Annotated in this window: 51 protein-coding genes and 2 pseudogenes (1 of these 53 running past the window's edge); 33 read left to right on the forward strand and 20 right to left on the reverse strand. The window is 68.5% G+C overall.

The genetic code is table 11. From position 1 onward, the window contains the following. Positions 1-358 precede the first annotated feature (358 nt). Complete coding sequence (locus HMPREF2581_RS17645; protein ID WP_003088822.1) at positions 359-757, reverse strand: four-helix bundle copper-binding protein; 399 nt, start codon at positions 755-757, stop codon at positions 359-361. A gap of 170 nt (positions 758-927) precedes the next feature. On the opposite strand from HMPREF2581_RS17645, the gene HMPREF2581_RS17650 reads away from it, so the two are divergent. Beyond that, positions 928-2,700 (forward strand): thiamine pyrophosphate-requiring protein, encoded by a 1,773-nt coding sequence (locus tag HMPREF2581_RS17650; RefSeq protein ID WP_003088823.1) that lies wholly within the window; start codon positions 928-930, stop codon positions 2,698-2,700. A gap of 18 nt (positions 2,701-2,718) precedes the next feature. Here HMPREF2581_RS17650 and HMPREF2581_RS17655 read toward each other — a convergent pair whose 3' ends face one another. From HMPREF2581_RS17655 to HMPREF2581_RS17680, 6 genes are all read right to left on the reverse strand, one after another. Next, positions 2,719-3,195 carry a DUF4142 domain-containing protein gene (locus HMPREF2581_RS17655; protein ID WP_003121670.1) on the reverse strand — a complete coding sequence of 159 codons (477 nt, stop codon included), beginning with the start codon at positions 3,193-3,195 and terminating at the stop codon, positions 2,719-2,721. A gap of 67 nt (positions 3,196-3,262) precedes the next feature. Then, positions 3,263-4,204, reverse strand: coding sequence for a 5-oxoprolinase subunit C family protein (locus HMPREF2581_RS17660; RefSeq protein ID WP_011666680.1), 942 nt, complete (start codon positions 4,202-4,204; stop codon positions 3,263-3,265). Next, positions 4,201-4,914, reverse strand: coding sequence for a 5-oxoprolinase subunit B family protein (locus tag HMPREF2581_RS17665; protein ID WP_003139592.1), 714 nt, complete (start codon positions 4,912-4,914; stop codon positions 4,201-4,203). The genes HMPREF2581_RS17660 and HMPREF2581_RS17665 overlap by 4 nt, the downstream gene beginning before the upstream one ends. Further along, positions 4,911-5,654, reverse strand: a complete 744-nt coding sequence (locus HMPREF2581_RS17670; RefSeq protein WP_003139591.1) for a 5-oxoprolinase subunit PxpA — start codon at positions 5,652-5,654, stop codon at positions 4,911-4,913. Before HMPREF2581_RS17670 ends, HMPREF2581_RS17665 begins: the two co-directional genes overlap by 4 nt. A gap of 32 nt (positions 5,655-5,686) precedes the next feature. Further along, the gene (locus tag HMPREF2581_RS17675; protein WP_003139590.1) at positions 5,687-6,916 is read right to left on the reverse strand and encodes an OprD family porin; all 1,230 of its coding nucleotides are present in this window, start codon (positions 6,914-6,916) and stop codon (positions 5,687-5,689) included. 24 nt (positions 6,917-6,940) lie between these two features. Further along, positions 6,941-8,212, reverse strand: coding sequence for an MFS transporter (locus tag HMPREF2581_RS17680; protein ID WP_003088828.1), 1,272 nt, complete (start codon positions 8,210-8,212; stop codon positions 6,941-6,943). A 254-nt stretch (positions 8,213-8,466) separates the two neighbouring features. Here HMPREF2581_RS17680 and HMPREF2581_RS17685 point away from each other — a divergent pair, with 254 nt between their 5' ends. Beyond that, the gene (locus tag HMPREF2581_RS17685) at positions 8,467-9,420 is read left to right on the forward strand and encodes a LysR family transcriptional regulator (RefSeq protein ID WP_003088829.1); all 954 of its coding nucleotides are present in this window, start codon (positions 8,467-8,469) and stop codon (positions 9,418-9,420) included. Between the two features lie 106 nt (positions 9,421-9,526). After that, positions 9,527-10,324, forward strand: coding sequence for a putative hydro-lyase (locus tag HMPREF2581_RS17690; protein ID WP_003132222.1), 798 nt, complete (start codon positions 9,527-9,529; stop codon positions 10,322-10,324). Here HMPREF2581_RS17690 and HMPREF2581_RS17695 read toward each other — a convergent pair. Next, positions 10,309-11,292, reverse strand: coding sequence for a hypothetical protein (locus HMPREF2581_RS17695; protein ID WP_003139589.1), 984 nt, complete (start codon positions 11,290-11,292; stop codon positions 10,309-10,311). The two genes, HMPREF2581_RS17690 and HMPREF2581_RS17695, sit on opposite strands and share 16 nt — an antisense overlap. A 191-nt stretch (positions 11,293-11,483) precedes the next feature. Here HMPREF2581_RS17695 and ada point away from each other — a divergent pair, with 191 nt between their 5' ends. Continuing rightward, entirely contained in the window at positions 11,484-12,560 is a 1,077-nt protein-coding gene (gene ada, locus HMPREF2581_RS17700) for a bifunctional DNA-binding transcriptional regulator/O6-methylguanine-DNA methyltransferase Ada (RefSeq protein ID WP_003139588.1), read from the forward strand. A 166-nt stretch (positions 12,561-12,726) separates the two neighbouring features. Here ada and HMPREF2581_RS17705 read toward each other — a convergent pair whose 3' ends face one another. From HMPREF2581_RS17705 to HMPREF2581_RS17720, 4 genes are all read right to left on the reverse strand, one after another. Continuing rightward, complete coding sequence (locus HMPREF2581_RS17705; RefSeq protein ID WP_003088835.1) at positions 12,727-12,969, reverse strand: DUF2790 domain-containing protein; 243 nt, start codon at positions 12,967-12,969, stop codon at positions 12,727-12,729. A gap of 125 nt (positions 12,970-13,094) precedes the next feature. Beyond that, the gene (locus HMPREF2581_RS17710) at positions 13,095-14,207 is read right to left on the reverse strand and encodes a DUF2855 family protein (protein WP_003109878.1); all 1,113 of its coding nucleotides are present in this window, start codon (positions 14,205-14,207) and stop codon (positions 13,095-13,097) included. 16 nt (positions 14,208-14,223) lie between these two features. After that, positions 14,224-14,652, reverse strand: a complete 429-nt coding sequence (locus tag HMPREF2581_RS17715; protein ID WP_003109877.1) for a nuclear transport factor 2 family protein — start codon at positions 14,650-14,652, stop codon at positions 14,224-14,226. Between the two features lie 147 nt (positions 14,653-14,799). Next, positions 14,800-15,705, reverse strand: a complete 906-nt coding sequence (locus HMPREF2581_RS17720) for a LysR family transcriptional regulator BsrA (RefSeq protein ID WP_003122789.1) — start codon at positions 15,703-15,705, stop codon at positions 14,800-14,802. Between the two features lie 125 nt (positions 15,706-15,830). Here HMPREF2581_RS17720 and HMPREF2581_RS17725 point away from each other — a divergent pair, with 125 nt between their 5' ends. The 4 genes from HMPREF2581_RS17725 (at position 15,831) to HMPREF2581_RS17740 (ending at position 21,148) form a co-directional block, all read left to right on the forward strand. Then, on the forward strand, positions 15,831-16,967 hold the full coding sequence (locus HMPREF2581_RS17725; RefSeq protein ID WP_003139587.1) for an SRPBCC family protein: 1,137 nt from the start codon (positions 15,831-15,833) through the stop codon (positions 16,965-16,967). Positions 16,968-17,003: 36 nt separating this feature from the next. Next, complete coding sequence (locus HMPREF2581_RS17730; RefSeq protein ID WP_003088848.1) at positions 17,004-17,936, forward strand: LysR family transcriptional regulator; 933 nt, start codon at positions 17,004-17,006, stop codon at positions 17,934-17,936. 104 nt (positions 17,937-18,040) lie between these two features. Then, a complete protein-coding gene (locus tag HMPREF2581_RS17735; RefSeq protein WP_003139585.1) occupies positions 18,041-19,678 on the forward strand; it encodes a GMC family oxidoreductase in 1,638 nt (545 codons plus the stop codon). A 21-nt stretch (positions 19,679-19,699) separates the two neighbouring features. Then, positions 19,700-21,148, forward strand: a complete 1,449-nt coding sequence (locus HMPREF2581_RS17740) for an aldehyde dehydrogenase family protein (protein WP_003139583.1) — start codon at positions 19,700-19,702, stop codon at positions 21,146-21,148. A 35-nt stretch (positions 21,149-21,183) separates the two neighbouring features. Here HMPREF2581_RS17740 and HMPREF2581_RS17745 read toward each other — a convergent pair whose 3' ends face one another. The 3 genes from HMPREF2581_RS17745 to HMPREF2581_RS17755 are packed head-to-tail and all read right to left on the reverse strand — an operon-like array spanning position 21,184 to position 23,472. Continuing rightward, a complete protein-coding gene (locus tag HMPREF2581_RS17745; protein WP_003088853.1) occupies positions 21,184-21,819 on the reverse strand; it encodes an IbrB-like domain-containing protein in 636 nt (211 codons plus the stop codon). Then, entirely contained in the window at positions 21,737-22,249 is a 513-nt protein-coding gene (locus tag HMPREF2581_RS17750) for a GNAT family N-acetyltransferase (protein WP_031632507.1), read from the reverse strand. Before HMPREF2581_RS17750 ends, HMPREF2581_RS17745 begins: the two co-directional genes overlap by 83 nt. Further along, complete coding sequence (locus HMPREF2581_RS17755) at positions 22,246-23,472, reverse strand: phosphoadenosine phosphosulfate reductase (protein WP_003139581.1); 1,227 nt, start codon at positions 23,470-23,472, stop codon at positions 22,246-22,248. Before HMPREF2581_RS17755 ends, HMPREF2581_RS17750 begins: the two co-directional genes overlap by 4 nt. 853 nt (positions 23,473-24,325) lie before the next feature. Here HMPREF2581_RS17755 and HMPREF2581_RS17760 point away from each other — a divergent pair. The 8 genes from HMPREF2581_RS17760 to HMPREF2581_RS17795 all read left to right on the forward strand — a co-directional run bounded on the left by HMPREF2581_RS17760 (position 24,326) and on the right by HMPREF2581_RS17795 (position 33,286). After that, positions 24,326-24,877, forward strand: a complete 552-nt coding sequence (locus HMPREF2581_RS17760) for a fimbrial protein (RefSeq protein WP_003120281.1) — start codon at positions 24,326-24,328, stop codon at positions 24,875-24,877. An 87-nt stretch (positions 24,878-24,964) separates the two neighbouring features. Then, positions 24,965-25,711 carry a fimbrial biogenesis chaperone gene (locus HMPREF2581_RS17765; protein ID WP_003088863.1) on the forward strand — a complete coding sequence of 249 codons (747 nt, stop codon included), beginning with the start codon at positions 24,965-24,967 and terminating at the stop codon, positions 25,709-25,711. Next, positions 25,695-28,313 (forward strand): fimbria/pilus outer membrane usher protein, encoded by a 2,619-nt coding sequence (locus HMPREF2581_RS17770; RefSeq protein WP_003139580.1) that lies wholly within the window; start codon positions 25,695-25,697, stop codon positions 28,311-28,313. Before HMPREF2581_RS17765 ends, HMPREF2581_RS17770 begins: the two co-directional genes overlap by 17 nt. After that, complete coding sequence (locus HMPREF2581_RS17775) at positions 28,310-29,671, forward strand: fimbrial protein (RefSeq protein WP_003139578.1); 1,362 nt, start codon at positions 28,310-28,312, stop codon at positions 29,669-29,671. The genes HMPREF2581_RS17770 and HMPREF2581_RS17775 overlap by 4 nt, the downstream gene beginning before the upstream one ends. Then, complete coding sequence (locus tag HMPREF2581_RS17780; protein WP_003113635.1) at positions 29,661-30,374, forward strand: fimbrial biogenesis chaperone; 714 nt, start codon at positions 29,661-29,663, stop codon at positions 30,372-30,374. The genes HMPREF2581_RS17775 and HMPREF2581_RS17780 overlap by 11 nt, the downstream gene beginning before the upstream one ends. Next, entirely contained in the window at positions 30,371-31,228 is an 858-nt protein-coding gene (locus HMPREF2581_RS17785) for an EAL domain-containing protein (RefSeq protein WP_003109869.1), read from the forward strand. The genes HMPREF2581_RS17780 and HMPREF2581_RS17785 overlap by 4 nt, the downstream gene beginning before the upstream one ends. Positions 31,229-31,368: 140 nt before the next feature. Further along, positions 31,369-31,893, forward strand: a complete 525-nt coding sequence (locus HMPREF2581_RS17790) for a DUF4142 domain-containing protein (RefSeq protein WP_003088871.1) — start codon at positions 31,369-31,371, stop codon at positions 31,891-31,893. Between the two features lie 28 nt (positions 31,894-31,921). Then, positions 31,922-33,286, forward strand: coding sequence for a cation:proton antiporter (locus HMPREF2581_RS17795; RefSeq protein WP_003109868.1), 1,365 nt, complete (start codon positions 31,922-31,924; stop codon positions 33,284-33,286). Here the strand turns inward: HMPREF2581_RS17795 and HMPREF2581_RS17800 are convergent. Together HMPREF2581_RS17800 and HMPREF2581_RS17805 are read right to left on the reverse strand one after the other, a co-directional pair. Beyond that, entirely contained in the window at positions 33,264-33,713 is a 450-nt protein-coding gene (locus HMPREF2581_RS17800) for a DUF421 domain-containing protein (RefSeq protein ID WP_003088873.1), read from the reverse strand. The two genes, HMPREF2581_RS17795 and HMPREF2581_RS17800, sit on opposite strands and share 23 nt — an antisense overlap. Positions 33,714-33,738: 25 nt before the next feature. Further along, positions 33,739-34,263: a hypothetical protein gene (locus HMPREF2581_RS17805; RefSeq protein ID WP_003088874.1), complete on the reverse strand. Its 525-nt coding sequence runs from the start codon at positions 34,261-34,263 to the stop codon at positions 33,739-33,741. A 248-nt stretch (positions 34,264-34,511) separates the two neighbouring features. Here HMPREF2581_RS17805 and HMPREF2581_RS17810 point away from each other — a divergent pair, with 248 nt between their 5' ends. The 6 genes and pseudogenes from HMPREF2581_RS17810 (at position 34,512) to HMPREF2581_RS17835 (ending at position 39,406) form a co-directional block, all read left to right on the forward strand. After that, positions 34,512-34,901: a response regulator gene (locus HMPREF2581_RS17810; RefSeq protein ID WP_003088884.1), complete on the forward strand. Its 390-nt coding sequence runs from the start codon at positions 34,512-34,514 to the stop codon at positions 34,899-34,901. A gap of 17 nt (positions 34,902-34,918) precedes the next feature. Beyond that, on the forward strand, positions 34,919-37,441 hold the full coding sequence (gene ligD / locus HMPREF2581_RS17815; protein ID WP_011666679.1) for a DNA ligase D: 2,523 nt from the start codon (positions 34,919-34,921) through the stop codon (positions 37,439-37,441). Positions 37,442-37,516: 75 nt separating this feature from the next. Beyond that, complete coding sequence (locus tag HMPREF2581_RS17820; protein WP_003088893.1) at positions 37,517-37,732, forward strand: PLDc N-terminal domain-containing protein; 216 nt, start codon at positions 37,517-37,519, stop codon at positions 37,730-37,732. A 19-nt stretch (positions 37,733-37,751) separates the two neighbouring features. Next, on the forward strand, positions 37,752-37,991 hold the full coding sequence (locus HMPREF2581_RS17825) for a metallothionein (RefSeq protein ID WP_003100805.1): 240 nt from the start codon (positions 37,752-37,754) through the stop codon (positions 37,989-37,991). 10 nt (positions 37,992-38,001) lie between these two features. Then, positions 38,002-38,549: pseudogene (locus HMPREF2581_RS17830) on the forward strand (CinA family protein). Further along, the gene (locus tag HMPREF2581_RS17835) at positions 38,546-39,406 is read left to right on the forward strand and encodes an SDR family oxidoreductase (protein ID WP_003109865.1); all 861 of its coding nucleotides are present in this window, start codon (positions 38,546-38,548) and stop codon (positions 39,404-39,406) included. The pseudogene HMPREF2581_RS17830 and the gene HMPREF2581_RS17835 overlap by 4 nt, the downstream one beginning before the upstream one ends. Before the next feature lie 19 nt (positions 39,407-39,425). Here the strand turns inward: HMPREF2581_RS17835 and HMPREF2581_RS17840 are convergent, their stop codons facing one another. Continuing rightward, the gene (locus HMPREF2581_RS17840; protein ID WP_003088902.1) at positions 39,426-39,614 is read right to left on the reverse strand and encodes a hypothetical protein; all 189 of its coding nucleotides are present in this window, start codon (positions 39,612-39,614) and stop codon (positions 39,426-39,428) included. 243 nt (positions 39,615-39,857) lie between these two features. On the opposite strand from HMPREF2581_RS17840, the gene HMPREF2581_RS17845 reads away from it, so the two are divergent. After that, a complete protein-coding gene (locus tag HMPREF2581_RS17845; protein WP_003088904.1) occupies positions 39,858-40,145 on the forward strand; it encodes a DUF2513 domain-containing protein in 288 nt (95 codons plus the stop codon). A gap of 52 nt (positions 40,146-40,197) precedes the next feature. Beyond that, positions 40,198-42,636, forward strand: coding sequence for a glycogen/starch/alpha-glucan phosphorylase (locus HMPREF2581_RS17850; RefSeq protein WP_003088906.1), 2,439 nt, complete (start codon positions 40,198-40,200; stop codon positions 42,634-42,636). 6 nt (positions 42,637-42,642) lie between these two features. On the opposite strand, the gene HMPREF2581_RS17855 is transcribed toward HMPREF2581_RS17850, so the two are convergent. Next, positions 42,643-43,041 (reverse strand): hypothetical protein, encoded by a 399-nt coding sequence (locus HMPREF2581_RS17855; RefSeq protein ID WP_003100818.1) that lies wholly within the window; start codon positions 43,039-43,041, stop codon positions 42,643-42,645. A gap of 85 nt (positions 43,042-43,126) precedes the next feature. Next, positions 43,127-43,291 carry a hypothetical protein gene (locus tag HMPREF2581_RS33210; protein ID WP_003160214.1) on the reverse strand — a complete coding sequence of 55 codons (165 nt, stop codon included), beginning with the start codon at positions 43,289-43,291 and terminating at the stop codon, positions 43,127-43,129. Between the two features lie 248 nt (positions 43,292-43,539). Between HMPREF2581_RS33210 and HMPREF2581_RS17860 the strand changes: the two genes are divergently transcribed. From HMPREF2581_RS17860 to glgB, 9 genes and pseudogenes are all read left to right on the forward strand, one after another. After that, on the forward strand, positions 43,540-43,707 hold the full coding sequence (locus HMPREF2581_RS17860) for a con-10 family general stress protein (RefSeq protein WP_003088912.1): 168 nt from the start codon (positions 43,540-43,542) through the stop codon (positions 43,705-43,707). Between the two features lie 68 nt (positions 43,708-43,775). Beyond that, a pseudogene (gene katE / locus HMPREF2581_RS17865) lies at positions 43,776-45,917 on the forward strand (catalase HPII); the annotation flags it as partial. A gap of 96 nt (positions 45,918-46,013) precedes the next feature. After that, on the forward strand, positions 46,014-46,148 hold the full coding sequence (locus tag HMPREF2581_RS33575; protein WP_003088917.1) for a PSPA7_2676 family Cys-rich small protein: 135 nt from the start codon (positions 46,014-46,016) through the stop codon (positions 46,146-46,148). Next, entirely contained in the window at positions 46,145-46,636 is a 492-nt protein-coding gene (locus tag HMPREF2581_RS17875) for an MgtC/SapB family protein (protein ID WP_003088919.1), read from the forward strand. The genes HMPREF2581_RS33575 and HMPREF2581_RS17875 overlap by 4 nt, the downstream gene beginning before the upstream one ends. A gap of 13 nt (positions 46,637-46,649) precedes the next feature. Continuing rightward, complete coding sequence (locus tag HMPREF2581_RS17880; protein ID WP_003088922.1) at positions 46,650-46,892, forward strand: hypothetical protein; 243 nt, start codon at positions 46,650-46,652, stop codon at positions 46,890-46,892. A gap of 22 nt (positions 46,893-46,914) precedes the next feature. Beyond that, a complete protein-coding gene (locus tag HMPREF2581_RS17885) occupies positions 46,915-47,796 on the forward strand; it encodes a non-homologous end joining protein Ku (protein WP_003139563.1) in 882 nt (293 codons plus the stop codon). Positions 47,797-47,939: 143 nt separating this feature from the next. After that, a complete protein-coding gene (locus HMPREF2581_RS17890) occupies positions 47,940-49,934 on the forward strand; it encodes an alpha-1,4-glucan--maltose-1-phosphate maltosyltransferase (protein ID WP_003109862.1) in 1,995 nt (664 codons plus the stop codon). Between the two features lie 10 nt (positions 49,935-49,944). Beyond that, positions 49,945-53,247 (forward strand): maltose alpha-D-glucosyltransferase, encoded by a 3,303-nt coding sequence (gene treS / locus HMPREF2581_RS17895; protein WP_003139562.1) that lies wholly within the window; start codon positions 49,945-49,947, stop codon positions 53,245-53,247. After that, positions 53,244-54,515: the 5' portion of a 1,4-alpha-glucan branching protein GlgB gene (gene glgB, locus HMPREF2581_RS17900; RefSeq protein ID WP_003139561.1), read on the forward strand. The gene runs 927 nt beyond the window's last position; 1,272 of the gene's 2,199 nt are visible here — the first part of the coding sequence; it begins with the start codon at positions 53,244-53,246; its stop codon lies beyond the right edge, outside the window. The genes treS and glgB overlap by 4 nt, the downstream gene beginning before the upstream one ends.

The raw sequence follows: 54,515 nt of genomic DNA on the forward strand, positions 1-54,515 counted from the left end.
ATACCGCCTGTGGCGGTATTCGCCCTACAGGCCCCGGAAACGCCGACTGCCGCTCCAGCTCCGTAGGGCGAATAACCGCTCGCGGTTATCCGCCGCTTATCCGCGACATCGGCGGATAACGCCCGTGGCGTTATTCGCCCTACGGATCAGGACTTCGAAATGAACTCATCTCTCAGGCTCATGGCGTCGTGGTCTTTCTCCGGCAACTCCGCACACCTGTCCGCTATGTCTCCGGTCCGTACAGACGCTTGCAAAAGGGGCTCGCCTGGGAAGGCGAAACGAGAAGCCGGGGCAGGCAAGGAAATCAGCTTGCCCAGCACATTCAGACTCAAGACCACGACGGCAGAAATGGCCAGCCTCAGGCCGGCAACAATGGCCGGCAGGCCTCGACGAAGCGCCGGCAGGCACCCGCACATTCGCGCTCCAGCGGCTCGTCGCCATCGCAACGCTCCGCGCATGCCAGGGCATAGCGCGCCGCCAGCTCGCAGGCGGCCGGCGCCCATGGGCTGCGGCGCTCCAGCAGCAGGGCAGCGAGGCGGCAGAGGTCGGCGCAGTCGCCGGCGTGCTGGCGTTGTTCCCTGCTGGACTCGATGCAGAGCGCCAGGTAGCGCTCGCACGCGCGGATGCAGGCCTGGGCTGCGAGCCGGCAGCGCTCTTCCGGCGCCTGGGCGGCGGCACCGCCGAGCAGGGCGTCGGCGTCGGTTTCCAGCAGGGAACCGGGGTCTTCGTTTCCGGGATCGTTGATGGCGCGGGTCATGGCGGCACCTCCTGGCGATTGCGCCCATGCGGGCCCTGTCCCTTGGGCCGGTCGCCCGCGCCGACAGTTCAGTCGATTTCGCCGTCGGCACCGCCGCTCGATTGCCTTGAACCCTCGCCTGCGGCGCCAGTCCTCACTGGTACGACCCCAGACACGACCAGGAGGCGAGAATGTCCAGCACGGTTGCCGATCAATTGCTCGAACGCTTGAGCCAGTGGGGGGTGAAGCGCGTCTTCGGCTACCCCGGCGATGGCATCAACGGGATCATGGGCGCCATGGGCCGGCGCGCCGAGGCATTCGACTATATCCGCGTGCGCCACGAGGAGATGGCGGCCTTCATGGCCGGCGCCCACGCCAAGTTCACCGGAGAGGTCGGGGTGTGCCTCGCCACCTCGGGGCCGGGCGCGATCCACCTGCTGAACGGGCTCTACGACGCGCGCATGGATCATCAGCCGGTGCTGGCCATCGTCGGCCAGCAGGCGGCTACCGCGTTGGGCAGCGACTACCAGCAGGAAGTCGATCTGCAGAGCTTGTTCAAGGACGTTTCCGCCTATGTCGAGACCGTGGTCAGCCCGGCACAACTGCTCCATGTGCTGGACCGAGCCCTGCGCGTGGCGGTCGGCGAGCGGCAGGTGGCGACGGTGATCGTGCCCAACGACGTGCAACAGATGGCGGCCCCGAAGCGCCAGCCCCACGAGCACGGCCACGTGATGTCGGCGGTGGGCTTCGTCCAGCCGCGACCCTACGCGCGCGACGCCGACCTGGAAGCCGCCGCGGCGATCCTCAATCGCGGCCGGCGCGTGGCGATCCTCGCCGGTGCCGGGGCCCTGGGCGCGCACCGGCAACTGGAAGCGGTCGCCGAGCGCCTGGCCGCCGGAGTGGCCAAGGCGCTCCTGGGCAAGGCGGCGGTTTCCGACGACCTGCCGTACGTGACCGGCTCCATCGGTCTGCTCGGCACCCGCGCCAGCAGCATGCTGATGGAGCATTGCGACACCCTGCTGATCGTCGGCAGCACTTTCCCCTACAGCGAGTTCCTACCCAAGGCCGGCCAGGCGCGGGCGGTGCAGATCGACCTGTATCCGCGCAACATCGGTATCCGCTATCCGATCGATCAGGCCTTGCTCGGCGATGCAGGGGAAACCCTGGAGCGCCTGCTGCCGCTGCTCGAGCAGAAAAAGCACGGCGCCTGGCGCCGCCGGGTCGAGCGGGCGGTGACGGCCAGTCGCGAGGAAGCCCGGCGCCAGGCCGAAGAGCCAGCCGACCCGATCAACCCGCAGCGGGTATTCCGTTCCTTGTCGGAGCAACTGCCGGACGATGCGATTCTCTGCGGCGACAGCGGCTCGCATACCAACTGGTACGCCCGCGACATCCGCATGCGCCCGGGCATGCTCGGCTCGCTGTCGGGCAAGCTGGCGACCATGGGCAGCGGCGTGCCCTACGCCATCGCCGCCAAGCTCGCCTATCCGCAGCGGCCGGTGGTGGCGATGGTCGGCGACGGCGCCATGCAGATGAACGGCAACGCCGAACTGGTCACCGTGCAGCAGTACTGGCAGCGCTGGGACTCGCCGACCTTCATCGTGCTGGTGCTGAACAACGGCGATCTCAACCAGGTGACCTGGGAGCAGCGTGCCCTGGCCGGCGACCCGGAGTTCAGCCCGGCGCAGGAAGTGATCGATTTCCCCTACGCGCGTTATGCGGACATGCTCGGCTTCAAGGGCATCCGCGTGGATCGCCCGGAGGATATCGACGCCGCCTGGGCCGAGGCCTTCGCCGCCGACCGCCCGGTGTTGCTGGAGGTGGTCACCGACCCGAACGTGCCGCCGCTGCCGCCGCACATCAGTTTCGAGCAGGCCAAGCACCTGCTTGGCGCCATGCTGCAGGACGATCCCAAGCGCTGGGGGGTGATTCGCCAGAGCGCCCGGCAGGTCCTCGCGCGGCACTGAGCAAGGCGGTCGCGGCGCTCAGTCGGCGCGGCCGCTACGCAACTGGTCGGCCAGTTCGCGGTGGTGGTAGAAGCGCGCCAGCCATTCGTCGGCGAAGCGGCGCAGGTCGGGATCGGCGGAGTTTCGGGCGATTCCCTCGAAGCGTGCGACCAGACGGTCCTGCTGGCGAATCTGCGCGTCGAGGAAACCGCGCTCGTCGAAGCCGCCGGGAGCGGCGGCCTGCCGTTCGGTCTGGCGCGGCGAGGGCAGCGCCAAGGCCTTTTCCCCGGCCAGGGCGCGCAACTGATGGTCGAACTCCTGCTGTTCGGTGAGTACGCGCTTGGCATAGAGCTGCACCGCCTTGTTTTCGGAACGGCGCATGGCTTGCTCGGCTGCCTCCACCTGGGCCTGGCTGTCGGCCAGGCTGTCGGCGAGCAGGGCGCGGGTATCAGCGGGTTCGGCCTGGACGGCCAGGGGCAACAGCAGGGCGGCGATCAGTGACAGGCGACTGGGCATGGCGAACCTCCGGACGGGACGAGTGTGCGGTGGACGCTCGCCATACCGCGCCGTTCAAAAAAACCGCCTATGCGTCCCAGGCCGCCAGCAGGCGTCGATGCTCGCGGTGCGCCGCCTCCTGCACCGTCGGCAGCAGCCGTACCCGCTGGCCTGGCAGGCATTGCGCCAGGCGCGCCAGCGCCAGCGGGGCGAGGGCGCCGAGACGGGGATAGCCGCCGATGGTCTGGCGGTCGTTGAGCAGGACGATCGGCTGGCCGTCCGGCGGCACCTGCACCGCGCCCAGGGCGATGCCTTCGGAGATCATCGATTGCTGCCGGCATTCCAGGCGCGGGCCGAGCAGACGTACGCCCATGCGGTCGGCGCGGGTATCCACCTGCCAGTCGCCGTTGAACGCATCGAACAGGCTCATGGCCGGGAAGTCGCCGATCTGCGCGCCGAGGATCAGCTCCAGGCGCGCTTCGCCGGTGCAGTCCATGATCCGTTCGCTGGGCAGGGGCAGCGCGCGCGGTCGCGCGCCATCGGCCAGCCAGCCGAGGCTGTCGCCTGCGGCCAGGGCCTTGCCGTCGGCGCGGGGGCCGCCCAGGCCTTCGCGGGCCACCGTGGCCAGGCTGCCCAACTGGCGCTCGCCGGCGAAGCCGCCGGGCGCCGCCAGGTAGGCGCGGGCGCCCTGGCGCGGGTGGGCGAAGGCCAGGCGCTGGCCGTCGCGCACGGCGAACGCGCCCCAGGCCGGCAGCGGCTGGCCATCGAGGGTCGCGCCGAGATCGCCGCCGGCCAGGGCCAGCCAGCCGTCGGCGTGGCATTCGGCGACGAAACCGCCGAGGGCGATCTCGATCACCGCGGCGTCCAGGGGATTGCCCAGCAGCCAGTTGGCCCAGCCCATGGACAGCCAGTCGAGGGCGCCGCCCTGGGTCACGCCGAGATGGCGGCAGCCGAAGCGGCCGCGATCCTGCAACTGGACCAGCGGGGTGCTCTGGCACACCCGCAGTCCGCCGTGGATGGAGTCGTTCATGCCTGGACCTCCAGGGGCGTGTCGTCGCCGCCGAGGCGGACGAATTCGGCGTGTCCGATGGGTTCGAAGCGCACCCGGTCGCCGGCGCGCAGCAGGCTGTAGCCGTCCAGGGCGAGGTCGAACAGGCGCACCGGGCAGCGCCCGAGCAGGTTCCAGCCGCCTGGCGAGGCCTGCGGATAGACCGCCGTCTGGCGCTCGGCGATGCCGACGCTGCCGGCGGCGATGCGTTGCCGGGGAGTCGCCAGGCGGGGTGCCGCCAGGGCTTCCTCGACCAGCCCCATGAAGGCGAAGCCGGGGCTGAAACCGAGGGCGAAGACCCGGTACTCGCGCTGGCTGTGGCGGCGGATCAGTTCGGCGACGCCGAGCTGCTTGCGCCGCGCCAGGGGTTCCAGGTCGGGGCCGACCCGCGGGTCGTACCAGGTCGGCAGGACGTGCAGGCGGCCGCCGTCCTGGCGTTTCGGGCGCAAGTCGGACAGCGCCGCGGCGATCCGCGCGCGGGCCTCGCCGGGGTCGAGCTGGAGCAGGTCGTATTGCAGGAGCAGGGTGGTGTAGGACGGCACCAGGTCGAGCAGGGCGGCGCCGAACGCCGCCCGCAGGTTTTCCTCCGCCGCCAGCAGCCAGGGCATGTTGGCTTCGTCGATGCGCTCGAACAGGCGCAGGACGAAGCTGTCGATGGCGGCCACCTCGATGCGCGGTTGCGGTTGGCTCATGCCGCCTCCAGGGCGTCGCGGATGCGCCGCACCGCGGCCAGCGAGGCGGGGTTGTCACCGTGTACGCAGAGGGTCTGCGCCTCCAGCGCCAGGGCGCTGCCGTCGCTGGCTCGCAGCGGCGCGCCACGGGCCAGCAGGAGGGCCTGGGCGAGCACCGTCTCGGCGTCGTGGTGTACCGCGCCGGGCTGGCTGCGCGAGACCAGGTAGCCGGCGCCGTCGTACGCGCGGTCGGCGAACGCCTCGAACCACAGCTCGATGCCGTGGGCCGCGCCCAGCGCGCGCGCCGCGGTGTTGTCGCGGGTGCTCATCAGCATCAGCGGCAGGGCGCGGTCGTAGGCCGCCAGTGCGCGCAGCACGGCGGCGAGGATCGCCGGGTCGCGCATCATGTCCTGGTACAGCGCGCCGTGCGGCTTGACGTAGCGTACCCGCGTGCCCTGGGCGCGGCAGAGTCCGTCGAGGGCGCCGATCTGGTAGAGCAGCAGGTCTTCCACTTCCTGCGCCGAGCAGGCCAGCGAGCGCCGGCCGAAGCCGACCAGGTCGGGGTAGCCGGGGTGCGCGCCGATGCGCACGCCATGCTCCACCGCCAGGGCCACGGTGCGGCGCATGGTGCCGGGATCGCCGGCGTGGAAGCCGCAGGCGATGTTGGCGCAATCGATCAGCGGCATCACCTCGGCGTCCAGGCCCATGCGCCAGGCACCGAAGCTCTCGCCGATATCGCAGTTCAACAACAGGCTGTTCATGCTGGTTCCTTCAGGTCATTGCTCGCCGGACCTCACCACAGCGCCAGGCTGTAGCTGAGGATCAGGCGGTTTTCGTCGAGGTCGTTGGCGAAATTCGAACGCACCGTGGCGTTGCGCCATTTCACTCCGAGGTTCTTCAGCGGCCCGCTCTGCACCACGTAGCCGAGGTCGGTGTTGCGTTCCCATTCCTTGCCGTCGTTGGCCGCGCCGCGGGCGACGTTGTCGCCGGAGACGTAGCGGCTCATGAAGCTCAGGCCGGGCAGGCCGAGCGCGCCGAAATCGTAGTCGTAGCGCAGTTGCCAGGAGCGCTCGTCGACGTTGCCGAAGTCGCCGATCTGGATGAAGTTGACCAGGTACGGGTCGCTGCCGGCGATGTAGGGATAGGGATCGTCGCCGCTGATCCGCTGGTAGCCGGCGGCCACCGCGTGGGCGCCCAGGCGCAGGCTGAAGAGGGCGCCGAAGGCGCGGTTGTCCAGTTCGCGGAAGCCGCCGTCCTCGCTGGCCCGGGCGAAGCGCAGGTCGCTCTTGAGCGAGCGCTGTCCGCCGAGGTCGAGGGTGTGTACCAGGCCGGCGAAGGTCTGTCGGTAGATGTCCTTGAGCCGACCCTGGTGCAGGCTGGCGGTCAGCGCCGGGGTCAGGCGATAGTCGCCGCCGGCGAAGTCGAAGGCATCGCTGCGCCCGCCGATGCGGTTGGCGCTGAACACCTGGTAGTCGCTGGAGCTGTTCAGCTTGTTGCGGTCCAGGTGCGCGCCGCGCAGGGTCAGGCCGTCGATCTCCTGCACGTCGAGCAGCGCGCCGCGGAACAGTTCCGGCAGCAGGCGGGTGTCGTTGGCCGAGACCAGCGGGCTCTTGAAGTGCAGCGCGCCGACCTTGAGCAGGCTGTTGGAGACCCGCGCCTTGGCGGTCAGGCCGAGCTTGGCGTAGTCGTCCTGGGAACCCCCGGCGGAGCCGTCGGCCGGCAGCAGCCCGGTTCCGCCGCTGCCGCCGCCGGAGTCGAGCTTGAGGCCGAGCAGGCCGATGGCGTCGACGCCGAAGCCGACGGTGCCTTCGCTGAAGCCGGACTCCAGGCGCAGGAGGAAGCCCTGCGCCCATTCGTCGGCGTTGTCGCGCGCGCCGCTCTGGCGGAAGTCGCGGTTGAAGTAGAAGTTGCGCAGTTCGAGGCTGGCGTGGCTGTCCTCGACCAGGTCGGCCTGGGCGAGCAGCGGCCAGCCCAGCCCGCTGCCGGCGAGCAGCGCGGCAGCCAGGCGGGGAGTGGGATGCATGCTGGGGTTTCCTCGGTCGACGGCTCAGAGTTCCAGTTGTTTGCCGCGGGTTTCCGGCAGGCTGAGGGCGGCGAGGATCACCACGCCGTAGGAGACCGCGGCGAAGGCGCCGATCCCCAGGCCCAGCGAGAGCTTCTGGCCGAGCATGCCGATCAGCATCGGGAACAGCGCGGCGATGGCGCGCCCGGCGTTGTAGCAGAAGCCCTGGCCGGAGCCGCGGATGCGGGTCGGGAACAGTTCGGTGAGGAACGAGCCCATGCCGCTGAAGATGCCCGAGGCGAAGAAGCCGAGCGGGAAGCCGAGCCAGAGCATGGCGCCGTTGCTTACCGGCAACTGGGTGTAGAGCAGGACCACGGTGAAGGAGCCGACGGCGAACAGGACGAAGTTCTTCTTGCGCCCGATCAGGTCGGTGAGGAAGGCACTGACCACGTAGCCGACGTAGGAGCCGAGGATCACCATCGCCAGGTAGCCGCTGGTGCCGAGCACGGTCAGCCCGCGCTCGGTCTTGAGGAAGGTCGGCAGCCAGGCGGTGATGGCGTAGTAGCCGCCGAGGGCGCCGGTGGTCAGCAGCGAGGCGCGCAGGGTGATGCTGAGCATCCCGGGGGCGAAGATCTCGTAGAAGCTGACCTTGTCGGCGCCCTGGTTGCGCTGCCTGGCCTCGCGGTAGATCGCCGGTTCCTTGACCAGCCGACGCACCACCAGGACGAACAGTGCCGGCAACAGGCCGAGCATGAACAGCGCGCGCCAGGCCTCCTCCGGCGGCAGCAGGCTGAACATCAGCGAGTAGAGGATGGCGGTGAGGCCCCAGCCGATGGCCCAGCCGGACTGCACCAGGCCGACCGCCTTGCCGCGGTCGCGGGCCTTGATCACTTCGCCGATGAGTACCGCGCCGGCGGTCCATTCGCCACCGAAGCCGAAGCCCATCAGGGTCCGCGCGACCAGCAACTGCTCGTAGTTCTGCGCGAGGCCGCAGAGGAAGGTGAAGAAGGCGAACCAGAGCACCGTCAGTTGCAGGGTCAGCACCCGGCCGATGCGGTCGGAGAGGATCCCGGCGATCCAGCCGCCGGCGGCGGAGGCGAGCAGGGTCATGGTGTGGATGAAGCCGGCTTCGCCGGTGCTGATCCCCCACAGGGCGATCAGGGTGGGGATCACGAAGCTCAGCATCTGGGTGTCCATGCCGTCCAGGCCGTAGCCGATCTTGCAGCTCCAGAAGGCCCGGCGTTCCTGCTTGTCGAGGGCGCGATACCAGCCGAAATGACCGTCCCGGGAAGCGTCCGGGCCGGCGTCGAGGGTCATGTGTTTTTCCATGGGGGCACCGATCGTCGTTATTGGTGTTATGAGGATTCGGTGGGCGCCGTCGCACCCGGTGGTCGCATTCTTCGAGGCTGGCCAGCGAGCGTCCAACTAATTTATGCGGCCGCCGGGGATAAGAAATTTCGATGGCGGAGCAGGCCGTCATGCGTCGATCATGTGCCGCCGGAAGGCGGGCGCTGGCATGGAAGCTGCTCGCTCCTGCCACCTTGTGTCCCTTGCCCGTCGGTGCCCGCCACATGAACCTGAAATTCCTCGAGACCTTCGTCTGGGTCGCGCGCCTGAAGAGCTTCCGCCTCACCGCGGAGAAGCTGTTCAGCACCCAGGCTTCCATTTCCAGCCGGATCGCCGTGCTGGAGGACGAACTCGGCGTGAAACTGTTCGTCCGCGACTCTCGCGGCGTGACCCTGACCCCGGAAGGCGACAAGGTACTGGCCTACGCCGAGCGCATGATGGACACCATGCACGCGCTGAAGCAGTCGCTCGACACCGGCGCCAGCACCCAGGGACGGATTCGCATCGGCGCCATGGACACGGTCATCCACACCTGGCTGAGCCCGTTGGTGGCCAGGGTCACGGAAACCTTCCCGGCGGTGGAGATCGAGCTGATGGCGGACACCGCGCGCAACCTCTCCGAGCAGTTGCAGAAGGGCTACCTGGACCTGATCTTCCAGACCGACTCGCTGCGCCACGAGTCGGTGCTCAACCTGGAACTGGGCAGCTACCCGCTGCGCTGGATCGTCTCCACCGGCTCGATCTACCACCGCGACTACGCCTCGCTGGCGGACCTGGCGCGGGAGCGGGTGGTGACCTTCTCCAAGCACTCGCGGCCGCACCAGGACGTGCTCGGCCTGCTGCACGCCAACGGCGTCGCGGCACCGCGCCTGAACTGCGTGAACTCGGTGGCGGCGATGACCCGCCTGCTGCGCGATGGCTTCGGCGTCGGCGCCTTGCCGCCGGCGCTGGTCAGCCAGGAACTGGAACGCGGCGAACTGACCCTGCTGCGCCTCGGCCCGCCGCCGCCGAACCTGCCGGTGGTGGTGTCCTGGCGCGGCGGCACCGGCCTGGAACTGGTGGACGAAGTGGTGGAGCTGAGCAAGACGGTGCTGGCCGACTACGCGGCCAACGTCGGCCCGGAGTGCATGCTCCTGGCGCCGCTGAAGAAAGGAGTGGGGCGGCTGCGTTCGCGCTGATTCGGATTTTCCGATCGCCCCCGGCGGAAAAATTTCGTTGGACGCTGACCGCCGTCCGCTTCTACAAACCCGCCAACAACGACGTCCGCCAGCGCACGGAGCCGCCATGCCCGAACCGACCTTCCACGAACTCGCGCAACTGCCGCCGCCGGTCCTGCGCCAACTGATCCGCCGCGGCGACTACGCCGGCCATACCAGCGGCCTCGGCCAGCGCCACTTGCAGGCCAACCTGGTGATCCTGCAGAAATCCTGGGCCGACGAGTTCCTTCGCTTCTGTGCCCTGAACCCCCGGGCCTGCCCGCTGCTCGACGTCAGCGAACCCGGCTCGCCGCACTTCGCCCGGCTCGGCGCGGATATCGACGTGCGCAGCGACCTGCCGCGCTACAGGGTGCATCGGCGCGGCCAGGAGCCCGTCGAGGTGAACGACATCGGCGCGTTCTGGGAGGCGGATTTCGTCGCCTTCGCCATCGGCTGCTCGTTCTCCTTCGAACAGGCGTTGCTCGACGCCGGCATCGGCCTGCGCCACCTCGAGCTGGGCCGCAACGTGGCGATGTACCGCACTGCCATCGCCACCCGGCCGAGCGGTCGCCTGGCCGGCCCCACGGTGGTATCGATGCGGCCGTTGAAGGCCGCCGAGGCGATCCGGGCGATCCAGATCACCAGCCGTTTCCCGATGACCCATGGCGCACCGCTGCACCTGGGCGATCCGGCGCTGATCGGCATCCGCGACCTGGCGCGGCCCGACTACGGCGACCCGGTGCCGCTCGCGGCGGACGAGATCCCGCTGTTCTGGGCCTGCGGGGTCACGCCCCAGGCGGTACTCGCCGAAGCCCAGCCGGAGCTGTACATCAGCCACGCGCCGGGGCACATGCTGGTCAGCGACCGACTCTACGACGAACTCTGAGAGGCGTCGTCCTTCGCCGGACCGGGGATGATCGCCAGGTGGCGCAGGGCGTCCGGCTCCAGGCTGTAGCTCTTGCCGCTCGGCGCCTCGACGAGCCGGCCGAGGGCGTAGAGGGTGAAGTAGCGCACCGTTTCGGCGCAGCCGAGGATGTCTTCGAGGTAGCGCCGATGCGGATAGGCCTGCAAGGTTTCCGGGGCGACGTAGAGGAATACCGGCTTGCCGTCGATGCGGTCGCGGAACTTGAAGCGGAAGCCTTGCGGCCGGTTCGGCGAGCCGTAGCGCTTGGGCAGCAGGTCGGCGCCGCCGTAGAACACCTTGCCGGCGCTGCCCGGGGTGGCATAGCCGATGTGCTGGAAATAGGCGCGCAGCGCTATCCGGCCGAGGCCGCTGATGTGGATGTCCAACTGCTTGAATTCTTCCGCCGGCAGTTCGGCGCGGGCCTGGCGGAAGGTGTCGACGAGCTGTTCGAAATCGCGGGTGCGCCGCCGCCGTTGCGTTCTCTGCCGAGGCGCGGCGGGAGCGTCGGCGCGCACTGCGGCGGAGGCCGGCGGCTGTTCCTCGGCGTCCGGGTCCGCTGGTGGCGGCGCGGCTTCCTCGGCGATGGCCGGATCGAATTCCTCGACGTAGGCGTCCAGCTTGTCGCGGATGCGCCGCTGGCCGGCCTCCTCGGCGGATTCGCCCGGGCGCAGAGCGTCCTCGTCGTCCTCGACGAACCACTCGCAGTCCGGCAGGTGGGTGGAATGCGGGAACTTGCTGAAGTGCGCGGCCTTGCGGGTGTCCTGCGGCAGCTTGTCGTAGTTGCTCGCCGATACCTTGATCCCCTGTGCCCGGCACCCTTCGCTGGAGCAGAGGAAGTCGAAGCGTTTGCGCGGCTCGGCCTGGGAGAAGTATTCGCGGCGGGCACTGGCGATGGAGATCACTCGCTCCAGTTGCACGCAGTAGGCCAGTGCTATCCGTTTGAACGCCATGTTCCCAGTCCTTCCGCCGGTTCGAGCGGGCCATTATGGCGCCTGGCGATGGGTAGGCAAGCCGGCGGCCTCCCGCGCCTGCCGAAGCCGGGCGCACGGCCTCGCTCGAATTCAAGCGCAAGAACCGGAGTTCTTGCGCTTGAACGGCGAATTAGTCTGCGGGCATCATCCGCTCCCACAGGGGAAACGCCATGAGCCAGCAGCCCGATCCTTGCAACGCCTACCACACCGACGAACAGCGCTGGGCCGCCGTGCTGGCGCGCGACGCGGCGGCGGACGGGGCGTTCGTCTATGCGGTGAAGACCACCGGGGTCTATTGCCGTCCGAGTTCCTCGGCGCGTCGGCCCAGGCGCGAGAACGTCGAGTTCTTCGCCACTGCCGAGGCCGCCGAGGCCGCCGGCTATCGGCCCAGCCGGCGCGCCGCCGGCGACCGCAGCCTGGCGGCGGAGCAGCGCGCCGAGCGGGTGGCGCAGGCCTGCCGGATGATCGAGACGGCGGAGACGCCGCCGGCACTGGAGGCGCTGGCCGCCCGACTGGGCATGAGTCCGTTCCACTTCCATCGCCTGTTCAAGGCCGAAACCGGCCTGACGCCCAAGGCCTACGCCTCGGCCTATCGTGCCCGGCGCCTGCGCGAGCGCCTGGGCCAGGCATCCGCCTCGGTGACCGAGGCGATCTACGAGTCCGGTTTCAACTCCAACAGCCGTTTCTACGAGTCCTCGTCGCAACGCCTCGGCATGCGCCCGCGCGATTATCGCGATGGCGGCGCCGGCGCGGCGATCCGCTTCGCCATCGGCCAGTGCTCGCTGGGCGCGATCCTGGTGGCGCAGAGCCAGCGCGGCATCTGCGCGATCCTCCTCGGCGAGGAGCCGGAGCCATTGCTGCGCGAGTTGCAGGACCAGTTCCCGCGCGCCCAGCTACTCGGCGGCGACGCCGACTTCGAACGGCTGGTGGCGCAGGTGGTGGGCTTCGTCGAGTCGCCTCAACTGGGGCTGGACCTGCCGCTGGACGTGCGCGGTACGGCGTTCCAGGAACGGGTCTGGCAGGCGCTGCGGGAAATACCGCCGGGCAGCACGGCGAGCTATGCGCAGGTCGCCGAACGGATCGGCGCGCCGCGAGCGGTGCGCGCGGTGGCGCAGGCCTGCGCGGCGAACCGGATCGCGGTGGCGATTCCCTGCCACCGGGTGGTACGTCGCGACGGCGACATTTCCGGCTACCGCTGGGGCGTGGAGCGCAAGCGCGAACTGCTGCGCAGGGAAGAGCGGGATTGAGCCCAAGGCCAGGCGATACGCGGCCCGGAATGCAAAAAGCCCACTCGATGGTGGGCTCTATGCAATGGGGCGCTGGTCCTTCAGCTGGTTCCAGTATCCATGTCAGCGGTGAAAATTTCGTGAAATGAAACGACAACCCTGACCGTTCGTCCTTTCCTCCGTCGTTTCATTCGTCGCTGCACGCACGCGCCTGCTTCAGGTAGTGCAACACCTGGCGCTCGCCGTGGGAGTCCAGGTACACCAGGGTGGCGCGCACCACCTGGCAGGTATCGCTGGGCGCCTCGTCGACGCTCAGCACCCTGGCCACGTCCAGCGGCATGCCGTAGACGTAGTCGGCAGTCGCCGCACCGGCGATGGCCGGCACCAGCAGTAGTGCGACGCAGCAGAGGTAGAGCTTGGCTCGGTTCATGGACGGTATCTCTCCATCCCCCCGCGAAGCGACGGCGCAAGGGCGCCGCCGACGCCATGGGTGGAACCCGCTTCGTCGTTCGCGACGGGTTCGCCACCTCCGTCCAGCAGTATAGAACGGCGGCCTCAGCCGCCGTCGAGGGAAAGGATGTAGCCCAGTTGCGGTGCCGAGCGCCCGGCCAGCAGGTCCTGGTAGACCTCCAGCACCTCGCTGCCGCCGACACCGTGGCGGACCTGGATCCAGCCGCCGACGAAGGCCGAGAACTCGCCCCAGACTTCCGCCAGGCGCGCCTGGAACGCCGCGCCGCCCCAGTCCTTGAGGCGTTTTTCCGCCTGCGCCGGGGCGAAGAACAGCTTCGGCGTCGGACCCGGCAGCGCCTTCGGCAGGCCACCGCGCTGGTCCCAGTGGGCGGCGCCGACCAGGCAACTGTAGCGCAGGCGGTCGCCCAGGCGCTGGTGCAACTGGCCGAGCAGGGCGCCGTTGCCGGCGAAATCCACGCTCAGCGCGTCTCCGCTGGCGTCCAGTGCGTCCAGGCGGTCGTAGGCCAGGACCTCGTCATAGCAGCCCAGGCCTTCGACGAAGGCGCGGTTGCCCGCGGAGGTCAGGCCGACGATGCGGTAGTCCTGGCCGCGTTGCGCACGATTGCGCTGGAGGAGGAAGGCCAGGCCGATGGCGGTCTTGCTCGAGGCACTGCTCAGCAGCAGGTCGGTGGCGCCGAAGAAGGCATGCTCGGCGAGGAAGTCGTCGAGCAGGAACGAGGTGGTGAACAGCGGCCGCAGGAGCATCTGCAGGGCCTCGTCGGAGGCCCGGTAGAGCGGGTCGCTGCTGCAGCGCAGGTACTGGTTGTAGACCGACGGGAGGTTCCGGCGGTGCTCGCTGGCGTCGACGAAGCCGCTGCCGCGGACCTGCGCCGGCGCGACCAGCAGGTGGCTGGCCATCGGATAGTAGCCATAGAAGCGCTCGCCCGGTTCGACCCCCGGGCAGCGCGAGGCAAGCACCTCGGCGAAGCCCCAGACCGGGACGATGCCCAGCCCCTCGCCGGCCGGGAAGAACTCCCAGTAGCGCAGGGCATCGCCGAGGGCGGCATAGGTGACGTTGTTGGCGGTCAGGGCGAACTCGCCGACCGCCAGCAGCGCCTGGCCTTCCGCCAGCGCCTCCGGGGCGGGCAGGTTGCGCGTACGCAAGGCGGCGGTGGCGAGCTGGCGACGCTCGACCACGACTTCGGTGATGCGGGTCATGGCAGGTTCCTCCGCCTCAGGCCTTGCTCGCGGCCAGATAGGGCGCCAGGCGCCGGCCCATTTCCTCGCCGAGGGCCTGGAGGCCGCTCATGGGGCGGACCATCACTTCGAAGTCGACGATCCGGCCGTCGTCGTCGAAGCGGATCATGTCGATGCCTTTCAGTTCGCGTTCGCCGACCCGCGCGCTGAACTCCAGCACCACGCTGCGGCCGTCGGCGCTGGCCAACTGGCGGTGATAGGCGAAATCCTCGAAGACCGTGAGCACGGTATTCAGGATCATCGAGACCACCGGTGCGCCGGTATACGGCTTGTGCGCCATCGGCGAGCGGAACACGGCGTCGGGGTGCAGCAGGCGCGGCAACCCGGAGAGGTCGCGGCGGGCGATCAGCCCGTGCCATTCGGCGAGGGTGGCGGCGGCGTTGGCTTCGAGCGGCAGGCTGGTCATACGGTGGCTCCTCTGGCGGGTGCTGGACTGTATCCCCGGGGCGGCCGGGGACCGGCAGCGGGGCGCAGCCTCACCATAGGTCGCGGGAAAGGCCTCGCTCAATGATCGAAAGTGACGGAAGACTGATCCTGGCGCGCAACCTGCGACTCAGCCCTGTTCGATCTGCACGATCTGCTCGCGCAGCCATTGCAGGCCGGGCGTCGCTTCCTGCTGGCGATGCCAGATCAGGTTGACCTGCACCGGGGCCATCTCGAAGGGGACGTCCGCCAGTTGCAGACCATGGCTGCCGGCGAAACGCTCGGCCAGGCGGCGCGGCACGGTGCCGAGCAGCTCGGTGCTGGCGACGATGGCCGGGATGGTCAGGTAGTGCGGCACCAGCAATTGCACCCGGCGCTGCACCCTGGCCGAGCCGAGGACGATCTCCAGCGGACTGCCGCGCCCCACCCGCGGCAGGATCGAGACGTGCTGCGCGGCCTCGTAGGCGGCGCGGTCGAGGCCGCCGCGGAAGGCCGGATGGCCCTGGCGGCCGATCACCACCAGGCGTTCCTCGCCGACCGGCCGGTAGGCCAGCTCAGGCTCGTCGAAGTACAGGTAGTCGATCGCCAGGTCGAGTTCGCCGCTGGCCAGCTGCGCCGGGATCGAGGCGCCTTCGTCGGGCCGCACCTCCAGCGTCACCTGCGGGGCCAGGGTCTTCAAGCGGGTCACCAGGCCCGGCAGCAGGCGCAACTGGGCATAGTCGTTCATCGTCAGGCGAAAGGTCCGCGCAGTGTGCGGATCGAAGGTTTCCTGGGAGCCAAGGCCGGCCTGCAGCAGATGCAGGGCCTGGCGCACCGGCACGTACAGGGCGAGGGCGGCGGCGGTGGGTTCCAGGCCCTTGGCGGTGCGCCGGAACAGCGGCTGGTCGAGCTGTTCGCGCAGGCGGGCGAGGGCGTTGCTCACCGCCGGCTGGCTGCGATGCAGGCGGATCGCCGCGCGCGACAGGTTGCGTTCGCGCATCAGGGCATCGAAGACCAGAAGCAGGTTGAGGTCGAGCTGCTGCAAGTTCAGCTTCATGAATAATCCTCATTCTATTTATCCATTACCCTGATAAGACTGGCATCGCTACACTCGAATGCAAGCCCTTCCGCCCCGGCGGATCGGCCCGGTTCGCGGCCCAGCCAATAACAAACACACGCGAGATGCCGACCATGTCCTTCGATCCCCAACCCTTTCGCCAGCAGTACCGCGCGGCCATCCGGCCCGGCTACAACCCCTGGCTGCACGCCGGCTTCGTCCTCGCCTACGGCGGCGCCTGGATCGTCTTCTTCCTCTCCCGGCTCGAGCAGCCGAGCCTGCTGGAATGGCTGACGGTGCCGGCCGCGCTGGTGTTCTTCAACTGGGGCGAGTACCGCATCCACAAGTCCCTCGGCCACCACAAGCACCCGCTGGGGCGGATGTTCTACAAGCGCCATACCGGCGACCACCACAGCTTCTTCGTCGCCGGCCAGATGCGCTACGAACAGGCACGCGACTGGCGGGTGATCCTGTTCCCGGCCTGGCTGGTGGTGGTCTTCAGCCTCGGCGCGCTGCTCGCCTGGAGCCTGCTCGGCCTGCTGAACGACAACCTCGCCGCGCTGTTCGCCGCGACCCTGCTGCTGGGCTACCTCAGCTACGAGATCTTCCACGCCTGCGAACACCTGCCGCCGGAGCATCCGCTCAGCCGCCTGCCGTGGATCCGCCACATGCGCCGCCTGCACGAACTGCATCACCGTCGCGAGCTGATGCAGACGCACAACTTCAACCTGGTCTTCCCGTTGATGGACTGGTGCTACGGCACCCTCCACTGGGAAGCGGAACCCGCCGAGGAGCGCGCCATGACCCGCATGCAGCACCAGATCGAGATCGCCCGCGGGCCCGAGGCGACCCTCGCCTACGCCGCCAGCCCGGGGCTCTGGCCGGAATGGCATCCCTCGTCGTTACGGGTCGACGGCGCCTCGGGCCCGCTGCCGGCCGGCGCGCGCTTCGAGGAGGACATCCACGCCGGCGGCCGCGCCGGGCACCTGTCCTGGACGGTGGTCGAGTACCAGCCGGGACACCTGTGGCGCGCCAACGCCCGTGGCGACCGGGGGCTGCACCTGCGCCTGAGCTACGAATGCCAGCCGAGCGCGGCCGGCACCCGCTTCGTGCGCACCCTGGAATACCGCTTCGATGGCTGGTCGATGCGCCTGGCCAACCTGTTCCTGCTGCGCCGTCGCATCGAACGCGAGTCGGAGGAGTCCATGCAGCGCCTGCGCCGGGTCGCCGAGGCGCGGATAGCGGTGGCGGAAAGCGTATGATCGAGGGCCGCGGGGGCGGATCGCAGAAGGACACCGATGAACAAGTTTGCCGAAATGACCACCTTCGTCAGCGTGGTCGACGCCCGTAGCTTCTCCGAAGCCGCCCGCCGCCTGGGCACCACCAAGTCGCAAGTCAGCCAGCGTATCCAGCAACTGGAGAGGCGCCTGGGCCGGGTGCTGCTGAACCGCACCCGGCCGCTGAGCCTCACCGACCCCGGTCGCACCTACTACGAACACGCCTGCCGCCTGCTACAGGAGCTGGAGCAGGCGGAAGCCTCGGTGCTCGACGCCGACGACGACCTGCGCGGCCAGTTGCGCCTCTCCGCGCCGCTGGCCTTCACTCCGCGCTACCTGGCGCCGCTGCTGGCGCGCTTCGCCGAGCGCCATCCGCAATTGCGGGTGGACGTGCAGGCCGACGATCGTTTCGTCAACCTCCAGGAACCGCGCTTCGACATGGCCCTGCGCATGGGCCGGCTGGACGACTCCTGCCTGGTGGCGCGGCCGATCACCGCCAACCGCCACCTGCTCTGCGCCAGTCCCGACTACCTGGCGCGGCATGGCGTGCCGCAGCATCCCGAGGAATTACAGGCGCACGACGGGCTGGTCTACTACAACCGCGAGCCCGGCGGCATGCTCTGTCTGCCGGTGGACGGCGAACCGGCCTCGTTCCGCATCCGGGTGAGGATGCGCACCGACTCCGGGCACCAGTTGCTCGAAGGTGCGCGCGCCGGGCTCGGCCTGGCGATCCTGCCGAGCTTCCTGGCCGCCGATGCCTTGCTGGCCGGCGAGCTGCTGCCGGTCCTGCCTGGCTACTCGCCGGACGGCGGGCAGGTTTCCGTGGTCTACCGCAAGACCCAACGGACGCCCCGGAAGATCCTCGTCCTCGGCCAGTTCCTCGAAGAGGAAATCGGCGATCCGGCGCCCTGGGACCGCGCGCTCATCGAGCGTGGCCTGTTGCCGCCGGGCTGAGTTCGGAAAAACCGAACCAGCGGTTCGCCTTCCGCTGTCTGTCGCCGAGGGCGCGCCGGGCATAGCGTTGCTCCCGTCAATCGATCTGGATACGGGAGAACCCCATGCACCAACCCGAAAACCCGGCGCGCCGCACCTTGCTGGCGCAGACCGTCGCCGGCTCCGCCGCGCTCGCCCTGGGCTCGCTGCTCGGCGGCGCGCCCGGCGTGGCCAGCGCCACGGCGGAAACGCCCCGCAAGGCCTTCGATGGCGGCAGGATCGATGTGCTGATCGTCGGCGGCGGCTCCGCCGGCGCGGTCCTCGCCCGGCGCCTGAGCGAGCGCGGCGACCGCCGGGTACTGTTGCTGGAAGCCGGCCAGGCCTATCCGGCCTGGGACTACCCCAGGATCATCGCCAGCAGCGACAGCGTCGGCGGCGACCCCGCCAGCGACTGGGGCTACCAGTCCCAACCGGGGGCGATCGGGCATCCGATCCATGCGATCCGCGGCAAGGTCCTCGGCGGCAGCTCGGCGATCAACGGCGCGGTGGCGATCCGCGCGCGGCGCGAAGACTTCGCCCGCTGGAACCTGCCGGGCTGGTCCTACGACGACCTGCTGCCGGCGTTCCGCCGCCTGGAGACCCGCCAGGGCGGCGACCCGGCCCTGCACGGCGGGGACGGACCGCTGCCGGTGCGGCAACTGAGCCGCGCCGATCTCTCGCCGATGCAGAGGGCCTTCGTCGACGCCACCCTGGCCAACGGTTTCAAGGCCATCGTCGATTTCGACGGCGCCGACGCCAACGGCGTCGGGCCGTACCCGATGAATGTCGTCAACGGTGTGCGCGTCAACACCGGCATGGCCTATCTCGACAACGCCGTGCGCGGCCGCGCCAACCTGTCGATCCGCGGCGACGCGCTGGTCGACCGGGTGCTCTTCGAAGGTAAGCGCGCGGTGGGCGTGCGCCTGGCCTCCGGCGAGGAAATCCACGCCGGCGAAGTGATCCTCAGCGCCGGCGCCTACGGCAGCCCGGCGATCCTGCTGCGCTCCGGTGTCGGCCCGGCCGACGAGCTGAAGGCGCTGTCGATCCCGTTGCTTGCCGACTTGCCGGTGGGCCGCCGGCTCAAGGACCATCCGTTCTACTACAACGCCTATGCCGCCCGGCCGGAGCGCATCGGCGCGCAGTCGCCGGTGATCGGCGCCAAGCTCTGGACCCATAGCTCGCGGGCGCAGAACGGCGAGCTGGACCTGCACATCACCGCCACCCACCTGTTCCCCGCCGAGATGAGCCCGACCGGGGTCGGCTTCGTCCTCGCCGTGGCCCTGACCCGGCCGCAATCGCTGGGCAGTGTGCGCCTGGCCAGCCGCGACCCGGCCGTCGCGCCGCTGATCGACCTGAACTTCCTCGCCGAGGCCGAAGACCGCGCGCGGTTGCTGGAAGGGGTCAAGCTGGCGCGCCGGATCGGCCGCAGCGAACCGCTCGCCGGGCTGATCCACGCCGAACTCGGACCAGGGCCCGAGGCACGCAGCGATGCGCAGATCGAAGCGGCGATCCGCGCCACCCTCGATACCTACCACCACCCGACCTCCAGCGCGCCGATGGGCCGCGCCGGCGAGCGCTGGGCGGTGGTCGACCTGGAGGGCAGGGTGCATGGCCTGCAAGGATTGCGGGTGATCGACGCCTCGATCTTCCCCGATGCCATTTCGGTGGCCACCAACATCACCACCATCGCCGTTGCCGAGCACCTCGCGCAGCACATCGCCTGACCGACCCAGGAGAACTTGCAGATGAACGGACACGCCAGACACTGGATCGACGGCGCATGGCTCGATTCCGCGCAGCGGGGACAATCCTTCGACCCGGCCAGCGGCCAGCCGATCGGCACCTACGCCGACGGCGGGCGGGCCGAGGCCGATGCGGCGATCGCCGCCGCTGTGCGCGCCTTCGAAGATGGTCCCTGGAAGGACGACCACGCGCTGCGCGCGACAGCCCTGGAGGAAATCGCCGCGGCCTTCGAGCGGCATGCCGATGCGCTCATCGACCTGCTTGCCCTGGAGAACGGCAAGATCAAGCCCGAGGCTGCCTTCGAGGTCGGCATGGTGCCGGGCAAGCTGCGCTACTACGCCGGCCTGGCGCGCAGCGAACGGGGCACCAGCGGCACGCCGCGCCCCGACGTGGTGTCGCTGGTGCTGCGCGAGCCGATGGGCGTCGCCGGTATCATCGTGCCGTGGAATTCACCGGTGGTGCTGATGATCCGCTCCCTGGCGCCGGCGCTGGCCGCCGGTACCACCACGGTGGTGAAGATGCCGGGGCAGACCGCGCAGACCAACGCCCTGGTCGCGCGGATCATCGCCGAAGCGCCGTCGCTGCCTGCCGGGGCGGTGAACATCTTCAGCGAATCGGGTTCCGAAGGCGCCCGGCGATTGATCGACGCGGCCGAGGTGCCGGTGATCAGCTTCACCGGCTCGAGCGCCACCGGCCGAGCGATTTCCGCCGCCGGCGCGCGGCACCTGAAGCGCTTCGGCCTGGAACTGGGCGGCAAGACACCGCACCTGGTGTTCGACGACGCCGACCTGGACGCCGCCTTGCCCGTGCTGGAGAAGTCGCTGACGGTGTTCGCCGGGCAGTTCTGCATGACCGGTTCGCGCCTGCTGGTGCAGCGCGGCGTTGCCGAACGGCTACGCGAACGCCTGGCGCAGCGCCTGGAAAACCTGCGCGTGGGGCCGGCGGCGGACCCGCGCAGCGACATGGGGCCGCTGATCGACAAGGCCAACGTCGAGCGCGTCGAGCGAGCCGTACGCCAGGCCATCGCCGCCGGCGCGCGGGTGGTGGTCCGCGGCGGCCCGGTAACCGAGGGCGAGCTGGCGGCCGGCGCCTTCTACCGTCCGACCCTGCTGGAGGTCGATGATCCGGACCTGGACATCGTGCAACAGGAAACCTTCGGACCGGTGCTGACCCTGCAGGTATTCGACCGCGAGGAGGAGGGCGTCGCCCTGGCCAACCGCAGCGAGTACGGGCTGGCGGCCGGGGTCTGGACCCGCGAGGTCGCGCGTGCCTTCCGGGTGGCGCGGAAGATCCGCGCCGGCACCGTGTGGATCAACGACTGGGCCAAGGTCTACGACGAATTCGAGGAGGGCGGCTACCGCCAGTCCGGCCTCGGCCGGCTGAACGGGGTCGCCGCCCTGGACGACTTCGTCGAGTACAAGCACATCAGCCTGACCACCGGCGCGGCCTGAGCCTGGGCGAGCGGTGCGGCCGACGGCGCCGCCCGCTACTCCCAGGAGCGGGAATACACGTGTTCGCGGAACAGCTCGGGCAATCCGGAAACCTGCTTGAAACGCAGCACCTCGTCATTGTCCATGCCCAGTTCGCGGGCCACGTCGGCCTCGCTCCAGCCGGCCTTGAGCAGGGTCACCACGATCGCCGTCATCGGCAACACGCCGTGCACGCCGCGTGCGCGGTTGTGGCGGATGGTGGCGGCGATGCGCTCGCTGTCGCCTTCGCGCCCGGCGCGTATCGCGGCGATCGGCAGGTAGCCGTGCAGACGCTGGCGCAGCGCGCCCTTGGCGCTGCCCACGCGCAGGCGGTGGAAGCCGTCGACCACCTCGTAGCGCCCGTCGGCCTGCGGATAGGCGACGATGGGCTGGGTGAATCCGTCGGACTCGATGGACAGCCTCAGCAGTCGCATCTCCGGCGGCGCGACGGTATTGGGGTTGTAGTCGTTGCCGGCGACGCGCTCGGCACGCACCCACTGCACGCAATCGACCGGCTCTTCGGCGAACGGACTGTGCGCGTGGAGCAGCCGGCGGATCCGGTTGATGGCTTCAATCCGCTCGGCAAGCGGCAACCCGTGCAGTTCGCCGAACAGCGCCTCGGCTCGCTCCGTCAGTGTCTTTGTCTGTGCCATGGGCTTTCCTCATGAGCGTCACCCAGCTACCCCGGGTGGAATGCACGGCGAAGCCGTGCGGTTCGAGAAGGCGCGCGCAGGCCAGGGGCGCGCGGGTGGTACAGGCCAGCCCGAGTTGGTCGACATGTCCGAGGACCCGCTCGCGCAGGGTGCGGAACAGCCCGCGACCGCGCGCTTCCGCACGCAGGTAGGCATCGCGCAGGCGAACCACGTCGGGATGTTGCTCCAGGCTGACGAACCCCAGTATCCGCGTGTCCCCCTGGCGGCGGAGCACGAACCAGCGGTGGTAGGGACCGTCGCTCAGCGGGTAGCCGCCGCATTCGCGGCGCACCCGGGCGCTGGCGAAGAAGCGGCCCATGCTGGCGAAGAAGGCGGCCTCGTCGTCGAACGAGCGCCACTGCAGGATCTCGCAGTCTTGCGGGCGGATCACGAGCGCTTCTCCCGACCGGGGACCAGTCTGTCGATATCGGTCTGGGAGAAGCCGAAGGACAGCGAGCGGGCCATGTCCTGCTTCAGCAGGGATAGCGCAATACGCCGCCAGGACGGCTGCTTGCGACGATTCTCCAGGGCCGGGATCCCCGCGTCCGGCCAGATGGCAAGGGGATAGTCGTGCTGCTTCCACCAGAGGATGAAACGCTCGATGCGCCGCTGGTAGATGCCGCGCAGAGGCGGCGGCATGCTGCGCAGGAGGAACTGGCTGTACTCGCGCCAGGTGCCGAAGGAGGGCGGCAGGCCAAGGCCGCCACGGTAGCCGAGGAAGCGCTGGCGACAATAGCGCGCCCCATAGTTGGCGCCGGCGACGCGCCGGACTACCTTGAACCAGGTGCGTGGCTCGATCCGGTGGAACAGGTCGAGGCCCTTGCGCTGGTCGTCGCCATAGGGCTGGCAGATGCGCATCTGCGAGAACGGCACGCCGGCGCGGTACATCTGGTCGTAGAGGCGGTTATAGGCGTAGCCGTGGTCGGCGACGCAACGCCAGAGATCCTCGAAACGCCAGTCGTAGATCGGGAAGAAGCTCACCGCCTGCGGGTTGGCCCGGTCGCGCGCGCTCCAGGCCAGCGGCGCGGAGCCGCCCGGCGGCGTCCAGGCGCATTGTTTCGCCCGGCTCCTGCGCTTGACCGCCAGGTAGCGATTGAGCGATTCGTCCGAACGGATGCCGACCAGGAACGCGGTAGGCTCTTCCCTGGCCAGCCAGGCGTTGAAGCCGGCGACGAACTCCTCGAACTCCATGCGGTAGCGGTAGAAGGGGAAGAACGCCGGGTCGCTGATCACCCCTCGCTGCTTCGGTAGCGGGCGCACCCAGTCGGCCTCGGCGCCGGGCTCCCAGCAGCACCAGTAGGGTTCCTCCAGGCTGGAGGCGTTGCGCAGGTTGAGTGGCAGGCAGACCCACCAGGGGCGTACGTCGGGACGCCCGAGCATCTCGCTGACGTGATCGATGGTGGCCTGGTACTGCCCCTCCAGGTCGATGAACAGTACGTCCACCGGGCTGCGTCCCAACTCGCGTGCCACGTCCAGCGCCAATTGCAGGGTGACCGAGCTGTCCTTGCCACCGGAGAAGGCGACACAGACGCGCTCGAAGTTCCGGAATACCAGTCGGAGGCGGGATAGGGTTGCGGCATGCACATCGGCATCCTGGTAATGCTTGCCTGCCATGGGTGCGAACCTCTTCTTTTAATAACTATTGAGGGAGACCGTTGCGACGACGGTCCATGTGCAATGTTTGTTTCGGAGTTTCTCCAGGCTATTTTTTCGAGAGTCGCGGCAGCCGGCACGTTCGGCGACGTTGGACTCCGAATCAGTGGATAACGGAAATATGTCCAGGCACTTGGCAGAGCGACGACCAACAGGCCCGACAACTGTCGTGCAGGAACTTTTTCAATGCTAGGCGAAGCCGTGGTTCGAGTTGTTGACTTGTCGCAAGACGGATTCTCCGAACAGCATCGGCGCAGCGCCCACTTGCAACGAGAGTGCGCACGCCGCCGTTGGCACTCGTCTGCGCACCGGACTTCTGAGCGGCGGCGGAAAAAGCTTGCTGCGCAAGGAGAAGCGCCTGCGGGTGAACATGGAAATTGCCCGGGAAAAGTCGACGGTAATTATTCGTTGAATAACAGGGAAGTGCATACTTCCAACTTGGAAGTTAACTGCATGGAACCATCCATGCATTACACGGATGACGGTTTTTATTATAAGTCCAAACTGGCGAAGACAAGCAAGAGAGGCCGGGATGCCAGAGTTCCATAGTCGGAAATACAAGCGTTGCAATGTCGACGGATAGCGCGAAGAGGCGGCGGTACCCTGCGAAACGAGGCAATTCCCCGAATGGCGGGCACTCGAACGGATTTATAAGTCCGCCGTTCGGCGTTCACCTCGACGCCTGTGCACGGGATACTTATATCGGTGGTTCGCACCACTGATTATCGATTTGAACTCGTTCGAGTCTTTACCGCGTTCCCGGCCGAAATAAAAGGCGGGTGGACGATTATTGCCTCACACAAGGAACATAGGCATGACCAGAACTTCGAACCCATGCGCAGTGGTATTGGCCTTTGCGGCAATTGCCGCTTCGGGAACCGCGATGGCGGCAAACACTATCACATTCAGCGGCGAAGTGACCGACCAGACCTGCCAGGTCGCGGTCAACGGCTTCACCGACCCCACGGTGATCCTCGACAGCGTACCGGTGAGCGCCCTCGATGGCGCAGTGGGCCGCAGCGCCGGCGAAACCGCCTTCACCCTGCAACTCACCGATTGCGTCGCGCCGACGGCCGACGAGCATTTCACCACCCTGTTCCAGGCCACCAACCCCAGCGCCGCCGGGAACCTGGTGAACACCGCCGCCAGCGGCGCGACGGGCGTGGCGCTGCAATTGCTCGATAGCGTCGGCGGCAACCCGGTCGACCTGGCCGGCGGCGCGGCGGTGCCCGCCGGCGATATCGTGCTCGCCAACGGAGCCACCAGCACCAGCTACGACTACGCGGTGCAGTACGTCTCCGAAGCGGCGACCGTGACGCCCGGTCCGGTACTCGGCGCCGTGACCTACACGTTGCGTTACGAGTGAATGCCGGCGGCGCATGCGCCGCCCCTTCCTTTTCCCAGCACTAAAGCCGGGCCCGGTCGCTGGACCGTGCCCGGCCAGGTAAGCCGCATGCCCAGACATTCGTACCGATCCGGCAGGACATCGGCGCTTCTGCTCGTCCTGCTGGCGAGCATCGCCCAGGCGCGGGCAAGCGTGGTGGTGACCGGGACCCGGGTGATCTATCCCGGCGAGGCACGGGAGAAGACCGTGCAACTGAGCAATCGCGATGCGTTTCCCAACGTCGTCCAGGCCTGGGTCGACATCGACGCCCCGGACGCGCCGCCGGACCAGGCGGACGCGCCGTTCCTGGTCAACCCGGCGGTATTCCGCATGGCCCCGGACAGCGGCCAGACGCTGCGCATCGTCTACACCGGGCAGGGCCTGCCGGGCGATCGCGAATCGCTGTTCCATCTCAACGTCCTGCAGATCCCGCCACGCAACAGCAGCCATGCGGATCGGAACCAGATGCTGCTGATGCTGCGCAATCGCCTGAAGCTGTTCTACCGCCCGGCGGGCATCCAGGGCCGTCCCGAGGACCTGCCCGGGCAACTGCGTTTCGCACTGGTCCGGCGCAGCGCCGGCTGGGCGGTGCGGGTGGACAACCCGAGCGGCTACTACGCCTCGTTCGCCAGCGCCACGCTCAGCGTCGGCCAGCGCCGCTGGCGCTTGCGCAGCGGCATGCTGGAGCCGCGCAGCCATGCCGAATGGCAGGCCGAAACCCGAGAAGCCCTGCCGCCGGGACGCGTGCGCCTGCACGCGCTGCTGATCAACGACTACGGCGCCCATATGGATATCCGTCATGACCTATCGCCATGAACGCCGCTGCCGCACCGGCACGGCCCTGATGGCGGGCGGCATGGCGCTGGCGGCGAGCGCCTTCGGTCATGCCCAGCCCGGCTACGAATTCGATGATCGCCTGTTGCTCGGCTCTTCCCTGGGCGGCGGCGACCTGTCGCGCTTCAACCAGGACGGTCGGATCGATCCGGGTCGCTATCACGTGGATGTCTACCTCAACGAGCGCTTCGCCAGCCGCAGCGAAGTGAGTTTCCGCGCCAACCCCGCCAGCGGCGCGGTGGAGCCCTGCCTCGACGAAGACTTCCTGCGCCAGCGCCTCGGCGCCAAGCCTGGTGACGATCCGCGCAAGAGCGGCGACGGGCGCCACTGCGCCTTTCTCGGTGCACGCCTGCCCGGCTCGCGGTTCAGCCTGGACGTCGCCCGCCTGCGCCTGGATCTCTCGGTGCCGCAAGCCTTGCTCGACCTCAAGCCGCGCGGCTACGTCAGCCCCGAGGAGTGGGACGCCGGCGACAGCATGGGCTTCGTCAACTACGACACCAACCTCTATCGCTCCGAATACCGCGGCGGCGAATCGGGACGATCGGACTACGCCTATGTCGGCCTGAACAGCGGCATCAACCTCGGCCTGTGGCGTTTGCGCCACCAGTCCAACTACACCTATTCCCGCTACAACGGGCAGGCCAGGCGCAAGTGGAACGGCATCCGCACCTATGCCCAGCGCGCCTTGCCGGCCTGGCGCAGCGAACTGACGGCGGGGGAGAGCTACACCGCCGGCAACCTGCTCGGCAGCATCGGCTACCGCGGCCTGAGCCTGGCCACCGACGACCGCATGCTGCCCGAGTCCCTGCGCCGCTATGCGCCGCAGGTGCGCGGCACAGCGGCCACCGCGGCGCGGGTGGTGATCAGCCAGAACGGCAGGAAGATCCGCGAGGTGAATGTCGCCCCCGGTCCGTTCGTCATCGACGATCTCTACGACAGCGCCTATGCCGGCGATCTGGATGTCCAGGTGTTCGAAGCCGATGGCAGCGTATCGAGCTTCAGCGTGCCGTTCGCCTCGGTCCCGGAGTCCATGCGTCCCGGCCTGTCGCGCTACAGCTTCACCCTGGGCCAGGCGCGCCAGTACGGCGACGGCGACGACCTGTTCGCCGACTTCACCTACCAGCGCGGCATGAGCAACGCCCTGACCGCCAACCTGGGACTGCGTGTCGCCGACGACTACCTGGCCATGCTGGGCGGCGGCGTCCTCGCCACCCGCTTCGGCGCCTTCGGCCTGAACAGCACCTATTCCAGCGCACGCGTCGAGGATGGCGCGCGCAAGCAGGGCTGGCGCATCGGGCTCGACTACAGCCGGACCTTCCAGCCCACCGGCACTACCCTGACCCTGGCCGGCTACCGCTATTCCACCGAAGGCTACCGCGAACTCGGCGACGTGCTCGGCTCGCGCGACGCACTGCGCCACGGGGACACCTGGGATTCCGGCAGCTACAAGCAGCGCAACCAGTTCAACCTGCTGGTGAGCCAGGCCCTCGGCGGTTACGGCAACCTCTATCTTTCCGGCTCCTCCAGCGATTTCTACGACGGCAAGAGCCGCGACACCCAATTGCAGTTCGGCTACTCCAACACCTGGGGGCAGTTGAGCTACAACCTCGCCTGGTCGCGGCAGACCACCACCTACTACCAGGAGCAGGGCGACCAGGACCCTGGCGTCGAGCTGCTCCGGCGCGACCGGCGCAGCGGCCAGCGCAACGACACCCTGACCCTCAGCGTCTCCATGCCGCTGGGTTCTTCCAGTCGGGCGCCGACGCTCAGCGCCATGGCTACCCGGCGCTCCGGCGACAGCCGTGGCGGCAGCCTGCAAACCGGGCTGAACGGTACGCTGGGCGACGAGCGTACCTGGAGCTACGCGCTGTCCGCCAACCGCGACAGCGAGGTCGCCGACACCACCTGGAACGGCACGTTGCAGAAGCAGGCGGCGCTGGCCACCGTGAATGCCGGCTATGCCCAGGGCGATCGCTACCGGCAATACAGCGGCGGCATCCGTGGCGCGCTGGTCGCCCACCGCGACGGGCTGACCCTGGGCCCCAGCGTCGGCGATACCTTCGCCCTGGTCGAGGCCAAGGGCGCCAGCGGTGCCGCGATACGCGGCGGGCAGGGCGCGCGCATCGACGGCAACGGCTATGCGCTGGCTCCCTCGCTGTCGCCCTATCGCTACAACCCGATCTCCCTCGATCCCGTTGGCATCGATCCCGACGCCGAACTGCTGGAAACCGAGCGCAAGGTCGCGCCCTACGCCGGTGCCAGCGTGCGCGTGACGTTCAGGACGCTGACCGGCCATCCGCTGCTGATCCAGGCGCGGCGCGAGGACGGCAGTGTGCTGCCGCTCGGCGCCGTGGTGGTCGACGACGGCGGGGCGGCCATCGGCATGGTCGGGCAGGGCGGCCAGGTCTATGCGCGCGCGGAAAACCAGCGGGGCAGGTTGCTGGTGCAATGGGGAACGGCACGGCAGGAGCGTTGCGAGCTGCCCTACGACCTGGCCGGCGCGCCCCGCGACCAGGTGCTGATCCGCCTGCGCGGCACCTGCCGGGCAGCCGCCATCGATTCCAACCCGGAGACCGCCAGATGAACCACATGATTCTCCTGTCGTCCGCGCTGGCCCTCGGCGTGTCGCTGGGGTTTCCCGCCAGCGCCCAGGCAACCTGCTACCGGGTCACCTCGGTAGGCAGCGAGACGACCACCTCGACCACCCAGATCCGCCCCGGCGAAGGCACTGCGGGCAGTTGGACCGGCGCCTGCGACACCTGCAATGGCTCGCTCGGCCTGCCCAGCGTGGTCAACGTCAGCGACGAGAGTTTCCAGCCCTATCCGACGCTCATCGCCAGCGCGGTGGCGCCGCTGACCCAGTACGGCGCCACCGGCGGCTACGACCCCGAGCGGGTGTTCTTCCGCTGTAGCGCCGGGGACGCCGTCTACGAGATGTTTTCTACCAACGGCGACGATCTCTATAGCGGCTACTACACCGGCGCCGACACGGTGGGCAACGACATCGGCCTGCAGGATGCCTACCGGACCGCCTGGCCCAACGTGCTGCTGCGCCTGACCAACGTCGAGACGGGGGAAACCATCACGCCGATCTGGAAGGAGCGCCAGCTCTCCGGGCTGGACATCGACTCGCGCGGCTTCCAGCTGGTCAAGGCGAAGAACCTCGCAGCGGTACGCGCCGAGCTGTACAGCGCGCCGCTGGAGGCGATCCGCTACTACTCGCCGACGATCCTCTCGCAGCCCTATTCCTACACCCAGCCGGCGGCCTACATCGCCATCAAGGGGCCGGGCCTGACCGCGCCGACCGTCGGCCAGGCGCACGTGGGCGGCAACTGGGGCGGCTGGTACAGCAACTGGCCGGGTGCCATCGGGCTGTACCGCTACGTGACCCTGAAACGCTATCCCACCTGCGCGGTGATGACGGTCACCCCGCACGTGCAGTTCCCGCCCATCACCCTGGCCGAGATCGATAGCGGCGGCGTGCGCGAGGCGCCCTTCGAACTCACCTTCAAGTGCCAGAGCGGCATGACCAACGGCACCGGGGCCGGCGCCACGGCGCTGGGCATCCGCGTGTCCAGCGGGGCCCTGGCGGCCAGCCCGGCGCTGGGCCTGGTCAACGCCAGTGGCGGACTGTCCTACCTGCTCTCCGACCGTTACGGGGAGCCGGGCATTGCCCGTGGGGTCGGCATCCGCATCTACCGCGACGGCACGCCGATGACGCTCCTGGCCAACGAGAACTCCGCCGGCGGCAGCAACGCCGAGGCCACCGGCTGGTACCCCGCCATCGGTGGCGCGACCCAGGCCAACGGCGGTAGCGGCGGCATCGACCTGTACCGCGAAACCTTCCGCGCGCGCCTGGAGAAACTCGCGCTCGGCAGCCAGCCCGGCGTCACGGCGGGGCGAGTCGAGGCCACGGCGCAGGTGGTTATCCGTGTCCAGTAGGCGCGCGCTCGCGCTGCTGGCCATGCTTTGCCTCGCGCCGACGAGCGAGGCCGGAGTGACCGCGGAGCGCACCCGCCTGGTGTTCGTGGAGGGCCAGCGCGAGGCCTCGTTGCTGCTGGTCAACCAGAATCCCTACCCGGTGCTGGTGCAGGCGTGGGTCGATGACGGCGCCCTCGACGGCGAACCGGATACCGCGCTGGCTCCGTTCCTGCCGCTGCCGCCCGTATTCCGCCTGGAGCCGGGACGCCAGCGCAGCCTGCGCCTGCTGGCTACCGGCCAGGCCCAGGCACGGGATCGCGAATCGCTGTACTGGCTGAACATCTACGAGATCCCCCCGCAAGCCACCGCCGAGGCCGCTGGCCGGCCCCGACTCACGGTCACCCTGCGAACCCAGATGAAGGTGCTGTACCGCCCGCACGGCCTGCATCCGCACGCTGAGGACGCGGCCGCCGAACTGGGCTTCGCGCTGCGCGACGAGACCCTGCGGGTGGACAACCCGACGCCGTACTTCGTGTCCCTGGCGGGGCTGGCGCTGGAGATAGGGGAGACGCGCCTGGATCTGCCCGGAACGCTGCTGGCTCCGCGCTCGCAACGACGCCTCGGCCTGCCGCGGCGGGTGGACGGCGGGACGCGCGGCGAGGTGGCGTTCGACTGGATCGACGACAACGGCGTCAGCCGCCAGGAAAGGAAAGCTCTACAGTGAACAGTTCCCCACAGGCTCGCCAGCACGAGCACCCGCCGGCCGTTGCCGCCTCCCTGGCCGGCGACCTGCGCCTGGCCCGGCGTTTCCAGGCCGCCCTGGCGCGCGGTCGGGTGCGCCTGGACTGGCAGGCCGTACGGCATGCCGGGCATCCAGAATGGGAGCCGCTCTACCGGGAAACCCTGCTCAGGGTCACGGCCGCCAGCGGCGAGCCGCCGTTGCCGACCCAGGAACTGATCCTGGCGCTGGAGCGGCTCGGCCTGATACGCCTGCTCGATCGCTGCGTGCTGGGCACGGTCCTCGACCGGCTGAACGCCGAGCCTACCTTGCGCCTGGCCTGCAACCTGTCGCGCCAGAGCGCGGCGATGGATGCCTGGTGGGAAGCCGTCTGCCGATGGCTGGCCGCCCGTCCGCAGGTGGCACGGCGGCTGACGCTGGAGCTGACCGAGACCGCCGTGGGCGAGAGAGTCGCGACCCGGGAGTTCATCCGACGCCTGCGCGAACATGGCGTGCGCATCGCGATAGATGACTTCGGCGCGGCGCACAACAACCTGGACTTCGTCCTCGATGCCCGTCCCGACGTGATCAAGATCGATTGCCGGTATACCCGCGAAGCACGTCGCTCGGCGAAGGGCGCCGAAGTGCTGCGCCACCTGCTAGCCCTGTGCCGCGAACTGGCGCCCTGCGTGGTCCTGGAAGGTCTCGAGGAGGACGATGCGTTCGCCCGGCTGCCGACCGGGGACGTCTATCTCCAGGGCAACGCGATCGCGCCGCCGATGCGGGTCGAACCGCCGCTGTCCGTACGCCGGCCGAAGAGCCGGGCGCGGATCGAGGCGCTGGCGAGCCGCCAGGGGTGACCGGGGAGGGCCCCCGGCCTGGCACGGTCGGCGAAAAATCTGAACGGTCGGCCAGCGGCGCCGTCACAGCAGCGACGAGGCCGAGGTGCGTTGTGCCGAAGTCCCGGCATTTTTTCCCTGTCACGCCAACGGAGTCGACCATGAACAGAGCAATCAGCCTTCCCCTCAAGGGAGCCGCCTGGCTCCTGCTGGTCCTGGCCCTGCCTTTCGCCAACGCCCAGGACATGAACAAGACCGCGCCACAGACCTTCGTCAGCGAGGCCTCGGCGGCCGGCGTGGCGGAAATCGAAGCCGGCAAGATGGCGCTGGAAAAGAGCACCGCCGCCGATGTGAAGGTATTCGCCAAGCAGATGATCGACGACCACGGCAAGGTCAACGCCGAACTGCGCAGCCTGGCCGAGCGCAAGAAACTGGAGGTCGAAGACGACGCCAGCCTGACCGACAAGGCCAAGGCGACCCTGCTCGACCTGCGCGACGCCTCCTTCGACCCGGCCTACGCCAACAACCAGGTGGCGGCCCACGAGAAAGCCGTGGAACTCTTCACCCAGGCCGCAGACAACCTCACCGACCCGGAACTGCAGGCCTTCGCCAAGACCCACCTGCCGGCCCTGAAGCACCACCTGGAAATGGCCCGCGCGCTGGCCAAGGCGCACCCATCCAAGTAACGCCCCCGCGGGCGGAGCCTGGCCAGGCATGAGCTTCAGCCTGTGGTTGCTGGTACTGGGCTGCATCCTGCTGACGCTCGGCCTGGCCTCGGCCTACCTGCGCCTGCTGCCGGTCAGCACCTCGTTCCTCTACCTGCTGTTCGGCCTGGCCATCGGCCCGGCCGGGCTGCATGCCTGGCGCAGTGGCCTGGCGGACATCAGCGGCTGGTTCGAACACCTCGCCGAGGCGGCCCTGCTGATCTCGCTGTTCATCGGCGGCCTCAAGCTGCGCCTGCCGCTGCGCTCGCCGGCCTGGACCGCCGCCTGGCTGCTGGCCGGACCGGTCCTGCTCGGCTGTATCCTCGGCCTTACCCTGGGCGCGCATTTCCTGTTCGGCCTGGACTGGGGGCTGGCCTTGCTGGTCGCGGCGATCCTCGCGCCCACCGACCCGGTGCTGGCCAGCGACATCCAGGTCAACCACGCCGGCGACGACGATCGCCTGCGCTACGCCGTATCCGGCGAGGCGGGACTCAACGACGGCATCGCCTTTCCCTTCGTCATCGCCGCCCTGCTGCTGATCGGTCAGGGCGGCGGCCTGCCTGGCGAGTTCGACCGCAGCGGCCTGGACTGGCTGCTGCGCGACGTCCTCTGGGCCATCCCCGCCGGATTGCTGGTGGGCTATTGCCTGGGCCATGGCCTCGGCCGCCTGGCCATCCACCTGCGGGCGCGGCACACCGACACCTCGGTGTCGGCCAACGACTTCCTCGCCCTGGCGCTGATCGCGCTGTCCTATGTCGGCGCCGACGCGCTGGGCGGCTGGGGCTTCCTCGCCAGCTTCGCCGCCGGGATCGGCCTGCGCCACGCCGAGGTGGCGACGCTGGGACACGCCTCGGCACCGGCCGAGGCGCAGGCGGCCGCCGCCGACGTGCGCGAGGCCGGGCAGGCCAGCGGCGCCATCGAGTATGGCGCCGACCGCAGCGAACACCCGAAGGTGGCGGCCGGCGCGGTGATGCTCGACGTGCTCTCCTTCGGCAACCTGCTGGAGCGCTCGCTGGAAGTGCTGCTGGTGACCCTGCTCGGCGCCATGCTCTACCAGCACTGGGACTGGCGCGCGCTGCCGCTGGCGCTGCTGCTGTTCTGCGTGTGCCGGCCGGCGATGGTCTGGCTGCTGGTCGGCCGGCGGCTGATGCACCCGGCGCAGCGGCGCCTGCTCGGCTGGTTCGGCATCCGCGGCATCGGCAGCCTGTACTACCTCAGCTACGCGCTGAACCAGGGGCTGCCTACGGCGCTCGCGCATACCGCCAGCGACCTGGTGCTGAGCCTCGTCGCCCTGAGCATCTGCGTGCACGGCCTGAGCATCCAGCCGCTGCTGATGCGCCACGCGCGCAGCGTCAGTCGCCGCGATCGGGAATGATCGAGATCTTGCCGTTCTTCTCGAGGATGGCGAAGCGGATCTGCTCCATGCGTTCCAGGCCCTGGGTCTCGCGGGCGGCCAGGAGAATGTCTTCCTCGCGCAGGCGGGCCTCGGCCAGGCGTGCGTGCAATGGCCTGCCGTACTCGACGATGAGCGTCGGCGAGCCCTCGATCAGGGTGTCGAGCTTCGGATGGCGCAGCTTGAGCAGGGACAGACCGACGTCGATGACGATCAGGGTGATGATCACCAGTACCGCGTTGACCAGCGAGAAGTCGTCGCCCAGCAGCGCCTGCTGGGTGGCTTCGCCGATGATCATCAGCAGCAGCAGGTCGAAGGTGGTGATGTCGGTCAGTGAACGCCGCCCGGCGATGCGGAAGAGTACCAGCAGGACCAGGTAGAGCGCGGCGGCTCGCAGTACGGAATCCATCGTGCGCCTCCTCGGAACGGATGACTCAGGGGTAGATGAACTGGTCGAAGGCCAGGCTTTCGCCGGCGAACTCCAGTCGACTGGCGACTTCGCCGAGCTGGTTCGGCAACAACGTCAGGAACAGGCTCAGGCGACCGTCTTCGTCGAGCCTTCCCTCCAGTTCCAGGCCACCCCGCCAGCTGTGACTGCGCAGCGGTTGCGGTTGCAGGCTCTGGATGCTGTGCGCCTGTAGCAGTCCGCCGCCCAGGCGCACGCCAACCTCGGTGCCCGGCGCGCCGCGCAGATCGATGCGCAGGCGGCTGGCGGCGCCGCTGCGTTCGAAACGCTCGTAGGCCAGGGTCAGCCTGCCGCTGTCGCTGACCAGCGTCCGCGAACTCAGAGGCCCGCCGGCGAACACTCCGGTCAGCGCCAGGAGGATCACCCCGAGCAGGACCCACAGGCCCGCCCGTTCGAAACGCCAGGCGCGGCGCTGGCTTTCCAGGCGCTCCGGGATCGGATACTCGCGCTGGTCGAACGCATCGTCTGCGGCGTCTTCTGGGGCAGGGCGCATGGCTGGCTCCTTCGCTCGCGGTCTCTCAGGCTGGACCCCGGTCGACGCGGTTGGTGCCGGCGGGCTTACCAGCGGTCCGCGCGGGTCGGGCAATCTGCACGATGAACAGGCGCCTTCCGGGCACTCTGCTGATCGCACTTTGCGATCAGCCCGCGCCCAATCGCCGTGGTCACGCTGCTCCGGCGCAAGCGGGGCGGACGGCGCGAACCTTGCAGCGAAGCCTTCCTGACAATCCGACAGGGAGAACCATGGTGAACGGAGAAAACAAGATCGTCCTGGTCCTCGAAGAACACGCCGACCAGCTCTGGCGGATCGAGGAATTCCTCCTTGATCGAGGCTACGCGGTGCTCAGCGCGGCGAGTCGCGACGAAGCCCTCGACCACCTGGCCTCGGACGCGGTGATCGACCTGTTCCTGCTCAGCGAGCAGCTCGAAGGTCCTCTGAGCGGCAGCATGCTCATCGAAACCAGCCTGCCGGTGCGCCCGCGGATGCGGGTGATCCTGCTCAGCGACAGCGCTCGCGTCGGCATCGACCCGGCGGCACCCTATCCGGTGCTGCTCAAACCAGTGACCCTGGAGGAACTGGGGAAAGCCATCGACCTGGTCCTGCACAGCGCGCCGGTCTGCCCCGGCGTCTGACCACCGAGGAGCCCGCCATGCCCAGCAGCAAGCCGCTCGCCGAGTACGCCCGCAAGCGCGATTTCCGCCAGACCCCGGAGCCCAGCGGCCGCAAGCCTCGCAAGGACAGCACCGGTCTGCTCCGCTATTGCGTCCAGAAGCACGACGCCAGCCGCCTGCACTACGACTTCCGCCTGGAGCTGGATGGCACCTTGAAGAGCTGGGCGGTGCCCAAGGGGCCGTGCCTCGACCCGGCGGTGAAGCGGCTCGCGGTGCAGGTTGAGGACCATCCGCTGGACTATGCCGATTTCGAAGGCAGCATCCCCCAGGGGCACTACGGCGCCGGCGATGTCATCGTCTGGGACCGAGGCGCCTGGACGCCTCTGGACGATCCGCGCGAGGGCCTGGAAAAGGGCCATCTCAGCTTCGCCCTGGATGGCGAGAAACTCTCCGGGCGTTGGCACCTGATCCGCACCAACCTGCGCGGCAAGCAGCCCCAGTGGTTCCTGGTCAAGGCCAAGGACGGCGAGGCGCGCAGCCTGGATTGCTTCGACGTGCTGAAGGAGCGTCCCGACAGCGTGCTCAGCGAGCGTACGCTGCTGCCCCGCCATGGCGAAGCCGCCACGCCCGCGGCCAGGCCGGCGCGACGCGGCAAGAGCGGGGGGAAGACGCCGATGCCCGAATGGATCGCCCCCGAGCTGGCCAGCCTGGTCGAGCAGCCTCCGCGAGGGGAGTGGGCCTACGAACTCAAGCTGGACGGCTATCGGCTGATGAGCCGCATCGAAGACGGCCACGTGCGCCTGCTGACCCGCAACGGCCATGACTGGACCGAACGCCTGCCGCACCTGGAGAAGGCATTGGCCGGGCTCGGTCTGCAGCGCAGTTGGCTGGACGGCGAACTGGTGGTCCTCGACGAGGAGGGTCGACCGGACTTCCAGGCCCTGCAGAACGCCTTCGAGGAAGGTCGCGGCGAGAACATCCTGTACGTCCTCTTCGACCTGCCGTACCACGAAGGCGAGGATCTGCGCGATGTCGCCCTGGAGGAGCGCCGCGCGCGCCTGGAGGCGCTGCTGGAAGGGCGCGACGAAGACCCGCTGCGGTTCTCCGCGACGCTCGCGGAAGACCCCCGCGACCTGCTGGCCAGCGCCTGCAAGCTCGGTCTCGAAGGCGTGATCGGCAAGCGTCTGGGCAGCGCCTACCGTTCGCGCCGCAGCAACGACTGGATCAAGCTGAAGTGCCAGTTGCGCCAGGAGTTCGTGATCGTCGGCTATACCGAGCCGAAGGGCTCTCGCCGGCATATCGGCGCCTTGCTGCTCGGCCTCTACAGCCCTGACGAGGAGCGCCGGCTGCGCTATGCCGGCAAGGTCGGCAGCGGCTTCACCGCGGCCAGCCTGAAGAAGGTCCGTGAGCGCCTGGAACCCCTCGCGGTCCGCTCCAGCCCATTGGCGAAGGTGCCGCCGGCGCGCGAGACCGGGTCGGTGCAGTGGGTGCGCCCGCAACAGCTGTGCGAGGTTTCCTATGCGCAGATGACCCGTGGCGGGATCATCCGCCAGGCAGTGTTCCACGGCTTGCGCGAAGACAAGCCGGCGCGCGAGGTGACCGGCGAGCGTCCCGCCGGCCCGCCGCCGCTGCGCGGCGCGCGCAAGGCCGGCGCCGGTGCGTCGCGGGCGGCCACCGCCGGCGTGCGCATCAGCCATCCGCAGCGGCTGATCGACCCGTCGATCCAGGCCAGCAAGCTGGAACTCGCCGAGTTCCATGCGCGCTACGCCGACCTGCTCCTGCGCGACCTGCGCGAGCGCCCGGTGTCGCTGGTGCGCGGCCCCGACGGAATCGGCGGCGAACTGTTCTTCCAGAAGCACGCGGCGCGCCTGAAGATCCCCGGCATCGTCCAGCTCGACCCGGCGCTCGATCCCGGTCATCCGCCGCTGTTGCAGATCCGCAGCGCCGAGGCGCTGGTCGGCGCGGTGCAGATGGGCAGCATCGAATTCCATACCTGGAACGCCAGCCTGGCCAACCTGGAGCGGCCCGACCGTTTCGTCCTCGACCTCGACCCGGACCCGGCGCTGCCGTGGAAGCGCATGCTCGAAGCGACCCAGCTGAGCCTGACGTTGCTCGACGAGCTGGGCCTGCGCGCCTTCCTCAAGACCAGCGGCGGCAAGGGCATGCACCTGCTGGTGCCGCTGGAGCGCCGGCATGGCTGGGACGAGGTCAAGGATTTCGCCCAGGCCATCTCCCAGCACTTGGCGCGCCTGATGCCGGAGCGTTTCTCGGCGGTTTCCGGGCCGCGCAACCGGGTCGGCAAGATCTTCGTCGACTACCTGCGCAACAGCCGCGGCGCCAGCACCGTGGCCGCCTACTCGGTGCGCGCCCGCGAAGGGTTGCCGGTGTCGGTACCGGTGTTCCGCGAGGAACTCGACTCGCTGCAGGGCGCCAACCAATGGAACCTGCGCAGTCTGCCGCAGCGCCTCGACGAACTCGCCGGCGACGATCCCTGGGCCGACTACGCCGGCACCCGCCAGCGCATCAGCGCGGCCATGCGGCGCCAGCTCGGGCGCGGCTGACCGTCCGCGAAAAAGGCGGAACTCCCCCGGCGCACAGGGCCTCCACCGTGCAACGAGATGCCGAGGAGGCCCCCGATGGATACCGCCTACCTGATCCTCGCGCTGCTGGTCCTGTTGCTCCTGGTGGATGCCTGGGCCATCAACAGCGTGCTCCGCAGCGACAGCTCCGCCAGTCGCAAGCTCGGCTGGTCGCTGCTGATCCTGCTCCTGCCCGTGCTCGGCCTGGTCCTCTGGGGCTGGACCGGCCCCCGTGGCTTGCGCCCGGTGACCTCACCGGAACACAGCAAGTGAACCCCACTGGAGACTGCCCATGAACAGCGAAACCTGTGCCTGTCCTAAATGCACCTGCCAGCCCGGCGCCGATGCCGTCGAACGCGACGGCCAGCACTATTGCTGCGCGGCCTGCGCCAGCGGCCACCCCCAGGGCGAGCCGTGTCGCGACGCCGATTGCCCCTGTGGCGGCACCACCCGGCCCCAGGTGGCGGAGGATCGCCAGCTGGACGATGCGTTGAAGGAGACCTTTCCCGCCAGCGACCCGATCTCGCCCTGAGGAGCGTGCCATGCCCGACCTGCAACTCGCGGATGAGGCCTCTCGCCTGGTGGCCTACCTGCGTAGCGCCGACCTCAGCCTGATCACCGCGGAATCCTGTACTGCCGGGCAGATCAGCGCCGAACTGTCGGCGGTGGCCGGCAGCGGCAAGGTGATGGAAGGCGGCTTCGTCGTCTATTCGCCGGCGGCCAAGCTTGCCCTGCTGGGGCTCGACCCGAACTGGCTGGAGCGTTTCAACCTGACCAGCGTGGAGGTCGCCGAGGCCATGGCCAGGGCGGCCCTGCAACGCAGTCCGGCGAGCGCCGCGCTGGCGGTCACGGGGTTGCTCGGCAGTGAAGCGAAGGACGGCATCCCGCCCGGTACCGTGTGCTTTGCCTGGGCCTTCCGGTTGCCCGCCGGCCTCGCCCTGTTCTCGCGCCGCGAGCGCTTCCATGGCGACCCCGCGCGGATGCGCCGGGAAGCCACCCGCTGGGCGCTGCGGCGCCTGCCCGAATTCCATCAACGCGCCTTGCGCGGCGAACGCGCCTGAGGCGTCCGACAGAGAGGAAACCACCATGAGCGAACAGCGACAGACCCTGCCGGCGCAGCACCAGGATCAACGTCCCGGCCACGAAAGCGAGATGCAGCCGAAGCCGGAGTTCGTTTCCGCCGATTACCGTCCGGCGGCCAAGCTGGAGGGTAAGGTGGCCCTGGTCACCGGCGGCGACAGTGGTATCGGCCGCGCGGTGGCGGTGGCTTTCGCCCGCGAGAAGGCGGATGTGCTGCTGGTCTACCTGGATGAGAACGAAGACGCGGCGAAGACCCGCGAGATCATCGAGTCGCTCGGCCGCCAGTGCCTGGCGTTCGCCGGCGACGTCGCCGACGCCGGCTTCTGCCGCCAGGTGGTGGACACGCTAAGGCAGAAATGGGGGCGCCTCGACGTGCTGGTCAACAACGCCGGCGAGCAGCATCCGCAGGCGCGCCTGGAGGACATCAGCGAAGAGCAGTGGGAGAAGACCTTCCGCACCAACATCTTCGGCATGTTCCAGTTGACCAAGGCGGCCCTGCCGCTGATGGGCAAGGGCGGGGCGATCATCAACACCACCTCGATCACCGCCTACAAGGGCAACCCCCAGCTGATCGACTATTCCTCGACCAAGGGCGCGATCACCTCGTTCACCCGGTCGCTGTCGATGAACCTGGTCAACCGCGGCATCCGCGTCAACGCCGTGGCCCCGGGCCCGATCTGGACCCCGCTGATCCCGTCCACCTTCAGCGCCGAGAAGGTCGCCCACTTCGGCGCGGATACGCCGATGGGCCGGCCCGGCCAGCCGGAAGAGCTGGCCGCCAGCTACGTCTACCTGGCCTGTAACGACTCGTCCTACGTCAGCGGCCAGGTGCTGCACGTCAACGGCGGTACGGTGGTCAACGGCTGAGGCGCCCCGGCGGCCGCGTTCACTCGCGTGCCGCCGCCGGCAGCAGGGGGTAGACCCGCACCGCGCTCAGACGCTGCGGGAACAGCAGGGGATAGCAGAGTTGCAGGCGAACGTGCGCCTCGCTGGTGCTGAGGGTTGGCGCGAAAGTGGTGAGCACGGTCCGGCCGGGTTGTCCGGCGTCTGAGAAATGAACCATGAAAGCCTGCATCGGAGCGCTCCTGCCGGAATACGGGAAAGGTCACTGCTCAGTGAAGCTGCGCTCCAGCTCTCGCGCCAGTTCGCGCACCGACCGTTGGCAACGGCACTCCTCCCGACTGACGCCGGCGCCCGGCGGTTCCGTCGTGCGGCCCAGGCGGGCCGCCGGCGAAAAAGAATGAACCATCGCGGCCGCCGTGACTCCGCTTCTAGGTAGCCGGAACGGCCGGCCGCGACGCAGACAAGGAGCACGGCGATGAAACGCGACTGGGGGTTGATCAGGGATCTGCTGGAGCATCTGGAAAGCCTTGGCTTCGGCCAGCACTGGGAAGCGCGCGAGCTGCCCGGTCATTGCCGCGAGGCGGTGGCCTACCACTTGCAGTTGCTCAACCAGGCGCAACTGCTCTGCGGCAGCGTCCAGCATTCCTGGACCGGCCAGGAGCACTGGGTGGTCCACCACCTGACCCTGGCCGGCCACGACCTGCTCGACCGCCTGCGCCAGGAAAGCGCGGCGGCCGCCGTGCCGGTACGCAAGAGCGCCTGAGAAAACCCCGCAAGCACCGGCCTGCAGCGGCGGGCCGGAAGGAAGCCCGGCGATGCCCGACAGCCAAGACCAGACCCCGAGCACGGTCCAGACCCTGAAAGCCAGCATCCTCGCCAAGCTGCGCTACAGCGTCGGCCGCGACCCATCCACCGCCTGCCCGCACGACTGGTTCGAAGCGGTGGCCCTGGCGGTGCGCGACCACATCATCGACCACTGGGAGGAGGCCACCCCGCAAGGCGAAGCGCCCGCGCGCAAGCGGGTCTACTACCTGTCCCTGGAGTTCCTCATCGGTCGCCTGTTGCTGGACAACCTCGGCAACCTCGGGCTGCTCGAGGAAACCCGCCAGGCCCTTGCCGAGCTGGGCGTCGACCTGCAGCGGATCGTTGCCCTGGAGCCGGACGCGGCGCTCGGCAACGGCGGCCTCGGACGCCTGGCGGCATGCTTCATGGAAAGCATGGCCAGCCTCGACATTCCCGCGCATGGCTATGGCATCCGCTACGAGCATGGCCTGTTCCGCCAGGTGCTGACCGACGGCTGGCAGCAGGAGCAGACCGAGACCTGGCTGGATTTCGGCAATCCCTGGGAGTTCGAACGACCCGAGGTCAGCTACTACATCGACTTCGGCGGCAGCGTGCAGGTCGACAGCGAGCACAGTGGCCGTGCCATCTGGCGGCCGGACGAGCGGATCCGGGCGATCGCCTACGACACGCCGATCGTCGGCTGGCGGCGTGCCAGCGTCAACACCCTGCGCCTGTGGCGCGCCCGCGCCGAGGAAGACCTGCAACTGGACCGTTTCAACGCCGGCGACCATATCGGCGCGGTGGTCGACGTGGTCAAGGCGGAGAGCATCTCGCGGGTGCTGTATCCGGCCGACAGCACCGAGGCCGGTCAGGAACTGCGCCTGCGCCAGGAGTACTTCTTCGTCTCAGCCTCGCTGCAGGACCTGCTCGACCGCCACCTGCGCCATCATCACGACCTGCGTAGCCTGCCGGAACAGGTGGCGATCCAGCTCAACGACACCCACCCGGCGATCGCCGTCGCCGAGTTGATGCGGCAACTGGTGGACGTGCACCAACTGGCCTGGCCGGACGCCTGGGCGCTGAGCGTGGCGACCCTGTCCTACACCAACCACACGCTGCTCCCGGAAGCCCTGGAATCCTGGCCGGTGGCGCTGATGGAGCGCCTGCTGCCGCGCCACATGCAGATCATCTACCTGATCAACGCCTTCCATATAGACGCGCTGCGCGCCCAGGACATCCACGACTTCGACCTGTTGCGTTCGGTCAGCCTGATCGAGGAGGGCCACGGCCGGCGGGTGCGCATGGGCAACCTGGCGTTCCTCGGTTCGCACCAGATCAACGGGGTATCGGCCTTGCACACCGAGCTGATGCGCGAAACCGTGTTCCATGACCTGCATCGCCTCTACCCGCAGCGCATCAGCAACAAGACCAACGGCGTGTCGTTCCGCCGCTGGCTGTTCCAGGCCAACCCGGGGTTGACCGAGCTGCTGGTGGAGACCCTCGGCGCCGACCTGCTGGACACCCCGGAACGGCGCCTGCCGGACCTCGAGGAGCACGTCGAGGACGCCAGGCTGCGGGCGCGCTTCGCCGAGCAGCGCCGGCAGAACAAGACCGCCCTGGCGCGCCTGGTGCTGGACAGCCTCGGCGTGGCGATCGAACCGGAAGCGCTGTTCGATGTGCATATCAAGCGTATCCACGAATACAAGCGGCAGTTGCTCAACCTGCTGCACACCGTGGCGCTGTACCAGGAGATCCGCAACGACCCGACCGCCGACCGCGTGCCGCGGGTGAAGATCTTCGCCGGCAAGGCTGCCGCCAGCTACCACCAGGCCAAGCTGATCATCAAGCTGGCCAACGACATCGCCCGCACCATCAACGACGACCCCACCGTGCGCGGCCTGCTCAAGCTGGTGTTCCTGCCCAACTACAACGTCAGCCTGGCCGAGGCGATCATTCCCGCGGCGGACCTCTCCGAGCAGATTTCCACCGCCGGGCTCGAGGCCTCCGGCACCAGCAACATGAAGTTCGCCCTCAACGGCGCGCTGACCATCGGCACCCTGGACGGCGCCAACGTCGAGATGAGCCAGCGGATCGGCCTGGAACACATGTTCATCTTCGGCCTCAGCGCCCAGCAGGTGGAGCAGCGCCGGCAAGCCGGGGAGCTGGAGATGGGCGGGGTGATCGCGGCCTCGCCGCGGCTGGAGGAAGCCCTGGAGGCGATCCGCAGTGGGCTGTTCTCGGCCGACGACCGCAGCCGCTACGAAGGGCTGGTGGACGGCCTGGTGCACGACGACCGCTTCATGCTCTGCGCCGACTTCGAGGCCTACTGGCATGCGCAGTGCCGGGTCGAGGAAGTCTGGCGCGAGCCCGATCGCTGGTGGCGCTCGGCGTTGCTCAACGTGGCGCGGATCGGCTGGTTCAGCGCCGACCGGACGATCAGCGAATACGCCCGGGATATCTGGAAGCTATGAAGGGCCTTACCAGAAGCCGGCCGGGTGACGGCGTTCGGGGCCCTCCAGGCGAAGGTCGAAGGCGCGGCGGAAGAATACCGCCAGCTCGCTGTCCAGCACCATCGGGTTGATCGACGCCAGCTCGGCCGGCAGGCTGTGCCATTCCTGGGCCCCGGCCAGGTACTGGCGATGGATGACCCGCTCGCCGGGAATCGCCAGCAGGCTGTAGTGGCTTTTCTCGCCTCCCGGCTCGCCGACTTCCAGGCGCAGGCGAGGATGGCCGTCCTCGTCGAGGTCGAGGTCCACGTTGCAGTCCAGGCCGTAGCTGCGCGCCTCTTCGCAGGAGTCGACGAAAAGCGGTTTCGCCACCTGTTCGACGAGAGAAATGAAATAGTGCTGGAATCGCACTTCGTCACTGTTTTCCATGGCGAGTTCCATTTGTTTTAAAGTTCGACGATTAATTATTGAATGGGTCTATCGGAATGTCAGGGGTTGCAATAGAAAAGAATAATTAAGTGCCTCCGCCTGGGCATTCTTCGGTATTCGCTCCATGATATTCGGGGTAGGGTTCCTGATCACTGTCTCCCGGTTCGAAATTCCATTCATGGCAATCGCGATCGGGTTCTTCGTTGCTTACCACGGGATCGCTGTAGGCCGGATGCTCGTAGGGTTTCATGGTGCTCCTCCGAGATGTGCGGGCTTTCATCTGACGCAATTCGGGGATTCCTGTCAATGCTGGCAATGGAATAAGGCAAGAATCTTTGAACCCTATGGATTGCGCTCGAAACATGCTGGCAAAGCGCTTCGCTTTCATTCGCTGAAAATAATCTGAACCACTGGCGAAACACCCTCTCAGAGTTAGGGCATGCGCAACGCATGCGTCCATGAAATCTGTTCTGAAGAGATTATTCGGAGGAAATAGAAATGGCACAGCATCAAGGTGGTAAAGGCAACTTCGCGGAAGACCCGAAACGTGCTTCGGAGGCCGGCAAGAAGGGCGGCCAGGCCAGCGGCGGCAACTTCAAGAACGATCCGCAGCGGGCCTCCGAGGCTGGCAAGAAAGGTGGCCAGCGCAGCCACGGCGGGAACTGATAACCGCGCAGTGAAGTGAATGGGGCGGAGCAGGGAGGCATCCGCCCCATTTTCATGCCCAGGATGAGGAGAGGAAACCGATGAGCGAGCAGAACAACGAGCAGCGCAGCCAGGCGGCCGGCACCGACACCGTCGACCGTGGCAACAGCAACGCCAAGCTGGAACAGCTGGAGGCCTATCGCGAGGACGCCACCGGAGAGGCCCTGAGCACCAATACCGGCACCCGCATCGCCGATAACCAGAACACCCTGAAGGCCGGCGAGCGCGGACCGTCGTTGCTCGAAGACTTCATCATGCGCGAGAAGATCACCCACTTCGACCACGAGCGCATTCCCGAGCGCGTGGTCCACGCTCGTGGCTCGGCGGCGCATGGCTACTTCGAGGCCTACGAGGACCTCAGCGACCTGACCAAGGCCGGCTTCCTCGCCGAGGCGGGCAAGCGTACCCCGGTCTTCGTGCGTTTCTCCACCGTGCAGGGGCCGCGCGGGTCCGCGGATACGGTGCGTGACGTACGCGGCTTCGCCGTGAAGTTCTATACCGACGAAGGCAACTTCGACCTGGTCGGCAACAACATGCCGGTGTTCTTCATCCAGGATGCGATCAAGTTCCCCGACTTCGTCCATGCGGTGAAACCCGAACCGCACAACGAGATTCCCACCGGCGCGTCTGCCCACGACACCTTCTGGGACTTCGTTTCGCTGACCCCGGAGTCGGCGCACATGGTCATGTGGCTGATGTCCGATCGCGCCATTCCGATCGCCTACCGCAACATGCAGGGCTTCGGCGTGCACACCTTCCGCCTGGTCAACGCGGCCGGCGAGAGCGTGCTGGTCAAGTTCCACTGGCGACCGAAGTCCGGGACCTGCTCGCTGGTCTGGGACGAGGCGCAGAAGCTCGCCGGCAAGGACCCCGACTTCAACCGGCGGACCCTCTGGGAGGACATCGAGAAGGGCGACTATCCCGAATGGGAGTTGGGCCTGCAGGTGATCCCGGAGAACCAGCAGGACAGCTTCGACTTCGACCTGCTCGACCCCACCAAGCTGGTGCCCGAGGAGTTGGTGCCGGTAAGGGTGGTGGGGCGGATGGTACTCAACCGCAACCCCGACAATTTCTTCGCCGAGACTGAGCAGGTGGCGTTCCACGTCGGCCACCTGGTCCCCGGAATCGACTTCACCAACGACCCGCTGTTGCAGGGTCGGCTGTTCTCCTATACCGACACCCAACTGCTGCGCCTGAGCGGGCCGAACTTCAACGAAATCCCGATCAACCGCCCGCTGTGCCCGTTCCACAACAACCAGCGCGACGCGCCGCACCGGCAGACCATCAACCGCGGCCGGGCTTCCTATGAACCGAACTCGATCGACGGCGGCTGGCCGAAGGAAACCCCGCCGGCGGCGCGCAACGGCGGCTTCTCCAGCTACCACGAGCCGGTCAGCGGCAGCAAGCTGCGCAAGCGCGCCGACTCCTTCGCCGATCATTTCAGCCAGGCCGCATTGTTCTGGCACAGCATGAGCGAGGCCGAGCAGGCGCATATCGTCGCCGCCTACAGCTTCGAACTGTCCAAGGTCGAGCGGCAATCGATCCGTGAGCGCGAAGTCAACCAGATACTCCTCAACATTGATCCGCAACTGGCCGCCAGGGTCGCGGCGAACGTCGGTGTGCAGCTCGCCGCGCCGGCCAACCCGGCACCGCAGCCGAAGCCGTCGCCGGCGCTGAGCCAGATGAACCTGCTGTCCGGCGACATCCGTTCGCGCAAGGTGGCGATCCTGATCGCCGACGGCGTCGCCGAGAGCGACGTCAGCGACCTGCGCGACGCGCTCCGCCAGGAGGGCGCGGACGCCAAGCTGATCGCCCCCAGCGCTTCGCCGGTGCAGGCTGAAAACGGCGCCGAACTGAACCCGGAGGGAACCTGGGACGGCCTGCCGTCGGTAGCCTTCGACGCGGTCTTCGTGCCTGGCGGCGCGGCCAGCAGCCAGGCCATCGGCGCTGACGGACGCGGCCTGCACTACCTGCTGGAAGCCTACAAGCACCTGAAGCCAGTGGCCTTCGCCGGCGATGCCCAGGCGCTGGCCAGCCAGCTTTCGTTGCCTGGCGACCCCGGCGTGCTGCTCGGCGCCACGGCCACCGATGTCTTCCCCGGCCTGCGCCAGGCATTGATGCAGCACCGGATCTGGCAGCGCGAGGCGGCGACCAAGGCGATCCCCGCCTGAGGAGCGCCGCTGGCGAATCCGATCGCACCTTCCCGTCGTCTCGTCGGTCACAGCTGGAAAGGGCGGCTGGCCGAGCGATTCGGCGGGAGGACCCGGATGACCTTGCGTTGCCTGATCGGCGGTTGCGACTGGTGCCGGCAACCGGCGTTGCGACTGGGTGAGGAAACCTTCGACTGCGAGCGCTGCCTGCGTTGCGGTGCCCTGCGCTACAGCGGGATACAACGCCGATGAGCGCCTGGGAGACGTTGTGGAAGATCCTCGGCGAGGAGTTCGCCGATCTCGCCGACTTCGAGCAGACCGCCCGCGCCGCGTTGCGCCTGCTGCTGGCGGCGGCGCTCGGCGCGGTACTCGGCTACGAGCGCGAGCAGAGCGGCAAGGCCGCCGGCCTGCGCACGCACATGCTGGTAACCCTCGGCGCGGCGCTGTTCGTCATGCCGCTGCAATTGCAGGGTGGCGGGGCGGACGCGCTGAGCCGGGTGATCCAGGGCACCGTCGCCGGCATCGGCTTCCTCTGCGCCGGCACCATCCTCAAGGCAGGTCGGGAAAGCCGGGTCAGGGGCCTGACCACCGCGGCGGGACTCTGGGCCAGCACCGCCATAGGCGTCGCGGTCGGACTCGGTCACCAGGGTACCGCGGTGCTCGGGACGGTCCTGGCGCTACTGGTGCTGCATGTCCTGGCCTGCCTGAACCGTTCGCCGCCATCTTCCGATAGCCATTGAGGAGAGTTCCGTCATGTTCAAGGACTTCGACGCCTGTACCGCCTGGACCGACGCGATGCAGGAGCGCTGCCAGCCGGTCGGCCTGATCCTCTATCAGCCCAAGCGGCGTGGCGCGGCGGTACGCATGCTGTGGGTAGTGACCCCGGGTTGCAGTTGCCTGAGCGACGCCGAGACCGCCGCCGACAACCTGCTCCAGCGCATCACCGACATCGCCGCCGACGGCCGCGTGCGTTACGCGGACGGCGGCACGCTGTAACCACCAAGAGGAGGAAACCGGCATGGCGCGTGCGATCTGGAAAGGCGCGATCAGCTTCGGCCTGGTGCATATACCGGTGAGCCTGTCGGCGGCGACCTCGTCGCAGGGCATCGATTTCGACTGGCTCGACCAGCGCAGCATGGAGCCGGTCGGCTACAAACGGGTGAACAAGGTCACCGGCAAGGAGATCGAGCGCGAGAACATCGTGAAGGGCGTGGAGTACGAAAAGGGTCGCTACGTGGTGCTGAGCGAGGAAGAAATCCGCGCGGCGCATCCCAAGTCGACCCAGACCATCGAGATCTTCGCTTTCGTCGATAGCCAGGAAATTCCCCTGCAGCACTTCGATACCCCGTACTACCTGGCCCCCGACCGGCGCGGAGGCAAGGTCTACGCGCTGCTCCGGGAGACCCTGGAGCGCACCGGCAAGGTCGCCCTGGCCAACGTCGTCCTGCACACCCGCCAGCACCTGGCGCTCCTGCGGCCTCTAGAGGACGCCCTGGTGCTGATCACTCTGCGCTGGCCGTCGCAGGTGCGCAGCCTGGATGGCCTGGAGCTGGAGGAAAGCGTCACCGAGGCGAAACTCGACAAGCGCGAGCTGGAGATGGCCAAGCGCCTGGTGGAGGACATGGCCTCCCACTGGGCGCCGGACGAATACAAGGACAGCTTCAGCGACAAGATCATGAAGCTGGTCGAGGAAAAGGCCGCCAAGGGCCAACTGCACGCGGTGGAGGAAGAGGAGGAGGTGGCCGGCAAGGGCGCCGACATCATCGATCTCACCGACCTGCTCAAGCGCAGCCTGCGTTCCCGCGCCGGCGGCGGCAAGGACAAGGGTAGCGAAAAGGCCGGGGCCGACGCGAAGGGTCGCGCCAAGTCCGGTGCCTCGCGTTCGCGGCGCAAGGCCTGAGGCGAACCGCTGGGTAAATCAACCTGAACCAATCGGTCGCCGGCGGGCTCGGAATCAATGATCGTCCGCGCCGCCGGCCATTCGAGGCCGGCGGAAGCCTCGCGACCCATCGCCGAACCCACGTCCCGGAGGAGCGCGCCTCGATGAGTTCGATTGTCCGCAACAGCGACGATGATCCGCTGGTCATCGCCATCCAGCAGCCCCGTATCGCCATCGAGTCGGTCAGCCCGGTGGTGGAAGAGGGCGCCTATCCCGCGAAGACCGAGAGCGACCGCGACCTGCGCCTGGCCGCGCGAATCTTCACCGATGGCCATGAGGTACTCGGTGCCGAGGTGGTCTGGCGGCGTGTCGGGGAAACCGCGGAGCGGCGCCTGCCGCTGCTGCCCGAAGGCAACGATTTCTGGAGCGCGCAGCTGCGCACGCCGCCCTGCGGCCGCCTGTACTTCCGTATCGAAGCCTGGATCGACCGTTTTGCCGGCTACCGCCGCGAACTGCGCGCCAAGCATGGCGCGCGCCTGCCGCTGGACCTGGAGCTGCGCGAGGGCGACGAACTGCTGCAGCGCTGCGCCGAGCGCGGCGGTCCGGAGATCGCCGCCGCCTGTGCGCCGCTGGCCGAACGCCTGCAGGCCTGCCAGAGCGTCGAGGAGCGGGTGGCGCTGTGGCTGGCGGCGCAGACCGGCGAACTGTTGCGTCTGGTCGGCCCGCGCGAGCACCTGGTGCGCAGCCGCGAATACCCGCTGGAGGTGGAGCGACCGCTGGCGCGCTTCGCCAGTTGGTACGAGCTGTTCCCTCGCTCGGAAAGCGGCGACCCGACACGCCACGGTACCTTCGACGACGTGATCCGGCGCCTGCCGCAGATCGCCGCGATGGGCTTCGACGTTCTCTATTTCCCGCCGATCCACCCCATCGGCCGCACCCATCGCAAGGGCCGCAACAATTCCTTGCGTGCCGAGGCCGGCGACCCCGGCAGCCCGTATGCGATCGGCAGCGAGGAGGGCGGCCACGAGGCGATCCATCCCGAACTGGGCGACCGCGAGGATTTCCGCCGGCTGCTCGTTGCGGTGCGCGAGCACGGCATGGAACTGGCGCTGGACTTCGCCATCCAGTGCTCCCCCGACCACCCCTGGCTGCGCGAGCATCCCGGCTGGTTCGCCTGGCGTCCGGACGGTAGCTTGCGCTACGCGGAGAACCCGCCGAAGAAGTACGAGGACATCGTCAACGTCGACTTCTACGCCGAACAGGCCCTGCCGAGCCTGTGGGAAGCCTTGCGCGACGTGGTGCTGGGCTGGGTCGAGCAGGGCGTGACGCTGTTTCGCGTCGACAACCCGCACACCAAGCCACTGCCGTTCTGGGAGTGGCTGATCGCCGAGGTGCGCGGCCGCCATCCGCAGGTGATCTTCCTTTCCGAGGCGTTCACCCGCCCGGCGATGATGGCGCGCCTGGGCAAGGTCGGCTTCAGCCAGAGCTACACCTATTTCACCTGGCGCAACGACAAGCAGGAACTGGCGGAGTACTTCGCCGAACTCAACCAGCCACCCTGGCGCGACTGCTACCGGCCGAACTTCTTCGTCAACACCCCGGACATCAATCCCTGGTTCCTGCAACGCTCCGGCCGCCCCGGCTTCCTCATCCGTGCCGCCCTGGCGACCATGGGGTCGGGGCTGTGGGGCATGTACTCCGGCTTCGAGCTGTGCGAGGCGGCGGCCTTGCCGGGCAAGGAGGAGTACCTCGACTCGGAGAAATACCAGTTGCGTCCGCGCGACTACCAGGCGCCGGGCAACATCGTCGCCGAGATCGCCCGGCTCAACCGCATCCGCCGGGAAAACCCGGCATTGCAGACGCACCTCGGGTTCCAGGCCTACAACGCCTGGAACGACCGCATCCTGTATTTCGGCAAGCGCACCGCGGACCTCGCCAACTTCGTCCTGGTGGCGGTCTGCCTGGACCCGCACGAAGCCCAGGAGGCGCATTTCGAACTGCCGCTGTGGGAGTTCGGCCTGCCCGACGACGCCAGCCTCCAGGGCGAGGACCTGATGAACGGGCATCGCTGGGTCTGGCACGGCAAGGTCCAGTGGATGCGCATCGAACCCTGGCACCTGCCGTTCGGCATCTGGCGCGTGCGGCGCGTCGACGCATAAGGAGAAACCCATGGCCAGACGCGAGAAACCGGTCTTTCTCAACGACCCGCAATGGTACAAGGACGCGGTGATCTACCAGGTCCACGTGAAATCCTTCTACGACGCCAACAACGATGGCATCGGCGACTTCGCCGGGCTGATCGAGAAGCTCGACTACATCGCCGACCTCGGCGTGAACACTCTCTGGCTGCTGCCGTTCTACCCGTCGCCACGCCGCGACGACGGCTACGACATCGCCCAGTACCGTGGCGTGCACAGCGACTATGGCAGCCTCGCCGACGCCCGCCGGTTCATCGCCGAGGCCCATCGACGCGGTCTGCGGGTGATTACCGAGCTGGTGATCAACCACACCTCCGACCAGCATCCCTGGTTCATCCGCGCCCGCCACGCGAAGAAGGGGTCGCGCGCCCGCGACTACTACGTCTGGTCGGACAGCGACGAGAAATACCAGGGTACGCGGATCATCTTCATCGACACCGAGCAGTCCAACTGGACCTGGGACCCGGTAGCCCAACAGTACTACTGGCACCGCTTCTATTCCCACCAGCCGGACCTGAACTTCGACAACCCGCAGGTCCTGCGCGAGGTCCTCGGGGTGATGCGCTACTGGCTGGACATGGGCGTCGACGGCCTGCGCCTGGACGCGATTCCCTACCTGATCGAACGCGACGGCACCAGCAGCGAGAACCTGCCGGAGACCCACCAGGTGCTCAAGCGCATCCGCGCCGAGCTGGACGCGCACTATCCCGACCGCATGCTGCTGGCCGAGGCCAACCAGTGGCCGGAAGACACCCGGCCGTACTTCGGCGGCGAGGATGGCGGCGAGGGCGACGAATGCCACATGGCCTTCCACTTCCCGCTGATGCCGCGCATGTACATGGCCATCGCCCAGGAGGATCGCTATCCGATCACCGACATCCTGCGCCAGACCCCGGACATCCCGGCCAATTGCCAATGGGCGATCTTCCTGCGCAACCACGACGAGCTGACCCTGGAGATGGTCACCGACGACGAGCGCGACTATCTCTGGAACCACTATGCCGCCGACCGCCGCGCGCGCCTCAACCTGGGCATCCGCCGGCGCCTGGCGCCGCTGGTGGAGCGTGACCGGCGGCGCATCGAGCTGCTGCACAGCCTGCTGTTGTCGATGCCGGGCACGCCGACCCTGTACTACGGCGACGAGATCGGCATGGGCGACAACATCTACCTCGGCGACCGCGACGGCGTGCGGACCCCGATGCAGTGGTCGGTGGACCGCAACGGCGGCTTCTCCCGCGCCGACCCGGCGAAGCTGGTGCTGCCGCCGATCCTCGACCCGCTGTACGGCTACCAGACGATCAACGTCGAGGCGCAGGCGCGCGACCCGCATTCGCTGCTCAACTGGATGCGCCGCCTGCTCGCCGTGCGCAGCCAGCAGAAGGCCTTCGGCCGCGGCAGCCTGAAGATGCTCGCGCCGAGCAACCGACGGATCCTCGCCTACCTGCGCGAATACGCCGAGGGCGAACGGCAGGACAGCATCCTCTGCGTGGCCAACCTGTCGCGCGCGGCCCAGGCGGTGGAACTGGACCTCGCCAGCCATGCCGGCAAGGTGCCGGTGGAGATGATCGGCGGCATGTCGTTCCCGCCGATCGGCGAGCTGACCTACCTGCTGACCCTGCCGCCCTACGGCTTCTACTGGTTCTACCTGGCCGACGCGACGCAGATGCCGAGCTGGCACGTGGCCGCCGACGAGCGCCTGCCGGAACTGCCGACCCTGGTGGTCAAGCAGCGCCTCGGCGAGCTGCTGCAGGGCGCATCGCGGAACATCCTGGAAGGCGAGACACTGCCGGCCTACCTGCCGAAGCGCCGCTGGTTCGCCGGCGAGAAAGGCCAGCCACGGCTCTGCTACATCGTTCCGCTGGACGAGGCGGAGCCGCGCTGTGCGCTGTGCGAAGTGGAGATCGACGGGCTGCGCTACCAGTTGCCGCTGGGCTTCCTCGACGCCGACCAGCGCGGCGACAGCCTGCCTCAGTTGCTGGCCCTGGCGCGCCTGCGGCGCGGGCGCAAGGTCGGCCTGCTGACCGACGCCGCCAGCCTGCCGCTGTTCGCCCGCAAGGTCCTCGCGCAACTCCGCGCCGAGGCGGTGATCGCCCACGGCGACGGCGAGATCCAGTTCATCCCGGCGGCGGGACTGGCGGAACTGGACGACATCGCCGACGAAGACGTCCTGCCGTTCTCGGTGGAACAGTCCAACAGCTCGATCCGCTTCGGCGAGCGCATGGTCCTCAAGGTGCTGCGCAAGATCCTTCCGGGGCTGCACCCGGAAATCGAGGTCGGCGGCTACCTGACCCGCCACGGCTACCCCGGCATCGCCCCGTTGCTCGGCGAGGTACGGCGGGTCGGCGCGGATGGCGAGCCGCACACGCTGATGATCCTGCAGGGCTACCTGAACAACCAGGGCGACGCCTGGAACTGGACCCTGGACAACCTGGAGCGAGCCGTGCGCGACGAGATATCCGCGGCCAGCGAGGCGCTCGAAGGGCAATACGACAGCCTCGCCGAACTGCGCGGCTTCGCCGCCAACCTCGGCGCCCGGCTCGGCGAGATGCACAGCGTACTGGCCGGCGAGTCGGACGATCCGGCCTTCGGCAGCCGCGAGAGCGACGAAGCCAGCGTCCAGGCCTGGGCGCTGCGCATCGCCGAACAGTTGCGCGAAGCCGGCAAACGCCTGAGCGAGCCGCCACGGCCGTTGCAGGGCGAGGCGGCGGAACAGGCGCGGCGCCTGCTGGAACGCCTGCCGGCGCTGCTCGAACGCCTGCCGCTGCTGGCCCGGCAAGCAGCCGGCGGGCTGCTGATCAGGGTTCACGGCGACCTGCACCTGGGCCAGGTGCTGATGGTCCAGGGCGACGCACGCTTCATCGACTTCGAGGGCGAGCCGGCGCGCAGCCTGGAAGAGCGCCGCCAGCGCCACAGTCCGATGAAGGACGTCGGCGGCATGCTGCGCTCGTTCGACTACGCGGCGGCGATGGTCCTGCGCAACGCGCAGAGCACCGATAGCTCGGAACAGGCCGACAGCGCCCGGCGCAAGGTCGCCATGCGCTATCGCAGCGAAGCCCGCGACGCCTTCCTGGTCGGCTACCGCGCCGCCGCAGCGGGCCTCGCGCACGCCTGGCACGGCCGCGAAGGCGAGGGCGCGGCGCTGGTCCTGGCCTGCCTGGAAAAGGCCGCCTACGAACTGCTCTACGAAGCCGACTACCGCCCCGACTGGCTGGAAGTGCCTCTCGCCGGTCTGGCCGAACTCACCGAACACCTCCTGAAGGGCAAGAACCGATGAGCGAACCGATGTCCGAACGCGAACGCTGGCAACTGGAGCTGGACAAGCTGCAGCGCGGCCTGCAGGGCGATCCATTCGCCTTCCTCGGCCCGCAGCGCGACCCCGGCGGCGAAGGCGGCGTGCTGCGCGCCTACCTGCCCGGCGCGCAGCGCGTCGAGCTGCTCGACGAAGACGGCGCGACGCTCGCCGAACTGGAGCAGAGCGACCCCGGCAGCGGCTTGTTCCAGCGCCGCCTGGAGCGCCTGCCGCCGCGCTACCGCCTGCGCGTGCACTGGCCGGACGGCGTGCAGGAAAGCGAAGACCCCTATGCCTTCGGGCCGTTGCTCGGCGAACTCGACCTTTACCTGTTCGCCGAAGGCAACCACCGCCAACTGGCCTCCTGCCTGGGCGCGCAACTGACCCGTCACGAAGGCGTGGAGGGCGTGCGCTTCGCGGTCTGGGCGCCGAACGCCGTGCGCGTCTCGGTGGTCGGCGATTTCAACGGCTGGGACGGGCGCCGTCACCCGATGCGACGACGCTATCCCTCCGGCGTCTGGGAACTGTTCGTCCCGCGCCTCGGCGAGGGCGAACTGTACAAGTACGAGTTGCAGGGCCACGACGGCCTCCTGCCGCTGAAGGCCGACCCCCTGGCGCTGGCCTGCGAGACGCCGCCCGGAACCGCTTCGAAGACCTGCGCGGCGTTGCGCCACGAGTGGCGCGACCAGGACTGGCTGGCCCGGCGCGCGGAGCGCCAGGGCTATGCGGCACCGCTGTCGATCTACGAAGTCCACGCCGGCTCCTGGCGCCACCGCGACGGCCGGCCGCCGCACTGGTCGGAACTGGCGGAGGAGCTGATTCCCTACGTGCGCCAGCTCGGCTTCACCCATATCGAGCTGATGCCGGTGATGGAACATCCCTTCGGCGGCTCCTGGGGCTACCAGCCGCTCGGGTTGTTCGCCCCCACCGCGCGCTACGGCACGCCGGAGGACTTCGCCGCGTTCGTCGACGCCTGCCACCAGGCCGGCATCGGCGTGATCCTCGACTGGGTGCCGGCGCATTTTCCCACCGACGCCCACGGCCTGGGCCGTTTCGACGGCACGGCGCTGTACGAGTACGAACATCCCTTCGAAGGCTTCCACCAGGACTGGGATACCTACATCTACAACCTTGGCCGCAGCGAGGTGCACGGCTTCATGCTGGCCTCGGCGCTGCACTGGCTGCGCACCTACCACGTCGACGGCCTGCGGGTGGATGCGGTGGCCTCGATGCTCTACCGCGACTATTCGCGC

It is taken from the genome of Pseudomonas sp. HMSC057H01 (genome assembly GCF_001836405.1).
Taxonomy (GTDB): Bacteria; Pseudomonadota; Gammaproteobacteria; order Pseudomonadales; family Pseudomonadaceae; genus Pseudomonas; species Pseudomonas aeruginosa.

Excerpts from the sequence above, each read along its gene's own strand:
- HMPREF2581_RS17645 (WP_003088822.1), bottom strand. The coding sequence starts at position 757 with ATGACCCGCGCCATCAACGATCCCGGAAACGAAGACCCCGGTTCCCTG.
- HMPREF2581_RS17650 (WP_003088823.1), top strand. The coding sequence starts at position 928 with ATGTCCAGCACGGTTGCCGATCAATTGCTCGAACGCTTGAGCCAGTGG.
- HMPREF2581_RS17655 (WP_003121670.1), bottom strand. The coding sequence starts at position 3,195 with ATGCCCAGTCGCCTGTCACTGATCGCCGCCCTGCTGTTGCCCCTGGCC.
- HMPREF2581_RS17660 (WP_011666680.1), bottom strand. The coding sequence starts at position 4,204 with ATGAACGACTCCATCCACGGCGGACTGCGGGTGTGCCAGAGCACCCCG.
- HMPREF2581_RS17665 (WP_003139592.1), bottom strand. The coding sequence starts at position 4,914 with ATGAGCCAACCGCAACCGCGCATCGAGGTGGCCGCCATCGACAGCTTC.
- HMPREF2581_RS17670 (WP_003139591.1), bottom strand. The coding sequence starts at position 5,654 with ATGAACAGCCTGTTGTTGAACTGCGATATCGGCGAGAGCTTCGGTGCC.
- HMPREF2581_RS17675 (WP_003139590.1), bottom strand. The coding sequence starts at position 6,916 with ATGCATCCCACTCCCCGCCTGGCTGCCGCGCTGCTCGCCGGCAGCGGG.
- HMPREF2581_RS17680 (WP_003088828.1), bottom strand. The coding sequence starts at position 8,212 with ATGACCCTCGACGCCGGCCCGGACGCTTCCCGGGACGGTCATTTCGGC.
- HMPREF2581_RS17685 (WP_003088829.1), top strand. The coding sequence starts at position 8,467 with ATGAACCTGAAATTCCTCGAGACCTTCGTCTGGGTCGCGCGCCTGAAG.
- HMPREF2581_RS17690 (WP_003132222.1), top strand. The coding sequence starts at position 9,527 with ATGCCCGAACCGACCTTCCACGAACTCGCGCAACTGCCGCCGCCGGTC.
- HMPREF2581_RS17695 (WP_003139589.1), bottom strand. The coding sequence starts at position 11,292 with ATGGCGTTCAAACGGATAGCACTGGCCTACTGCGTGCAACTGGAGCGA.
- ada (WP_003139588.1), top strand. The coding sequence starts at position 11,484 with ATGAGCCAGCAGCCCGATCCTTGCAACGCCTACCACACCGACGAACAG.
- HMPREF2581_RS17705 (WP_003088835.1), bottom strand. The coding sequence starts at position 12,969 with ATGAACCGAGCCAAGCTCTACCTCTGCTGCGTCGCACTACTGCTGGTG.
- HMPREF2581_RS17710 (WP_003109878.1), bottom strand. The coding sequence starts at position 14,207 with ATGACCCGCATCACCGAAGTCGTGGTCGAGCGTCGCCAGCTCGCCACC.
- HMPREF2581_RS17715 (WP_003109877.1), bottom strand. The coding sequence starts at position 14,652 with ATGACCAGCCTGCCGCTCGAAGCCAACGCCGCCGCCACCCTCGCCGAA.
- HMPREF2581_RS17720 (WP_003122789.1), bottom strand. The coding sequence starts at position 15,705 with ATGAAGCTGAACTTGCAGCAGCTCGACCTCAACCTGCTTCTGGTCTTC.
- HMPREF2581_RS17725 (WP_003139587.1), top strand. The coding sequence starts at position 15,831 with ATGCCGACCATGTCCTTCGATCCCCAACCCTTTCGCCAGCAGTACCGC.
- HMPREF2581_RS17730 (WP_003088848.1), top strand. The coding sequence starts at position 17,004 with ATGAACAAGTTTGCCGAAATGACCACCTTCGTCAGCGTGGTCGACGCC.
- HMPREF2581_RS17735 (WP_003139585.1), top strand. The coding sequence starts at position 18,041 with ATGCACCAACCCGAAAACCCGGCGCGCCGCACCTTGCTGGCGCAGACC.
- HMPREF2581_RS17740 (WP_003139583.1), top strand. The coding sequence starts at position 19,700 with ATGAACGGACACGCCAGACACTGGATCGACGGCGCATGGCTCGATTCC.
- HMPREF2581_RS17745 (WP_003088853.1), bottom strand. The coding sequence starts at position 21,819 with ATGGCACAGACAAAGACACTGACGGAGCGAGCCGAGGCGCTGTTCGGC.
- HMPREF2581_RS17755 (WP_003139581.1), bottom strand. The coding sequence starts at position 23,472 with ATGGCAGGCAAGCATTACCAGGATGCCGATGTGCATGCCGCAACCCTA.
- HMPREF2581_RS17760 (WP_003120281.1), top strand. The coding sequence starts at position 24,326 with ATGACCAGAACTTCGAACCCATGCGCAGTGGTATTGGCCTTTGCGGCA.
- HMPREF2581_RS17765 (WP_003088863.1), top strand. The coding sequence starts at position 24,965 with ATGCCCAGACATTCGTACCGATCCGGCAGGACATCGGCGCTTCTGCTC.
- HMPREF2581_RS17770 (WP_003139580.1), top strand. The coding sequence starts at position 25,695 with ATGACCTATCGCCATGAACGCCGCTGCCGCACCGGCACGGCCCTGATG.
- HMPREF2581_RS17775 (WP_003139578.1), top strand. The coding sequence starts at position 28,310 with ATGAACCACATGATTCTCCTGTCGTCCGCGCTGGCCCTCGGCGTGTCG.
- HMPREF2581_RS17790 (WP_003088871.1), top strand. The coding sequence starts at position 31,369 with ATGAACAGAGCAATCAGCCTTCCCCTCAAGGGAGCCGCCTGGCTCCTG.
- HMPREF2581_RS17795 (WP_003109868.1), top strand. The coding sequence starts at position 31,922 with ATGAGCTTCAGCCTGTGGTTGCTGGTACTGGGCTGCATCCTGCTGACG.
- HMPREF2581_RS17800 (WP_003088873.1), bottom strand. The coding sequence starts at position 33,713 with ATGGATTCCGTACTGCGAGCCGCCGCGCTCTACCTGGTCCTGCTGGTA.
- HMPREF2581_RS17805 (WP_003088874.1), bottom strand. The coding sequence starts at position 34,263 with ATGCGCCCTGCCCCAGAAGACGCCGCAGACGATGCGTTCGACCAGCGC.
- HMPREF2581_RS17810 (WP_003088884.1), top strand. The coding sequence starts at position 34,512 with ATGGTGAACGGAGAAAACAAGATCGTCCTGGTCCTCGAAGAACACGCC.
- ligD (WP_011666679.1), top strand. The coding sequence starts at position 34,919 with ATGCCCAGCAGCAAGCCGCTCGCCGAGTACGCCCGCAAGCGCGATTTC.
- HMPREF2581_RS17820 (WP_003088893.1), top strand. The coding sequence starts at position 37,517 with ATGGATACCGCCTACCTGATCCTCGCGCTGCTGGTCCTGTTGCTCCTG.
- HMPREF2581_RS17825 (WP_003100805.1), top strand. The coding sequence starts at position 37,752 with ATGAACAGCGAAACCTGTGCCTGTCCTAAATGCACCTGCCAGCCCGGC.
- HMPREF2581_RS17835 (WP_003109865.1), top strand. The coding sequence starts at position 38,546 with ATGAGCGAACAGCGACAGACCCTGCCGGCGCAGCACCAGGATCAACGT.
- HMPREF2581_RS17840 (WP_003088902.1), bottom strand. The coding sequence starts at position 39,614 with ATGCAGGCTTTCATGGTTCATTTCTCAGACGCCGGACAACCCGGCCGG.
- HMPREF2581_RS17845 (WP_003088904.1), top strand. The coding sequence starts at position 39,858 with ATGAAACGCGACTGGGGGTTGATCAGGGATCTGCTGGAGCATCTGGAA.
- HMPREF2581_RS17850 (WP_003088906.1), top strand. The coding sequence starts at position 40,198 with ATGCCCGACAGCCAAGACCAGACCCCGAGCACGGTCCAGACCCTGAAA.
- HMPREF2581_RS17855 (WP_003100818.1), bottom strand. The coding sequence starts at position 43,041 with ATGGAAAACAGTGACGAAGTGCGATTCCAGCACTATTTCATTTCTCTC.
- HMPREF2581_RS33210 (WP_003160214.1), bottom strand. The coding sequence starts at position 43,291 with ATGAAACCCTACGAGCATCCGGCCTACAGCGATCCCGTGGTAAGCAAC.
- HMPREF2581_RS17860 (WP_003088912.1), top strand. The coding sequence starts at position 43,540 with ATGGCACAGCATCAAGGTGGTAAAGGCAACTTCGCGGAAGACCCGAAA.
- HMPREF2581_RS33575 (WP_003088917.1), top strand. The coding sequence starts at position 46,014 with ATGACCTTGCGTTGCCTGATCGGCGGTTGCGACTGGTGCCGGCAACCG.
- HMPREF2581_RS17875 (WP_003088919.1), top strand. The coding sequence starts at position 46,145 with ATGAGCGCCTGGGAGACGTTGTGGAAGATCCTCGGCGAGGAGTTCGCC.
- HMPREF2581_RS17880 (WP_003088922.1), top strand. The coding sequence starts at position 46,650 with ATGTTCAAGGACTTCGACGCCTGTACCGCCTGGACCGACGCGATGCAG.
- HMPREF2581_RS17885 (WP_003139563.1), top strand. The coding sequence starts at position 46,915 with ATGGCGCGTGCGATCTGGAAAGGCGCGATCAGCTTCGGCCTGGTGCAT.
- HMPREF2581_RS17890 (WP_003109862.1), top strand. The coding sequence starts at position 47,940 with ATGAGTTCGATTGTCCGCAACAGCGACGATGATCCGCTGGTCATCGCC.
- treS (WP_003139562.1), top strand. The coding sequence starts at position 49,945 with ATGGCCAGACGCGAGAAACCGGTCTTTCTCAACGACCCGCAATGGTAC.